Source organism: Telluria sp. ZT3P39, from assembly GCF_059685935.1.
The window spans coordinates 57,672-115,342 of record NZ_JCASIH010000001.1 but is presented as its reverse complement, the minus strand read 5'-3'; the positions used below and the strand labels follow the sequence as shown (position 1 = coordinate 115,342).

The window sequence follows — 57,671 nt, the reverse complement described above, 5'->3', positions numbered from 1 at the left end:
TCACCAGTCGCCTGAGCCTGGACGACACCTTCATCGAGGCGATGCGCAAGATGCTGACGGACGAGTCGCTCGACCCGGCCTTCCGCGAACAGGCGCTGCTGCTGCCGTCCGAAACCATGGTGGCCGAGCAGCTCGACGTGGTCGACCCGATGGCGGTGCACATGGCGCGCCAGTTCATGCGCGCCAACATCGGCGCACGCCTGCGCACCGAACTGCTGGCGCAATACCACGCCAACCTGACGCCCGGACCGTACAGCCCGGACGCCGCCTCCGCCGGCAAGCGCGCCCTGAAAAACCTGGCGCTGTCCTACCTGAACGCCGCGCCGGACGAGGACACCATCGCGCTGGCCGCGCGCCAGTGCGTCGAGGCCGACAACATGACCGACCGCGCCGCGGCGCTGAGCACCTTGATCCATGCGCGCGCACCGCAAGCAGACGCCGAGCTGGAACGCTTCTACGACGAGTTCCAGGGCGAGGCGCTGGTAGTGGACAAGTGGTTCGCCATGCAGGCATCGGCCCCGACCACCGACATCGCCAAGGTACGCGAACTGATGCGCCACCCGGCCTTCACCCTGCGCAACCCGAACCGGGCCCGCAGCCTGGTCGCGAACTACTGCATGAACAATGCGGTGCAATTCCACGCCCCGAACGGCAGCGGCTACCTGTTCTGGGCCGAGCACGTCACATTGCTCGACGGCCTCAACCCGCAGGTCGCCGCCCGCCTGGCCCGCGCGATGGACCGCTGGCGCCGCTTCACCCCGGCCCTGCAGACCCACATGAAGACGGCGCTGCAGCAGGTGGCGGGGCAGCAACGTTTGTCGAACGACGTGCGCGAGGTGGTCACCAAGGCACTCGCGAATTAACAATAACCCGTAGGGTGGGCGGGTTTCCCGCCCGCGCGTTCAACCAGCCCGTGCACAGCCATGGCGCAAGGCCCGGTTGAACGCCCGCCTCACGTAAAACCAAGAATCAAACCAAACCAAAGGAAGTCCATGAAACGCGTCAGCCTCACGCAATACCTGGTCGAAGAACAACGCCAGCACCACACCATCAACGCCGAGCTGCGCCTCCTGATCGAGGTCGTCGCCCGCGCCTGCAAGCGCATCAGCTATTCGGTCAGCAAGGGCGCGCTCGGCGAAGTGCTGGGCAGCGCCGACACCGAGAACATCCAGGGCGAAGTGCAGAAGAAGCTCGACGTGATCTCGAACGAGATCCTGCTGGAAGCGAACGAGTGGGGCGGCCACCTGGCGGCCATGGCATCGGAAGAAATGGAAACCATCCGCCAGATCCCGAGCCGCTATCCGAAGGGCGAATTCCTGCTGCTGTTCGATCCGCTCGACGGCTCCTCGAACATCGACGTCAACGTCTCGATCGGCACCATCTTCTCGGTGCTCAAGGCCCCGGAAGGCATGAGCGAGCCGACCGAGCAGGACTTCCTGCAGCCGGGCGCCCAGCAAGTGGCGGCGGGTTACGCCGTGTACGGCCCGCAGACCATGCTGGTGCTCACCACCGGCAACGGCGTGCACTGCTTCACGCTGGACCGCGAAATGGGTTCCTGGGTGCTCACCGAGAGCAACATGATGATCCCGGAAACCACGAAGGAATTCGCCATCAACATGTCGAACAAGCGCCACTGGCACCCGCCGGTGCAGCGCTACGTGGACGAGATGCTGGCGGGCACCACCGGCCCGCGCGCCAAGGACTTCAACATGCGCTGGATCGCCTCGATGGTCGCCGACGTGCACCGCATCCTGAACCGCGGCGGCATCTTCATGTACCCGGCCGACATGCGCGACCCGTCCTCGCCGGGCAAGCTGCGCCTGATGTACGAAGCCAACCCGATGGCCATGATCGTCGAGCAGGCCGGCGGCGCGGCAACCGATGGCCGTGGGCGCATCATGGACATCCCCCCGACCAGGCTGCACCAGCGCGTGCCGGTGTTCCTGGGCTCGAAATCGGAAGTCGAGCTGGTCACCCGCTACCACGCTGAGTAGTGACTTTGTGGCAATTCTGGTGCGAATTGCCGAGTCGGACTAGCAAGTGTGCGGAGTTGTTTGCTAGAATACGGCTCTTCGTCGGGTTCGCCCACGTAGAGCCGCTGTAGCTCAGTCGGTAGAGCAGCGCATTCGTAATGCGAAGGTCACCAGTTCGATTCCGGTCAGCGGCACCAAGAATACTTAGTAAGATCAAAGGGTTACAGGCTTCGGCGTGTAACCCTTTTTTCTTTTTGCAGCCTCCATTCGAGTGTGTAACCGCTGTGTAACCCAGCTTCGTCTACGTTTTTGTCTATTCGCCGTGCGGCGGTCCTTGGTCTTTGCTCATGCCCTGATTGTGGCGGTACGATAGCGCCATGACTAGCTACTCTGCTTCCTCTGTCCACGTGTGCCCCGGCTGTGATGCTTTCTTTCTTCGCCGGCGGCTTCGCACCATTAACTTCTTCGGCATGCGTGACTGGTCCGATGGCGCACCAAGCATGTGGTGGCGGCAGGAGCCCTTGGTCCAGTGTGAAGCTTGCGCGGCGCTGTTCTGGCTGGACGATATCGAGCCTGTCGGAATCATGCCCGACGCGGCGAGACCCATTGGTCGGTTGACGACGGCTTGGCTGCGATGGCGCGGCGACCCTGGAGGGCAACTTCAGGCTCACGAAGAATGGACCGAGGCCATGAAGTCATGGGGACAGGCGCAGCATGTCGGCCGCGTCAATTTTGACGACGTGGTGTATGTGTTGTCGCGCTCGAAGGGCGTGGGCAGGGACCGGTTGCTCTGGCTCAGGAATCGCATCTGGTGGGGTTTGAACGACCGCTACCGCAGCCGATCCGATAGGTCCCCTGTCCCCGACGCGCCGAGCTGGCCAGCGGCCGCAGAGCGGTCCAACATGGAGGTCATCCTGGACATTCTGCGGGATGGCAAGCAGCAGCCGGGCAGCATGATCCAGCAAGGGGAGCTGCTGCGGTTGCTGGGCCGTTTCGACGAAGCGATCGCTATGCTCAAGGCTGTGCCGGCGGACGGACATAGCGAGGTCCGAGCGGTGAAGATCGAAAGACTGGCGCGAAGCGGTGACACGCAAGTGCGGGAACTAAGCACTCCGACTTGGTGAGGCTATGCTGCCGCGCTCCGCGCTACTACCGACTCAGGGCTGGACGAGTGGCTCCAAAACACTAACATCGGTAGCCACAGCTTGCGTGCCGATACAGGAATTATTCAGGCGGTCCTTTGCGGCCGGCCAGGCCTCGCGAACTCGGGTTGTCATAGTGCGGCGCGGACTTGTTGACTCGTAAACACGGGTTTCGCCCGAACGTCTGACAGGTGTGTTCACTCTGCTGTGAGTGCTACGTGTGCATATTGCGGGCGTCGTCGACGCTGCTCTTAAGTCGGTTGGGGCGGCTCCGGCGCCAGTTTTCGCCGGAGATATAGCAGTTATCGTGCCCTCCCTCTCGTTGGACGGTAGCCATCCTGGTGGAGTAGGGAGTATCAACACAGGTTTGTACCTTAGCATCTCACCGGCGAGTTCAGGGTGCCCGACCTGAACAAATAGCAGGGCGAAGCCTGGTGGGCCTATATAAGCCAAAAGTAGGGCGAGCGCAAGCAACCACGCGAAGGCGCGGCGGGTCAACGGTTTTGGGAGATTTGGGCGCCGGTGGGCGCGAGGGGAAAGGCGTGTAGCGGGGGAGTAGGTGGACTGAGAAAGACGTCGAGGACCATCGCTGTCGCTATCGCCGTCGCCATCCTCGCCGTCATCGTCCCCGGAACCGCTTGCATCGTCTACACCTGATGCGACAGTACCAGCAGAAGTGGTGGTAGACGCCATTTCCTTGGCCTTCTGTTTTGATTCTGGACCAGCGAACCCAGCTTTCTTTTTGAATGCAGCCGACACCCGGCTAACTCTGTAATCAGCATAAATTGCTGCGATGACGTCGCCCGACGGCATATAACGGATCTCTGGATCGCGGCCGAGATTGCCGACGATAATGACTTTGTTGACAGTAGCCATAATATTCCTTTCATTGGGTAGTGCTGAGCCATTCTAATGGCATTTGAGATATGACTGAAAAATCGTGGCGATGAATTTGGTGCTCCATAAGGCGCTGGGCAAAGGCGCCATACCATGCCAGCGTGGACCAGAAGCACTCCTCGACCAAGGGGGAGAGCGAGTCGCTGGCTGGCTCCCCTCCACTGCTGGTCCAAGCGACTGCTAATTGAATCGATACCCGTGACCATATTCCGTCCTCCCGGTGTCTCGGGCTGACCCCAGCTTCACTACATTTTTGGGTGAGATTTCCGCTTGGTAAGGTAAAGTATCGCCCAACTGTTGTCGATGACACCGGGCGTTGGTCGCTCGTGTATTAAAAGGAAATTATCAAGCATGTCCGCCCTGTCAAATCTTCTCGCTACCTTTCGCAACGCGGCCGTCAGCGAGCGCGAAAAAGGCACCTACTTTGAAGAACTGATCGTAGCCTACCTACGGAATGAGGCAACCTACCGTGACCTCTACAGTGATGTCTGGACCTATGCCGAGTGGGCTAAGCTGCAGGGCCTGGATGCGCGCGATGCCGGAATCGATCTCGTAGCTAAGACAGCGGGCACCAACGAATTCCATGCGATCCAATGCAAGCTGTACGCCGAGGACTACCGGCTGCAAAAGGCCGACATCGACAGCTTTTTCACTGCTTCGGGCAAAAAACCGTTCGTTCACCGCGTCATCGTCTGCACTACAAACCATTGGAGCACTCACGCTGAGGAGGCACTGCGTGACCAGCAGCCACCTGTCAGCAAGATAGACCTGAACGATTTGGAGAACAGCCAGATTGAGTGGGGCAAGTACCAGCCGAAGACCGCGCCGGTACTGAAGGTCAAGAAGGAGCTTCGGCCCCACCAGCAACAGGCGCTGGACGCCGCGCTGTCCGGGTTGCAGACCGCCGACCGGGGCAAGCTCATCATGGCCTGCGGCACGGGCAAGACGTTCACCAGCCTGAAGATCGCGGAAGCCCTGGCCGGCCCCGGCAAGCGCGTATTGTTCTTGGTGCCAAGCCTGTCCTTGCTCTCACAGACGTTGACCGAGTGGACCCAGGAGAGCGCCACGTCGCTGCACAGTTTCGCGGTCTGTTCGGACAGCGACGTTGGCAAGAAGCGCCAGAAGGAGGACGATACTGTTCAAACCTTCACCCACGAGCTGCGCTACCCGGCCACGACCCAACCAGCCCGCTTGGCTTCCGAGATGGCCAAGCGACATGACGCGTCACACATGAGTGTGGTCTTCAGTACCTACCACTCCATTGATGTCATCAGCCGTGCTCAGCACGAGCATGGCCTGGCCGACTTTGACCTCATCGTCTGCGACGAGGCGCATCGCACCACGGGCGCTACCTTCGGCGATGACGACGAGAGCAACTTCGTCAAGGTGCATGACGCAGGCTTCATACGGTCGGACAAGCGCCTGTACATGACAGCCACACCACGCATCTACGGCGACAACGCGAAAGCCAAGGCCGAGCAGAGCAGTGTAGCGTTGTGCTCGATGGACGACGAGGCCCTCTACGGCCCGGAGCTCCACGTCATCACCTTTTCCGAGGCAGTCCGGCGCGGCTTGCTGGTGGACTATAAGGTCATCGTGCTATCCGTGGAAGAGAGTCACGTCAGCCGCCGCATCCAGTCCCTGTTGAAGGACGAGAACAACCAGCTCAAGGTGGATGACGCCGCCAAGATTATCGGTTGCTGGAAGGCCTTGGCAAAACAGGGGCTCACGGAGGACCTGAGCGGCGATCACGAGGCCATGAAGCGCGCCGTGGCGTTCTGCCAGGTCATCGAGGTAAGCAAGGGCGCAAAGACCCACAAGGTCAGCTCCAAAAATATCGCCGGTATGTTCCAGGCGGTGGTCGAGGCTTACCAGGAGTCCGAGGAGGACGACGCGGCATCGACGCTGGCCTGCGAAGCCGAGCATGTGGATGGCAGCATGAACGCCAGTGAAAAGGAAACCAAGCTCGCGTGGTTGAAGGCCGAAGCCGCCCCCGACACCTGCCGAATCCTGAGCAACGTGCGCTGCTTGTCCGAAGGTGTCGACGTACCGGCCCTGGATGCAGTGCTGTTCCTGACCCCGCGCAACTCCCAAGTTGACGTGGTGCAGTCAGTCGGCCGTGTTATGCGCAATGCGCCGGGCAAGAAACGCGGTTACGTCGTCCTACCGGTGGTTGTCCCGGCCGGCGTAGAACCCCACGAGGCTCTGAACGACAACAAGACCTACGCAGTGGTGTGGCAGGTACTGCAGGCGCTACGCTCACATGATGACCGCTTCGATGCGATGGTCAACAAGCTGGACTTGGTCGGTAAGGACCCCAGCAAGATGGAGGTCGTCGCCATCACTGACAAGATTCAGCGGAAGCACGAGAAGCCCAAAGGATCAAAGAACAATGACACCGGGAAGGGCAGCTTCATCGTAGGCGAGTCGCCGGCCAAGCCCTACTACAAGCAAGAGCAGGCCTCTCTGTCATTTGAAATCGGTGAAATTGAGAAGGCCATCTACGCAAAATTGGTGCAGAAAGTGGGCAATCGCCATCACTGGGAAGACTGGGCCAACGACATTGCCAAGATCGCTCGCACCCATATCGACCGCATAACTGCCATCGTTGAAGATCCGGCCCACGAGAAGGAGCGGGCCGCCTTCAATGCCTTCGCCCATGAACTGCGTGACGACCTCAATGGCAGCATTAGTGACGGCGAAGTCATCGAGATGCTGGCCCAGCATCTCATCACCAAGCCCGTCTTCGACGCCCTCTTCGAGGACTATAGCTTTGCTCAGCACAATCCTATGTCGCTGGCTATGCAGGCTGTTCTCGACGTGCTACAAGAGCACCGGCTGGACAAGGAGGCCGACACCCTGCAGCGCTTCTACGACAGTGTGAAGATGCGCGCACAGGGCATCGACAACGCGGCTGGCAAGCAGAAGATCGTCGTCGAGCTTTACGACAAGTTCTTCCGCAACGCCTTCCCCAAGATGACCGAGCGGCTGGGCATCGTCTATACGCCGGTGGAGGTAGTGGACTTCATCATCCACAGCGTCGCGCACATCCTGGAGACCGAATTCGGCCAGACCTTGGGCAGCGAGGGCGTGCACATCATCGACCCGTTCACCGGAACCGGCACCTTCATCACCCGGTTGTTGCAGAGCGGACTGATCGCGCCCCAGCACCTACCTCACAAGTACAAGCACGAAATCCATGCCAACGAGCTGGTGCTGCTGGCGTACTACATCGCCGCCATCAACATCGAGGCGGTCTATCATGGCATCGTGGGCGGCAATTATCAGCCGTTCGAGGGTATTTGTCTGACCGACACTTTTCAGATGTATGAGAAGGACGATCTAGTCGACGCGCTGCTGGTGGACAACAGCGCACGGCGCAAGCGGCAGAAGAAGCTGGATATTCGAATCGTCATTGGCAACCCGCCTTACTCCATCGGTCAGGGCAGCCAGAACGATAACAACCAGAACGTGGCCTACCCCCACCTAGACAGTCAAATCGAAGCGACCTACGCGGCGCGGTCGGACGCAGCCCTGTCGAAAGGACTCTACGATAGCTACATCCGCGCGATCCGTTGGGCGAGCAACCGGATTGGCACTAGCGGCGTCATCGGCTTTGTGACTAATGCCAGTTTCCTAGATACGGGAACCTTCGATGGCCTTCGCCGGTGCTTGGCAGACGAGTTTAGCAGCATCTACGTCTTTCACCTGCGCGGCAATCAGCGTACGGCAGGCGAACTGTCCCGCAGAGAAGGCGGCAAGATTTTCGGCAGTGGTAGCCGCGCTCCAATCGCCATCTCGCTTCTGGTGAAGAACCCCTCTGCCGAGCTGCACGGGCAAATCCGCTTCTGCGACATTGGTGACTACCTGAGCAGGGAAGAGAAACTAGCCAAGATCGAGTCTTTGGTCAGCATTGCCGGCATCACAGCTGCGGAGGGTTGGCAGACCATTACCCCGGACGCCCATGGCGACTGGTTGAAGCAGCGAGACGACAGCTTCCTGGAGCACATCGCGCTTGGCGACAAGAAGGGCGATGGTCCGAAATTGTTCGAGAACTTCTCCTTGGGCGTCGTTACCAACCGTGATGCTTGGTGCTACAACGCCTCGAAAGCCAATGTCGCCGCCAATATGACGCGGATGATCGCCTTCTACAACGCGGAGGCCGACCGACTCAGTCACGCACACCCGAGCCTAGAGAAGAAGGAGCGGGAGGCACTGCTCGATGGCTTTATCAACACCGACGGTCAACAGATTGCCTGGACACGAGGCCTGAAACAGAACCTCGCCAAGGGTAAGCGCTTAACCTACGACGCCAACTGTCTGGTGCCGGGGCTGTACCGGCCGTTCAATAAACAGTGGCTGTACTTCAATCGGCATCTCAACGAAATGGTTCTGCAGATGCCGCGCCTTTTCCCGGATGCCCGTTCTCCCAACATCGTCATCGGTGTATCTGCCTCGGCTTCTCGCAGTGCATATTCAGTTTTCATTACCGACACTGTCGCTAGCCTGCATGCGGTAGACATGGTGGGCTCGCAATACTTCCCGCTGTACCTGTACGACGATCCAAATTCCGACGCGGCGGATGCCAGCCCTAAGCAAGGGGCCTTATTCGGGGCAGAGGGGCAGTCAGCGTTAACGTCGCCAACCAAACGTCGCGACGCCATTACCGCCGAAGGCCTGGGACACTTTCAAGCAGCCTACCCCGGCGAGAAAATCAGCCGCGAAGACATCTTCTACTACGTCTACGGCCTGCTGCACTCGCCCGACTACCGTGAACGCTTCGCCGATAACTTGGGCAAGGAACTGCCGCGTATCCCGTGCGTCAAGGAGGCAGCCGACTTCTGGTCATTCTCGCAGGCTGGCCGTAAGCTGGCCAACCTGCACCTGAACTATGAAAGCGTCGAGCCCTACCCCCTGAAGATCGACAGCTTAGGCAAGAAGCTCACCGATGCCGACTATCGTGTCGAGAAGATGCGCTACGGCAGGAAAGGAAAGGACAAGGACCTGACGACCCTGCACTACAACGACAGGATAACCTTGACCGGTATTCCACTAGAGGCCTATGAGTATGTCGTCAACGGTAAGCCGGCGCTTGACTGGGTAGTAGAGCGCCAAGGCGTAAAGACCGACAAGGACAGCGGCATCGTCAACGACGCTAACGATTGGGCCAACAAAACTGTAAACGACTCAAAGTATCCGCTCCAATTGTTCCAGCGGGTTGTCACGGTCAGCTTGGGAACGATGAAAATAGTCCGGGGACTGCCGGCACTCGTTCTGGCTGACAGCGATATTGAAGAAACATTTGAAAAGTCATCGTTAGCGGCATAGTGAATATGAGTGACGAAACTGCGCAAGGAGGACAGCGTAGCGCTCGGCCGTTTCGCCAGCAACGGAGTCGAGTATTGGAGACGGATATGAATCACGTCCGCAAGATTGCTGTCGCCGTGCGAAGTGCCCTCGAGTGGTGTCCGCTCGAAACGCTACCATGGCCGTCGTTCCCGGCTGGCGCGTGCGGGGACACGTCCTTGATTCTTGGTCAGGTGCTAGACGATCATGGAATTCACGGCTTTGACTACATCTGTGGCTACAAGTACCAAACCAATGGAACGACCTCGTCGCATGCGTGGCTGCAAAAGGATTCATGGATCGTCGACATCACGGCCGACCAGTTCCCGGAAGTGTTCGATGCCGTTATTGTCAGCGCTGACAGCGCTTGGCACGCCGGATGGCATGCTGATCGCCCGACGGCTGGCACGCTGTCCGCATATGGGGCACAACTTCCAAATCTGTGGGCGCTACTGTCGGCGCTGCGGGTGCGCATCGACGAAAGGCTGGGCGTGTAGCGGCGCAGCCATCACTGGTAGGGCAATACGAAGATGCGAACGCGATCCTGTCGAGCTTGGTTAGCCCGCCTTCGTTTGCCGCAATAATTCGTCAATAGCGCAAAAAAAATGCTTACCGTATGAAAGTATGACGTCAGGGTGCGATCGCTTGGCTGACCGAAAATAGATGAGCCTAAAAGGGTGAGAGTTGAAAAATTATTACTTTGTGCTGGGTGTAATGCCAAATGCGCCGCAAGCAGTTATCCGTGCTGCATATCGGGCACTGTGCCAGATATACCACCCTGACAAGTACGAGGGTGAAAAGCAATATGGCGAGATGCTGCTCATGGAGTTCAACGAAGCTTGGTCGATCTTGTCCGACCTCGCGCAGCGCCGTGAGTATGACAAACGCCTTGCAGAGGGAACGAATTCCTTTGATGAACTGTCTGGCGAAAAAGACTCCACTCCGTTTAAAACTGTCTTGCTCCAGGTGTTCCCAGACCTTGAAGCAGTCGCCGACTATTATCCTGACATCTGGAACATTATCGCCGCGTTGCAGATTGTCTCTAAGCAGCTGGCGGGGGGGTACGTCGCCGCTTTGCTAGAGACAAAAGCGTTTAAGGACCGCCTCGCACTAGCGGACATCCTCAAAAATCAGTTCTTCCAATCCTATTTTGGCAAAAATAGTGAGATCTTGCTTTTTGCTGAAATGCTTGTGGAGCATCGGGAGAAGGACGCCTTGAAAGAGTTGAACCGTGCTGTCAATCTATTCGGTACAGGGATTGAACCTGAAAAGGTCATCGCCCGAATCGACCAGAAATACGAGATACGGACGAAGATCGACAAGCGTAACGCTGACGAAATAAGAAAAAAGAAGGAACAAGCAGTGGCCAATCGCGCCCGTCAGTCTGAAGAAGAGGGTATCGCGAGAAGACGCGCTTTGTATGAGGATGCGACAGCGGCTCTGCAGTGTCTTGATCGGACGAGTGGAGAGGCCGTGACGCGCTCACCAGGTGAATGGATTGAACTGACAAGGCCGCTGCGTGAGCTGCTGAACATTTCGCTGCGCTTCGACAAGGCTGGCGGCGGCTTCTTTAATTCGTTCAATGATGTGGCTGTGTTCGCAAACGACGCGTCACAATGGCGTGTGCCTTACAAAAGTGGCCCACTTTACGAATGGGTTATCGGTACCTTGGTACCAATAGCAAAGCGCGTGCTGGGTTGCGATCGACCATCTACCTAGCTGTGACGAACCGCGTCCAAACGGGTCGCTGACGGTATCAGACGCTGACGCCCGGACGCCGTTCCATTTTTCGTTTTTGCTATTTAGCGTTGCCGTGAACGGTGTGAAGTTCTGTGAACGAGTGAGGTGAGTGTCGGCCATGCATGCGTTCTCGGCCAGCCGTGCTCGTCTGGTTCAGACGGCATTATCCTCGGCATTTGCGTCTTGCAAGCCAGCAGGAGCAAACCGAGTGCCGCGCGCTACTGCAGAGCAACGACAATAAACCTGCGCAAAAAAATTTAAATTTTTTATACGCGAAAATTTTTTGAGGGGCTTACCTATTCATAGTCGAAGGTCCAGGGGGGCCTTCGGCCTCCCCCCCCGGGGTGGCGGCTTCAAAGATTGCGCGCCTTCCGGTGCTCGCTTACTGATCATCGTAACGACGGCGTGGGTTTCGGCGGCGGCGGCGGTGGTAACGGGAACTGAAGTGCGTGTTGAGCGGGAACCGATTTGCTGCCCACCCATTCAGTATTATTTCTAACTGCGTCCCATATGGGAAGGAAGCGCAGGTCGTCGGGCTTACCCTGCATATTCTCCCATGATGTGACAGGTAGTAAATCTCCATGCTCGAGGTAGCCGATCAGTTCGCAGAGCCATCCGGCATACTCCCAGTCGCGTCCAACCCCAGATTCCGCAATCATCGGAAAGCGCAAAACAAATTTATCTGCGAGCTGACGGGCATTATCGCCCGATGCATCTTGCCAGCCGAAATATGCTCCTTTGCTCGACTGGTTGTGGGGCGCTGCTGAGTATATTGCCTCAGTTGCAATCGTGTGGCTTAGGAAAACGGCACCGTTCTCGGGCGAAAAATTTTCCGCAGAGTCCACAGCTAATCTCCAAGCATTGGGATGATCGTAGGGCATTATCCTAAGACGCTGGTATCCCATACGATGAAGTTCACTTACCATCCGAATAACACGCTGGCTCTGCCGAACCCAAGCAAGTCTGGATCTCGTCCCGGGCAGATCCGAGGTGGGCGGCTTCGCATACTGGTTCTTATCGTGCGCTTCGAGCCCGATCCACTTCAACGCGCTATGGTCATGCCCCTGAGGGCTTGACCACCCTTCGGTACCATAATCAAACACGTCCCCGTCGCTTCCTGTCGCAACAATTCGTGGTTCACGACAGACCGAGAGGGTTAGCTTGGATTGCATCAAGAAGAAACCTGCCGGCGTCAAAAGTTGCGTAGATAAGACGCCCAAGGTTTCCGCCTCCATCTCCAGGCGTCTTGGCCAATATCCGAACTTGGTCCGAAATCCATTCAGTGCCTCAATTACCCGCTGGAAGATACCGCCGGTATCGTTAATCGTTTTATTCATGTCACTCCACCTTTCGGCCATCATGCCTAGTTCTCACAGACCAAGAATTTTTCTATCCGAGGTAATTCTTGTCTAACTTATGACTTCCGTAATCGACACTATCAATTTTAGTCGACCAACGTAGGAGAGGTTGTGTACGCGATCGGCTTCACAATAGCAAGCACCGTAGCACGCGAGACGCCGTAGAGCTTCGCCAGCGCGCTCACGCTCTGCTTGTTCGCATAGCCCTGCGTCATCGCCCTGCGCTGCTCGGGCGTGGTTTTAGTGGGTCTGCCGAGCGTTTTTCCTTCAGCCTTTGCACGCGCCAATCCTGCCTGAGTGCGCTCAACAATCAGATCCCGTTCCATTTCCGCTACGGCGGCCAACATGGTCAACATGAGCTTGCCAGCGGAAGAGGTCAGGTCGAGCTTCCCGAGCTGGAGCACGACGACCTCAACGCCGAGCGCGGCCAGCGTTTTAATTGTTGTGAGGACGTCTGGGGCATCGCGGCCAAGACGGTCTAACTTGGACACCACGACCGTGTCCTTCTTTCTTAATTTCGCCTTCATGCTGCTGAATTGTGCCCGCTGCGATGCGTGCGCTTTACCGCTAACTACGTCAGCGAACCAGTACTCAACTGCATAGCCTGCACGTTCAATCTCAAGCCGTTGGTTGTCCGCCGTCTGCTCTGCTGTTGACACTCGCCCATACCCAAAAACTGCCATCGCCGTCCCCAAGAGTGTTGAAAAACCTGATCAATATATATCAACATGTTGATATATGCGAAGGCTATTTTTCCAACGGTTTTTGAAAGCGGACGATGAGGTGTTAAAAAACGGTCATTTTCTAACATCCACTTTAACCAGTTGAATGAAAATTTACTGAGTCAGCTTGTGCTGCAGCAAAAGCAACATGTTACATTAACATAATTACTATTAAGCAAAAAAGGAAGCAAATGGCTACGACCGTCAACTTGGATGCTCTCATCCCGCGCGAAGATTTTCTTGCCTCGGATGGAGTCGACGCTGGAGCCAGCGGCAAAACCCAAGCAAGCCGGACAGACCTGACTAAGGGAGAGAGTTTTTTCCTTACCTTGCGCAAACCTGACTTTCAGCGAGAGACAGCAGCATGGACACCTGAAGCTGTGCGCGACTTTATAAAAGCGTTTATCGAGGGTGATTTAATCCCTTCTGTGATTTGCTGGCAGTCACCCGCGCGGTTGAGCTTCGTGATCGACGGCGCGCATCGATTGAGTGCCATTATTGCATGGCTACTAGATGATTATGGCGACGGAGAAGAGTCGATCAAGTTCTACAACAACAACATTCCAGAAGAGCAGAGACGAGTCGCGCAAAAAACAAAATTGATGATCGATAGCACGATCGGGTCATATAAAGACTATAAAGCAGAAACACAAAACCCAGGATCAAATCCAAAATTAACCGCTAATGCCCGAGCATTAGCTCACAGCAATGTGCCACTGCTGTGGGTTAAAGGCCAGGACTCGAAGAAAGCAGAGCGCGCATTTTTGACAATCAATCAGTCTGCTGTACAAATCGATCCAACCGAATTACGACTGCTCAACGCCCGATTCAAGCCAAACGCGATTGCATCCCGTGCTATTGTGAGAAATGCAACGGGACATAAATATTGGGAGAAATTTTCTCGAGCAGCGCAAGAGACAATCGAAACGCTCGGAAAGGAAATTTACCGTGCGCTGTATAGCCCAGAGCTTAACCCGCCAATACGCACAATGGATTTGCCTATCGCAGGGCATGGATATGGCTCTCAGACCCTACCGCTAATTTTTGATTTTGTTAATATTTCAAACAAAATCCCGGTTATAGATGCCTCGAAAGCCAAGAAAGAGCTTCGCCTTATTGAGCAGGACGCACCAGATGAAGGCGATACGGTTGCGATGATGAAGAAAACTGACAAGCTCGCTAAGCGCATTACCGGGACTTCTCCCTCATCGCTAGGACTGCACCCGGCGGTATATTTTTACTCGGCGAGTGGCCGCCATCAACCTACGGCGGTATTAGCAATGGCCGCTTTGCTTGTTGACATCGAAGCTGAAGATGGATTCGCCTCGTTCACTGCAGTTAGGTCACGATTTGAAGAATTCCTGCTGAATCATAAGATGTTTATAAATCAGATAACGCTGCGATACGGGAGCATGGCAAAAGGATTCCGGCAGCTTAAAGAATATTACGCATTTATTTTGGAACAGCTCAAGAGCGATAAGTCTGAAGGCGAAATTGAAGGCATTCTTAAACTTCATGAGCGTTATCAAATTTTAGTAAAAGAAAATGCGATTCTCACAAAAAAACCAAAAGCGTTCTCGCAAGCGACTAAGCAATTAATGTTCTTGAATGAAGCTCTTGATAAGTCGTTCTTTTGCGGAATCTGCAACGCAAGGATCGATACAAAATCTATGCACCTAGATCATCAGGAAGACAAAAAATATGGCGGGTTAGGAACTTCCGATAACGCGCGATGGCTCCATCCGTATTGCGATAGTACGTATAAAGATCATTTAAGGAAGAGCGTATAAAAAAACACGCTTGCAGTTCCGAATGGTTGAGTTTCAGCGATGCATGTTCCAAACGGTATAGTGATACTGTTTGTGGCAATTGCGCATTATGACGCATCAAATGAAGAAATAAATGAAGAATTATGGGAAAAACCATCAAGATTTACTTGCCGGATGAAAGCGTGTCGGGCATCCGCCACGCCGAGATCGCCAACTGGAGCGGCCAAGCTCTTGCATGCCCTCGTTCGCGGTTTCAAGAATTGCGTGAGTGGCCGGAGGTTCAACGCCCTGGGGTCTACTTTCTCTTCGGTATCGATGATGAGACTGGGAGCGATGCTGTGTACATTGGCGAGGCCGAGGTCGTCATCGACCGACTTTCGTCGCATGTGATCAACAAAGATTTCTGGACTGAGGCCGTCGCTTTCACAAGTAAAGATGAGAACCTTACGAAAGCGCACGTTCGATATTTGGAATCGCGCGTGGTAGAAATGGCGAAGCAAGCCAGTCGTTATCAAGTAACAAATTTTGCTTCTCCTCAACTGCCATCGCTTCCACGATCGGACAGAGACGCAATGGAAGAGTTCCTAGGAGCTGCGAAAATGCTACTCGGAGCCTTGGGTCATAAGGTTTTGGAAAATCTCATCCAGCAACCAAAAAAGCTGAATCTGACCGATGCACTGCCGACGATCGAATCTGTTCCCAACGCGGATGTCGTGACTGCCTCCACTGCGCAGCCGAACACCCCCGCAATCTTCCATTTGCGAATTGCTGGCATCCACGCGCGGGGCGTACGCACTGATGAAGGCATGGTTATCTTAGAAGGTTCTGATGCCACCGCTACGACCTACAAAAGCCTAACTGGTAATATGGCTGCCCTTCGCCAAGTACTTATCCAGTCTGGTACTTTGACGGCGGTAGGAACAAAGCTGCGGCTCACCCGAGACCATCTTTTCAAAAGCCCGTCACAAGCTGCGGGTGTCCTGGTCGGGTACTCGATTAACGGGCGGGAATACTGGAAACTTGAGGATGGGACGACTTATGCCCAGTTTGAAACACAGCAGTCGAATTTACTTCTTGAAGAAGTTGCCGCTAAATAACGCAGTGAATCGACATAAAAAAAATACGTGAGCAACTTAAAAGCTGCCCGCGTCGTAGCCCACAGGATCATGTGGCGATCAGATACGCTCCAGCCACGCTCGTACGTTTCGATAGTGGACAGAGGTCAGGCGTTCGACACGCGCCACCAAACTGAGATGCCGTTTGCGCCATTTGTACGGGTGACGTGCCGGTACCATTTGACCCGGCTCAGCGCCCATTTCACTCAACAATTTAATTCGCGCGATTTGCGCCCGTTTGACTGCAGAAGCTGCGACGTTGCTCCGGTATCGCAACTCATGACAATGCCGGCAAGCCAGCTCATCGCCATGGTAGTAAAGCGACTGGAAATTCCCCTCGTGCGCGAGGGGGCAGCGCATTAGGAGGCGTACACGGTCTTTTAGGCACTGGACCGGCACGATATCCACCACCCACGGCTTATCCCCTAGGAAGACCGCCAAGCGTGTCTCAGTGAGCATGGCCACGGTCCGCACATCGCCATCATCCAGCACGAGCCGCGACCCGCCGGTGGCCTTCGCCATCCGCATCAACTTCGGCAGGTTCACCTCGAACGCATTTTCGAGGACCGGCACTCGGGCCGCCTTGGCTTTTTTCATCGCAGGTACCTAAAAGAAAAGCGAACCGGGCACTCACATGCGCGGCTCGCTTGATGTCCAACTATTCTTGTATTACTGCACAGCTTGAGGCTTGATCTCCATGTAGATCGTGCCGACGACGATGCCGATTGGCTTGTCCAGCGAACCGAACAGTGCAGTCTGCGTCGCACGGAGGGCATTTTTTTCGTCGTGGAGCGGATCGTCCGGGTCGATCACCGTATTCCGGTCGATGCCGACGCGAATTGCCTCAATCAGGTCGAGGTAATCCAGTTGTCGCTCGGTGCTGAACGTGACCTGACCGAGCACGCGATCCCGGCGGAAGCCCTCATAGCCATTCAGACCCGCGTCGATTGCGACCAGCGCCCTCGCCTCCTCGGGAGTCAGGCACACGATGCCTTGGTTGGAACGGTGCTTGGCTTGTCGCTTGATAGTCGAAGTCCAGCCCCTGATAATGTTGGTGCTCATTTGTTTCCTTTTAAATTTGTGGTTTAGTTATTAAACAGTATGCAGAATTATTCGACTGCAATATGTGTCCCACTTTTTCCCTGATTACTCTAAAACGGGAGTTTTCAGTGACCCATATTGCTCCCGGTCTTTCCCACCTCCCCTATAGGGGGAGGGGGAAACCGGGAAGGGCTAGGTGGGGTGATCGGTGGATAGATAGGTGAGTGATTTTTCTTGTTTTATACTGCCGAGCTTTTAATTTCCGAAGGCTGGCAGGCGCACGATGTGCGTGTCGGTCGTTTCGATCATGCCTTGTGCCGCCAAGGCTGTGACAGCCTGCTTGGCGCGTTCGCGTTTGTGTTTCGGGTCTGTTTCAATTGCAGCAGCGATCGCATCGTAGGCCGTGACGTACGTGACCTGGGAATCACCTTCACTTTCATTGAAGAGATTGAGCAGAACGTCGCGCGCGGTACGCTGATGCTGCCCGAGCTTGCGTGCGCCTTTTTGCGCGAATGGCGGCGCAATTGAAACCGCGACGCACGATGTGATGTCCTCGCCATCTTCGTCTTGGCCCGCCACGACCTGTTCGAGGCGGAAGGCATGCTGGGTCCCGGTTTCATCGTCTTTCGACTTTGCCACCGTCCAGCCCAAGCCCTCGCCCTTCGTGCGCATGACGCCGATAACGCAGTCCATCGCAGCGAACAGGCTGGAGTGGCCGCGCATGCCCTTGCTCTCGTCCTTGCCGGTGTGGTGCACCAACAGCACCATCCCGCCCGTCAGTTGTTGCAGAGCCTTCGCGTTAGCGATGATCGTGCCCATGTCCTTTGACGAGTTCTCATCGGAACCGGGAGCCGCTCGGTTGAGCGTGTCCAAGATGATCAGGCCGTCTGCACCACTAGCCGTGCGAATTGCGAGTGCCAATTCTTCGACGTCTGCGGCGACCGTGATGTCGAACTGCTCCACGATAAAGTGCAGGGTATTGGGCATCTTGCGGGCGTTGTACTTCTCCCAAGCCGCGACGCGCTTGCCCATCCCGCCTTCGCCTTCGAGAACGCAATAAGTGACCGGGCACTGAGTAACGCGCATGCCGTACCACTGCGTGATGCCCGATGCCACCGACGCGCTCAGGTCCAGCGCGAGGAACGACTTGCCCGCACCGCTGGGGCCGTACAGCGCCGCTAGGCCGACCTGCGGCAGGAGGCCGCGAACCGCCCATTTGATCGGTTCCGCTTGCGTGAGCTGTGCCGCAGTGAGCACCTTGAAGCGGCTGGATTGTTCGCAGCTCGTCGATGCCACATCATTGAGTTGCAAGAGTTGGCGGAGGTCAACAGTCTGGGGCGTGTATTTGGCCACTGCGCTGCTCACCAATTTCGGGATCTCGTCCATGCGCGCCGCCCAGCGAGCATCGTGCGGTCCTTGAGAAGAGCGCATGAGGCCGCGCAGCCAGGACACCACTGCGCCAGGCTGCGTGCCCGATGCAACCATGGATCCGGCGAGATCGCGCAGTGCGTCGTGGTAAACGTCGCCACTGAGGACCTGGCTGATCCACACGGCGTGACGATCAGCCAGTGCGCCGACAGCCGCACGTTCGATCACATTCGCGCCGCTGTCCTTGCGGACCTTGGCAGCCAGTTCCTTGAAGCCAGTCAGTTCACTCAGCGGCCCCATGGTCAGTGCATGTCCAGTCACAGTGAGGAAGCGCAAGTTGGAGTACAGCTCAACCTTGAGATCGTCGATCTTGCCATTCACCCCTTTCTCCAGGTTGTGAGCGTAACCGAATCCGCGCAGGCCGGTGCCGGACGGCGAGATTTCGATGTAAGTAACACCGAGGTGTTGCATGAGGTCAATTGCTGCCGCCGATGGCATGCCGTCGATGACGCAGTGGTCGAGGTCGATACCGACCAGTCCATCGCCGTTCAGCATGACACCCACGCCCGTGTATCCCCCTTCCATATAGGCCGTCACGGCATCCTCATACGTCCCCCAGGTCTGCGAGTCGTTCGACTTGGCATGCGAATTCAGCAGTTTGGGGTCGTACGGCACCTTGATCGGCTTAGCGCCTGGCTTCCCTTCCAAGCGCCAGACAACCCAGTTTGGTTTAGCCTTGAGTTCCAGTGGAATGTTGTCGAACTTCGGCAGGCGGACACCTGGGTTGTTGGCGCACGGCGGCTGTGCTTCAGGTGCAACTGGCAGCCGTGCGCCGACCGCCGATGGGGCGGTCTTGTTTTCGATGTGGTGTTGGGTCAGCATGCCGGCTACTTCTGCGTCGTTTCGGGCTGAGCGAGTACGATTCGGATTGGCGTCACGGCACTGTCCACTTCGATGCAAGTCACAGTCGACAGGGAGATGCCGTTGAACTTGTAACGACCGGCGACAGTCACCTTGACCTGGTAGCCGACAAAATCCTCAATGTCTGCGCTGGTCTCGATGACCTTACAGTCTTTCTTGAAGACGTGGAGTGGCACCTCGAACACGCCAATTGGGTTATGCACACTCCAGATGAAGTAGATTTCCACGGCGACCACGGTGCCCGTAATCTTGGCGTCGTAGACGAACGCGCTGAGGGTGCCTTGAGCGGGCTGGAAGCCATACAGGGTGCGGAGGTAAGCCTTGCGCGCGTTTTCGTAAGCAGCAGGGAACTTCAGCGCGGTGCGAGTGCGAGTGTTCTGGAAACGCAAGGGGGCTTGGGACGTGAACTGGTCCGGCAGTGAGGTGATCATGCCCCCTCCTTGCTCAGCAGTGCCTTGATATCGGCGACCAGCCACGCGAGGCGGCCATTAATGCGCACTGGGCGGAGAGGGCCATTTTCGTAGCAGGCCCACGCGCGCAGCGTTTGGGGTGCGCGGCTGAGGTGGAACGCCGCAGCCTCGGTAGTGAGCATGGTGCGCACTTCCGTGACGAGAGGCTGGAAGAATTTGTGTGCCGGCTGAACTGAGATACCGGATTCAGGTTTTTTGGACATTTTGAGAAATCGTATTTTGTTGAAGAGGCTTGAAGTCTCTTCGTCAACATCGATTTCTCAGCTAGCTGCGGTCCTTAACGGCACTGTGAGGTGCTTGTCGGCACCTAGCGCGCATTGGCCCGCTTCAAGCGCGCCCGTAGATGGCGCACGGTAAAAAACTTCACCTCGGCGCCGACCTGATATTTCACTGCCTCTTCGTCGACACCAATCAGGCACCCCTCTCGCTGTTCAGCTAGTTTGACCAGTTCCGCGAACACGCTTGCCGCTGCGTTCGGGTTTAATGCTTTCGCACGGGCGAGTTCGATCTCATCGTCCAGTACTGACTTCCGGGCCTTCAGTCGATAGATGATCTTTCTTGGAACCGCTGCCTTCGCCGCGAGTGGGGAGAGATCAAATGAAGCACGACCTCCGCCCTTGGCAAGCGCCTCGTGATACTCGACGTTGACCTTCATCCGTGGCCATCCCAAGAGGTCTGCGACGGCGTCGCTAGATGCTTGCAATTTTTTCAGCTTTTCTTTATCCATACAGCCGGTTACATAGTTCGTCGAGGGCAGGAACTATATAGGATATTAATTCGATCGGCATTGTCAGAAATGACAAATACAACTGATGTACACGGACGATTAGCGCCGTCTCGACATTAGTAGTACAGAAGGAAATTGTCTCCCACCCAAAGACACAGACCCGTCGTTTTACTGCTTCTCAAGGCAAGCCGCACGTAACACCATCATGCTGCAACGCGCCTTGCGAATGCAACCGCTACGGACGGGACGTCGGCCTGCTCCAGCATCCATACCTCAATTTTTGCGTGCCACATCCGCAGCAGATCGATCGGGCGGCGGATGTAATGCTTCTCCGCGATGGCGCTAGGCTTGTGGCCCATGATCTGCGCCACGACGCCGGCTGGGCACTCCACCCACTCGCTCAGCGTGCCAAACGAGCGGCGCAGGCCATGAATTGACACATGCGGCAGCTCGGCCGCTTCCAGTGCATTGTTATGGGCCTTGCGCGGCTCCTGGATGCGTCCGCTGGCAGCGGTGCGGCTACTAAATACCCATTCATTGTTGCGCGGCAGGCCATCCAGCAGCGCGGACACATACGGGGTCAACGGAATCGTCCGGTTGGCCTCAACCTTATCTTGCAAGACCATCGTGCCCCACCTGAAGTCCACGTCTGTCCAGCGCAGTCCAGCCATTTCCTCCCGTCGGGCGCCCGTCAGCAGGAGGGCTTGCAGGTAGGCGCTGGCGACAGGGTTATGGATTTCCCGGACTTGTTTCAACCACGGGGCCAATTGCTCGCGCTGGAGGCAATCCGACTTCGCCGCAGGCTTGGGGAGTTCGTCCTTGGCCACACATGAAGCGCATGCGTTGGGGCTGACTTCGGACCTGTACTCGGCCCGCATGGCACACCAGTTCAGGAACGCGCGCAAGCGCACGAAAGCGTTCATCGCCACGGTGGATCTGTGTGTCTCACCATTCAGCCATTTCCGTACAAAATCGGCGTCGATGTCACGGAGAGGGTGGGCAAGCACCGAAACAAGCACGCCGGGCAAGGTGGTTTCTCCCTCCCCCTTTTTGCGCCCACGGGTCTTGTGACGGCCACCCGGATCGACCAGCCTCTGGTGATCCAGCAGGGTGCGGGCGCTCCACCGGGTCTTCCGGGCCACCATGTAGGCTGCCCATGCTTCGCTTGCAGGCGTCTCGGCGCGGCGGCTTGCGTCGCGCTTCGCTGCCTGCTCAGCGACAAGCTCGGCTTTCTGAACCCTTGGATCGTGCCCGCCATCGACCAGCACCTTGAGACGGCGCGCCTCGGCTTGGGCACTGGCGATATCCCATGTGGACGGCGAGCCGATCGTCATGCGGATGGTTTGATTGTTGAGCTTAGCTTGGAAAACGTAAGCCTTGGCTCCACTGGAGACCACGCGAAGGCCGAGGCATGGTGCGGTAGCGTCCCACATGAAGGCTTGCTTGGTGCTAGGCGGGCAAGTGAACCCCTCGACGCGCGCAGCAGTAAATTTGATTTTTGCCATATTGCTGAGTATTGTGTAACCGCTGTGTAACCCGGCTATGAGTATATTTGCCTATCGTCATCAACACAAGGGGCATTAAGAAATACTGTAAGGTACTGAAATATATAGGTTTTAGCCTGATTGACGTATGGTGTTAAACACTCCAATATACCTGGAACTTCACATTCGTAATGCGAAGGTCACCAGTTCGATTCCGGTCAGCGGCACCAAGAATTAGCAGCAAGATCAAAGGGTTATATGCTTCGGCGTATAACCCTTTTGTTTTGTGCGTCCATGCTGCCGGCAAAAGTGAAGTATGCGCCGGTTCACCGGTCTATAATCGTCCACGCCTACCACTTTCCTGCCAGATGACCCAAGGAATCTCATTCCCCAACCCGGCGCCGATCAGCCTCGGGGCGATCAAGGCCAGCTGCAGCGCCTGCAGCATGCACCAGCTGTGCCTGCCGATGGGGCTGGAGGAAGCCGACATCAACCGGCTCGACCAGATCATCGGCCAGCGCCGGCGCCTTGCGCGCGATGAGCGCCTGTATGCCATGGGCGAGCCGTTTCGCTGCCTGTACGCGGTGCGCTACGGGCATTTCAAGACCTACCAGATCAACGCCGCCGGCGAACAGCAGATCACGGGCTTCCAGATGGCCGGCGAACTGCTCGGCATGGACGCCATCAGCGGCGACCGCCACCACTGCGACGCCGTTGCGCTCGAAGACAGCGAAGTGTGCGAGATTCCGTTCGCGCGTCTGGAAGAATTGTTCGGCCAGGTGCCGGCACTGCTGCGCCACTTCCACCGCATCATGGGCCAGGAGATCACGCGCGAACAAAACGTGATGCTGCTGCTGGGTAACATGCGGGCCGAGCAGCGCTTTGCGGTCTTCCTGGTCAACCTGTCGGCGCGCTATGCGGCGCGCGGCTACTCGTCGACCGACTTCGGCTTGCGCATGTCGCGCGAGGACATCGGCAACTACCTCGGACTGACCATCGAGAGCATCAGCCGCTTGCTGTCGCGCTTCAAGAAACAGGGCCTGATCACGGTCGACAAGCGTGAAGTGCACCTGGTCGAACCGGCCAGGCTCAAGGCCATCGCCGCCGGCACCGAACAGTGCAGTCCAATGGCCTGAACTGCGCGGCCCAAGCGTCACGCAACAGTCACGGCCCGGGGTCGGCGGCGATCTCCAGCGTTGGCGTGGATGCCGGGCTCCAGCCGCGCGCCAGGCGCCACGCGCGGCCTTCATCCTCGATGACGACGCGCCAATGCGTCATCTCCAGCGCCGGCAGCCGGACCGCGGCGACGCCGCGCGCATCAGGCCGCGCCGCCAGGACCAGGTCTTTCGCGGGCAGCGTCGGATGCGCGAACAGAATCCGGAAAGGCGCACGCATGGGACGGCCGAAGCTCTCGAGCCGGCCTTCGAGCACGCCATTGCCCGCGTCGTAGCGCGCCGTGAAGGCCAGGCGCAGCGCCGTGGCCGCGCGGTCGCGGCGCAGGTCCTGGTTGATCGCCTTGCCCCGCTTGTAATAATCGTCGACCACGACCGCGTCCGGCTGCCTGATCGCCAGCCAGACGGTAAGGCCGGTGGCCAGCATCACCGCGGCCGGGCCGAGCATGATGAACCACGGCCAGCGGTGCCGGTACCAGGGTCGCACTGGAGGCTGGGGAAAAACGGGTGGTGAGGGTAGCATGATGTCATTCCTGACGCGGCACGATGAAGGCCGCTTCTTCGCGCACGGCCACTGCCGGGTCGTCAAGCGCAGTGATGGTGAAGTCGATGCGGTTCGAGCCGGGCTTGCCCGCGCCTGGGGGAATGCGCACCCGGACCGGCAGCGCGCGCGTGCTGGCGCCGTCGAGCGCGACGTCCGCCTGCTCCACGATCAGCGCGCCAGGCAGCCCGTCGACCTCCAGGTGCACCCGGCGCGGCATTTCGCTGGTATTCATGAGCTGCAAGCGGTAGACATTCTCGATCCAGCCGCCGTCCACTTCACGGCCCATCGATCCGCGGTCGCGGATCACGTCGACCTTGAGCGGAACGCGCAATGCCAGTGAGGCGGTCATTGCCGCCAGCAGGAGCACCAGCACCGCCGTGTAGCCCAGCACGCGCGGACGCAGCAGGCGTTGCCGTATCTTCTCCGCTCCCCAGCCCTGCGCCAGCGCGTTCTCGGTGGCGTAGCGGATCAGGCCTGCAGGTTTCCCTACCTTGTCCATCACGCCATCGCAGGCGTCGATGCACGCTGCGCAGCCGATGCATTCGTATTGCAGGCCGTTGCGGATGTCGATGCCGGTCGGGCAGACCTGCACGCACAGGCTGCAGTCGATGCAGTCGCCCGACGGCGCCTGCGCTGCCTGGCCGAGCGGCGCGCGCGGCTCGCCGCGGCCGCGGTCATAGGTCACGATGAGGGTGTCCTTGTCGAACATCGCGCTCTGGAAGCGCGCGTAAGGGCACATGTACTTGCAGACCTGTTCGCGCATCCAGCCGGCGTTGCCGTAGGTGGCAAAGCCGTAGAACAGCACCCAGAACGCTTCCCACGGACCGAGGCGCCAGGCGAGGATCTCGCCCATCAGGGACCGGATCGGCGTGAAGTAGCCGACAAAGGTGAAACCCGTCCACAGCGCCACCAGCAGCCAGGCGGCGTGCTTTGCGGTTTTTTTCGTGATCTTCTCGAGACCCCAGGGCTGGCGGTCGAGCCGGATGCGCGCGCTGCGCGCCCCTTCGATCCGGCGTTCGATCCACAGGAAGACTTCCGTATACACCGTTTGCGGACAGGCGAAGCCGCACCAGACGCGTCCCGCCACCGTCGTGACAAGGAATAAGGCATAAGCACAGACAATCAGGAGGGCCGCGAGATAGATGAAGTCCTGCGGCCACAGCACCAGACCGAACAGGTGGAACTTGCGCGTGCCGAGGTCGAACAGCACCGCCTGGCGGCCATTGAAGCCGATCCACGGCAGGCCATAGAACAGCAGCTGGGTCAGCCATACGCAGGCCCAGCGCAGCGTCGCATAGCGGCCTTTGGCCTCGCGCGGGTAGATTTCCTCGCGCGCGGCGTACATCTTGATGACTGCTTCCCTGGGAGCGTTCATTTTGCGGCGACCTGTTTCGCATCGTCCGGAGCGGCGGCCGGAGGATTCGACAGGCTCCACACATAGGCGGCCAGCACGTGCACCTTGGCCTCGCCCAGGAACTCGCCGAAAGCCGGCATGGTGTTGGTCCGGCCCTTGCGGATCGTCTCGATCACCGTGTCCGCGCTACCCCCGTAGAGCCAGGTCTTGTCGGCCAGGTTGGGCGCGCCCAGCGCCTGGTTGCCGGTACCGCCGGCGCCGTGGCAGGCGATACAGGCGGCATACTTGGGTTTGCCGAAGGCCACCTTGATCGGATCGGCCGTCAGGCCGGACAGGTTGCGCACATAGTGGACGACCGCCTCGACGTCCTTGTCCGAACCCAGCGCGGCGCCCATCGGCGGCATCCGTCCAACGCGCCCGGCCATGATGGTGGCCTTGATCGTGCCCGGGTCGCCGCCGTGCAGCCAGTCGCGGTCGGTCAGGTTGGGGTAGCCCTTGTTGCCGCGCGCGTCCGAGCCATGGCACTGGGCGCAGTAATTCATGAACATGCGTTCGCCGATCGCCTGCGCTTGCGGATCGGCTGCCACCGCCTTGATGTCCTGGCCGGCGTAGCGGGCGAACACGGGCCCGAAATCCTGGTCGGCCTTCTTCAGCTCGGCCTGGTATTCACCCGCCGAGTGCCAGCCGAGCCTGCCGGCATGGCTGCCCAGTCCCGGGTACAGGACCAGGTAGACGAGGGCGAACACGATGGTCAGGTAGAACAGCCACATCCACCAGCGCGGCATCGGCGTATTCAGTTCGGTCAGATCCTCGTCCCACACGTGGCCCGTGGTTTTCTGCGGCCGGCCGTCGGCATCGAGCGTCACCCGGTGCTTCGACTGCGACCACAACAACACCGCGCAACCGGCGATGGACAGCAGCGTGATGAGGACGATGTACCCGTCCCAGAAGCCGCTCGTGAAATCAGCCATGGTGCGCCTCCTCGTCGGCGAAGGGCAGGGCGGCGGCGGCGTCGAAGTCGGCGCTGCGGCGCAGCAGGAAAGTCCATAGCAGGATGCAGATGAAGGTGGCGAACGAGAGCACGGTCATCACGCTGCTGGCGCGGTCAAAAATGGTGTCGATGGACATGTCAGTTCCTTGTCTTGATCTGGGTGCCGAGGCCTTGCAGGTAGGCGATGAGCGCGTCCTGCTCGGACTTGCCTTCCAGCTCGCCAGGGGCGTTCTTCACCTGCTGCTCGCTGTACGGGACGCCCAGCATTTGCATGGCGCGCAGCTTCGGCAGGATCGTGGCCGGATCGAGCATGGTCTTCGCCAGCCACGGGTAGCCGGGCATGTTCGATTCCGGCACCAGGTCGCGCGGGTTGTCGAGGTGGGTGCGGTGCCATTCGTCGCTGTAGCGCCCGCCGACCCGCGCCAGGTCGGGGCCGGTGCGCTTGCTGCCCCACTGGAAGGGGTGGTCGTAGACGAACTCGCCGGCGACCGAATAGTGGCCGTAGCGCTCGGTCTCGGCGCGCAGGGGCCGGATCATCTGCGAGTGGCAGTTGTAGCAGCCCTCGCGGATATAGATGTCGCGGCCTGCCAGCCGCAACGGAGAATACGGTTGCAGGCCCGCCACCGGCTCGGTGGTCGACTTCTGGAAGAATAGCGGCACGATCTCGACCAGGCCGCCGACCGAGATCACCAGCAGCACCAGCCCGATCAGGAGCCAGGGGCTCTTCTCGATCCATTCGTGGGAAAAGTTTTTCATTTGCTCGGGTCCTTCGGTATCAGGCGTGCGACGGCACAGGGGAGGCGCCGGCGTGCTGCGGCTTGCGCGGCTGCGCGACGGGCGGATCGACCGTGACCGTGCCGGCCAGCGTCTTCCAGGTGTTGAAGGCCATCAGCGCCATGCCCGACAGGTAGAGCAGCCCGCCCGTGAAGCGGATCACGTAGTAGGGATAGGTCGCCTTCACGCCTTCGGCGAAGGTGTAGGTCAGGGTGCCGTCGGCATTCACGGCACGCCACATCAGGCCCTGCATGACGCCGGCGATCCACATCGACGCGATGTAGAGGACGATGCCGATGGTGGCGACCCAGAAGTGGGCCTCGACCAGGGCCAGGCTGGCCATCTGCTTCTTGCCGGCCAGGCGCGGGATCAGGTAGTAGATCGATCCCATCGTGATGAAGCCGACCCAGCCCAGGGCGCCTGCGTGCACGTGGGCGACCGTCCAGTCGGTGTAGTGCGACAGCGAATTGATGGTCTTGATCGACATCATCGGGCCCTCGAAGGTGGCCATGCCGTAGAACGACAGCGACACGATCAGGAACTTCAGGATCGGGTCCGAGCGCAGCTTGTGCCAGGCGCCCGAGAGCGTCATCACGCCATTGATCATGCCGCCCCACGACGGCGCCAGCAGGATCAGCGAAAACACCATGCCCAGCGACTGGGTCCAGTCGGGCAGGGCGGTGTAGTGCAGGTGGTGGGGGCCCGCCCACATGTACGTGAAGATCAGGGCCCAGAAGTGCACGATCGACAGGCGGTACGAATACACAGGGCGTTCCGCCTGCTTGGGGATGAAGTAGTAGACCATGCCCAGGTAGCCGGCCGTCAGGATGAAGCCCACCGCGTTATGGCCGTACCACCACTGGATCATGGCGTCCTGCACGCCCGCATACACGGGATAGGATTTGAAGGCGGAGACCGGAATCACCGCGCCATTGACGACGTGCAGCACGGCCACGGCGATGATGTAGGCGCCGAAGAACCAGTTCGCGACATAGATGTGCTGCACCTTGCGCTTGATGATGGTGCCGAAGAAGACGACCGCGTAGGCCAGCCAGACGACCGTGATCAGGATCGCGATCGGCCATTCGAGCTCGGCGTATTCCTTGCCGCGCGTGAAACCCATCGGCAGCGTGATCGCGGCCGCCACCAGCACCGCCTGCCAGCCCCAGAAGGTAAAGGCGGCCAGCCTGTCGGAGAACAGCCGCACCTGGCAGGTACGCTGCACCACGTAGTACGAGGTGGCGAACAGGCCGCAGATACCGAAGGCGAAAATGACCGCATTGGTGTGCAGCGGACGCAGGCGCCCGTAGGACAGCCAGGCGATATCGAAATTGAGCGCGGGCCAGGCCAGCTGGGCCGCAATGAAGACGCCGGCGGCCATGCCGATCACGCCCCAGACGACGGTGGCGATCGCAAACTGGCGCACGACCTTGTAGTTATAGTTGAGACTGCTTTCCACGATGCTCTCCTGACGGGTTCCCTTAGTTGACAGCAGGAGAGTAATTTTCTGAACCCTAAAAATCCTTGATGTGAATCAAATTGTTCAGATACACCTGCAATAGGGCGGGATGCGGCGTTCAGCTGCCGGCGCTGTCGTCGTCGTGCAGGATGCGCAGCCCCGGTCCTTCGAGGTCCTCGAACTGTCCGCTGTCGGCGGCGCCAAAGAAGATCCAGATTGCCAGCGCGACCAGCACCAGACTCAGCGGAATCAGGAGATACAAGGCTTCCATGCTAGTGCCTCAGGCGCAGTGCGTTGAGCACGACGATGGCCGAGCTGGCCGCCATGCCGATGCTTGACACCCAGGGGTTGAGCAGGCCGGTGGCCGCGGCGGGAATCGCGACCAGGTTATAGGCGCTGGCCCAGGCCAGGTTCTGGCGGATGATGCGCAGGCTGCGGCGCGCCGTGTCGGCGGCGGCCTGCAGCGGCGCCAGGCTGTCGCCCAGCAGGACGGCGTCGGCGTGCAGCTGCGCCAGCGGCGCGCCGCTTCCCATCGCGAACGACACATCGGCGCCGCGCAGCACGGCCGCGTCGTTGATGCCGTCGCCCACCATCGCCACCACCGCCCCGGCTTGCTGCAGGCGGCGTACGTAGGCGAGTTTTTGTTCGGGCAGCCGGGCGCCGGCGGCCTGCCGGATGCCGAGCCGGGCGGCGACCGCGGCGACGGCGCGCTCCTCGTCACCGCTCAGGAGCACCACGGTCTTGCCGGCCGCCTCGAAGCGGCGCACCAGTTCCTGCGCTTCCGGACGCAGGGTGTCCGCGATATCGAAGCGCGCCAGCCAGCTGCCGGCCTGCCCGAGCCAGACGGCGCTGCCCTCGGCCGCCGCGACGGACGGCGGGGCGCAGCCGGCAAGCTCCTGCACGAAGGCAGCGCTGCCGAGCCGGTAGCGCTGGCCGCCGATCTCGCCTTCGATGCCGCGCCCGACCGTGGCATGCAGCCCGGTGGCCTGGGGGAGGGGGCCTGCGGTGGCGGCGGCGCGGATCGCCTGCGCCAGCGGATGCGCGCTGTCCGATTCCAGCGCCGCTGCCACAGTCAAGGCGGCAGCCGCGTCGCCCCGTTCGAACACCTGCGTGGCGCGCACCCGTGGCCGGCCCATGCTCAAGGTGCCGGTCTTGTCGAACACCACGTGGGTGGAGCGCTCGAGGGTTTCGAGCGCGTGGGGGCTAAGCGCCAGCACGCCCCGGCGCAGCAGGCTGTCGGTCGCCGCCGCCAGCGCCGTCGGGGTGGCCAGCGACAGCGCGCAGGGACAAGTCACGACCAGCACCGCGATTGCAGCGGGCCAGGCGCGCGCCGGGTCGATGGCCTGCCATGCCGCGAAGACCAGCACCGTCAGCACCAGCAGCGCGGCGACCGACCAGGCGGCGACGCGGTCGGCCCACAAGGCCAGCTGCGGCTTGCCACTGCCCGCGCGTTCGGCCAGGCGCACCAGCATCGCCAGCGTGCTGTCGGCCGCCGCCGCGCCGACCCGCAGCACGATCGCCTGGGTCACGTTGACGGCGCCACCGGGCATGCTGTCGCCCGGCCCCATGCGCCGCGTGCGGCTTTCGCCGGTGAGCAGGGCCAGGTCGGCCTCGGTCTCGCCTTCGACGATCACGCCGTCGGCGGGCGCCGCCTGCCCCGGCGCCACCAGTACCATGTCGCCGGGCCGCAGCGCGGCCGCGGCGACCAGCTCGGCCGCGCGCGTGGCCGGATAGGCCCGCATGCGCTGCGCCGACGCCGGCAAGCCGGCCTGCAGCGACTCCAGCGCGCCGGCCGCACGCCGGCGTGCCGTCAGCTCCAGGTAGCGGCTTCCCAGCAGCAGGAACACGAACATCGTCACCGAATCGAAGTACACCTCGCCGTGCCCGCGCACCAGGGCGGCCGTGCTGCCCGCGAACGCGGCGCCGATCCCGAGCGCGACCGGCACATCCATGCCGGGCATGCCGCGGCGCAGGTCGCGCCAGGCGCCGGCGAAGAAAGGCTGGGCCGAGTACAGCACGGCCGGCAGGGTCAGCAGCAGCGAGGCCCAGCCCATCAGCGCCCGCATGTCGGCGTCCATCGTGCCGTCGGTCGCCATATAGACCGGGACCGCGTACATCATCACCTGCATCATCGACAGGCCGGCGATGAAGAGCTGGCGAAACAGCTTGCGGCGGGCCTGTTCCAGCTGCTCGCCGTGGCGCTGCGGATCATAGGGGTAGGCCGTGTAGCCGACGGCGCGCAGCGCGCGCACGATGGTGCTGGCCTTGCACAGGGCCGGATCCCAGCTTGCCCGCAGGCGCTCGTTGCTGACGTTGAGCGTGGCTGCGGACACGCCCGGCACGGCCTGGACGCGGCGCTCGATCAGCCAGGCGCAGGCCGCGCAGCGCAGGCCCTCGACCGTGAAACTGCCTTCGCCGGTGTTGCCGTTCGCATCGAACAGGTCGAGTTCGGGCGCATCGTCGTCCGGGACGGTGGCGCCGTAGGCGGTCCGGGTGTCGTAGTAGTCCGCGCAACCCGCATCGACGATGACCTGGGCCGCGGCCGCGCAGCCGGGACAGCACATCGGGCGGTCGATGCCGCCGACGCGCGCCGACCAGCGCCTGCCGGCGAGCGCCAGGCCGCAGTGGAAGCAGGCCTGTGCGGCGCCGGCATCGTCCCTCATGGCGCCATCCCGGGCGTCACGCACAGCACCTGCAGCCAGCTGGCCGGCAGGCCGCCGGCGGCGCGCGCCAGGCCGATCAGGCCGAAGGCGAGCACGGTCGCGCCACAGGCCAGGCGCACGGCTGCCAGGCGCAGCCAGCCGCGCAGGCGCGCCCCGGCCAGGCCGAGCGCCAGCATCATCGGCAGCGTCCCGAGGCCGAAGGCCAGCATCACCAGCGCGCCGGACACGGCCGAGCCGCTCAGCATCGCCGTCACCAGCACGCTGTAGACCATGGCGCAAGGCAGCCAGCCCCACAGCGCACCGGCGGCGAACATCCGGCCCGGCGTGTCGGGCGGGCCGAGGCGCGCGAGCAGCGGACGCACCTGCCGCCACAGCAGCTGTCCGCCGCGTTCGAGCCGGGCGATGCCGGACCAGGCCCCCATCAGGTGCAGGCCGAGCGCCGCCAGCAGCAGGTTGGCCAGCACATAGGCGACCCCTTGCAGCGCCGGCAGCGCGGACAGGTTCGACGCGCCCTCGGCCAGCCCGCCCGCAAGCAGGCCGGCGCTGGTATAGCTCGCGAGGCGCCCGGCATTGTAGGCGGCCGCCTGCAGGCCGGCCGGCGCCGCCGCGACGGTGCGCAAGCGGATGACGATGCCATTGCCGCGCGCACGCGTCGGCGCCAGTGACAGGGCGCCGACGATACCGCCGCACATGCCGGCGCAGTGGACGCTGCCGAGCAGCCCCACCAGGAACACGGGAAAGAGGCTCAGGCTCATCGTCAGACGGTGCGCGAATGGCGCGGCGCGGCGCCGGGTGCGGCCAGGTAGCGGTCGAACACCATGCAGACATTGCGGATCAGGAGGCGTCCGCGCATCGTCACCGTGATCCAGTCGCCGTCGAGGGTGACCAGGCCATCCGTTTCGAGCGTGCGCAGCGCCGCCAGTTCGGAGGCGAAATAGCGGGCGAAGCTGATCGGAAAGGCCTGCTCGATGGCGGACACCGAGAGCTCGAACTGGCACATCAGTTTTCCGATGACGCTGCGGCGCAGGAGGTCGTCCATCTCGAGCGCGATGCCGCGCACGACCGGCAACTCGTTGTTGTCGAGCGCCTCGTAATAGGCCTCGAGCGTCTTCGCGTTCTGGCTGTAGGTGGCGCCGACCGCGCCGATGGCCGAGACGCCGCAGGCAATCAGGTCGCTGTCGGCATGCGTCGAATAGCCCTGGAAGTTGCGCTGCAGGCGGCCCTGGCGCTGGGCCACGGCGAGGTCGTCGTCGGGTTTGGCGAAATGGTCCATGCCGATATAGACGTAGCCGGCGCCGGTGAGGCGCTCGATGCACAGGCCCAGCATGGCCAGCTTCTCTTCGCTGTCGGGCATGTCCGCCTCGAGGATGCGGCGCTGCGGCTTGAACACGTGCGGCAGGTGGGCGTAATGGTAGATCGAGATCCGGTCGGGGCCGGCGTCGATCACCTTGTCGATGGTGGCGGCCATCGTCGCCAGGCTCTGCTTGGGCAGGCCGTAGATCAGGTCGATGCTCACCGAACGGAAGCCCGCCTCGCGCGCCGCCGTCATGATGGCGCGGGTGTCGGCTTCGGCCTGGACGCGGTTGACCGCCTGCTGCACCGCGGTGTCGAAATCCTGCACGCCGAGGCTGATCCGGTTGAAGCCCTGGCGCCGCAGGCTGTGTATGCGCTCCGTCGATACGGTGCGCGGGTCGACCTCGATCGAATACTCGCCGGTTTCGTCCGCTGCGAATCTGAAATGGCGGCGCAGGTGGGCCATCAGCTCGCCCATCTGCGCATCCGACAGGTAGGTCGGCGTGCCGCCGCCGAAATGCAGCTGCTCGATGTCGTTCAGGCCCGCGAACAGCGCGCCCTGGATCGCGATCTCGCGTTTCAGGTAGCCCAGGTAGGTGGCCGCCTTGTCACGGTTCCTGGTGACGATCTTGTTGCAGGCGCAGTAATAGCAGACGGACTCGCAAAACGGAATGTGCAGGTACAGCGACAGCGAGCGCGGTGCGCCGCGCGTGCGCACCGAGGCGACGGCGTGCAGGTAGTCGCGGTAGCTGAAGCCGTCGTCGAAGCGATCGGCCGTGGGATAGGAGGTGTAGCGCGGGCCGTTCCTGCTCAGGCGCCGGATGAGTTCGGGGTCGAAGTCGACGGTATTGGCGAAGGGAGCCGGCGCGTTGCGGATCGTACTGACGGGGATATGTTGGTGAAGCATGTAGACCACTCCTGCTGCCTGCCGGGCCGCGGGCTGCGGCTCGACTTGATGGGAGGAGTGTATTGATGCGTTCGAGCAAAATCCTTGACTTGCATCAAATTTGGCCGGTTGACCTCTTTCAGGGGCGGCGATCGAGCTTGAACACCGACAAAGCCTGCGCCAGTTGCGCCGCCTGCTGCGCAACGCTGTGCGAGGCCGCAGCCGATTCCTCGACCAGCGCCGCATTCTGCCGCGTCATGACGTCCAGTCCGGCCATCGCTCCGTTGAGCTGGGTGATGCCGCTGCCCTGTTCGCGGCTGGCCAGCGTGATCTCGTGCATGATCACGGCCGCGCCATGCACCGAGCCCACCACCTGCTGCATGGTGTGGCCGGCTTCACCGACCAGAGCGTCGCCTGCGCCCACCTGGCGCACCGAGTCTTCGATCAGCAGCTTGATTTCCTTGGCGGCGCCGGCCGAGCGCTGGGCCAGGCTGCGCACTTCGCCGGCCACGACGGCGAAGCCGCGGCCCTGTTCGCCCGCGCGCGCGGCTTCGACGGCGGCATTGAGCGCCAGGATATTTGTCTGGAAGGCGATGCCGTCGATCAGGCCGATGATGTCGACGATGCGCGTGGCCGAGGTGCTGATTTGCGCCATCGTCGTGCCGACGCTGTCGACGGCTTCGCCGCCGCGCCCGGCAACCCTGGCGGCGGCGCCGACGAGCTCGTCCGCGCGCATGGCGCCGGCCGTGTTCTGCTGGACCGCTGCGGCGATCTGGCCGAGGCTGGCGGCGGTCTGCTCCAGGCTGGCCGCCTGCGATTCGGTCCGCGCCGCCAGCTCGAGGTTGCCGGCGGCGATCTCGCGCGTGGCCTGTTCGATCGACTCCACGTTGCCGCGCACGTCGCCGACGATCGCCTGCAGGTTGATATTGAGCTGGCGCAGCGCGCGCAGCAGTTGTGCGAAGTCGTCCGGGCCGGATGGGTCGGGCAGGTGCGACAGGTCGCCGCCGGCCAGCGCATGCACGGCGTCCAGGGCCGCACGCATCGGCGCCGTGATCGCAGCGCGCAGCCCGGCCCAGGCCGCGAAGCTGGCCAGCACGCCGAATGCGGCCAGGCCGCGCCACAGGGTGCCGTCCGCGGCCAGGCCAAGCGCCGCGAGCAGCAGCGCCTGCAGGCCCAGCGCCAGGCCCAGGCGGCGTCCCAGCGGCAAACGGCGCATGGCGGCCAGGCGCGCGCGCATGCCGGTGGGCACGGCAACCCCGCCGCGGATGGCCAGCGCGCCATGTTCGCCCTTGCGGAATTTTCGGTAGAGTTCGCTCGCCGCGGCAACCTGCTCGCGCGTCGGCGTGGTGCGCACGGACATGTAGCCGACTACACTGCCCGCTTCCTTGACCGGGACCACGTTCGCAACGACCCAGTAGAAATCGCCATTCTTGCGGCGATTCTTGACCAGTCCGGTCCAGGGCTGGCCGGCGCCGAGCGTTTTCCAGAGGTCGGCAAAGGCTTCGGGCGGCATGTCGGGGTGGCGCACGAGGTTGTGGGCCTTGCCCAGCAGCTCGTCTTCGGAAAAGCCGCTGACCTCGATGAAGCTCGGGTTGACATAGGTGATGCGGCCCTTGGTGTCGGTTTTCGACACGATCGACTGGCCTTCCTGCATCCTGTATTCCTTGCTGGTGACGGGCAAATTGTTGCGCACTGACTTCTCCTGTTGCCCTACGGCAAATTCTAAACGTATGATTCTATGTTTGCCCCACCATCAAAAGATTTGATCTACATCAAATAACTGAGCCCATCAGCCAAAACCAGCACTTCGGGGTGGCTCCCATGATCTCCTGACTCTGTTAGTCAACGCACGGTCAGTGAACCTGATCCATTGTATTTTTTGTATCGTGTCGCAGCAGTTTGATACTGCGCGCAATTTTCGGACCGCCACAGCGACCGCCCACGAGCGACGACGAATACGTCGGCGCTAGACATGGAACTTTTGCGTTGGCTTTAGGTCATTGAGATGAGATCGTGACCTTGGGCAAAAGAGCAAAGTGCCGTTTGATATAGCGCACGCCAGTCTCGTCCCTTCGTTCTGTTTTTGGCGGAATCGAGGAAGAATGTGGTGATAGTCGAGTTTCGGTCTACTTCGCGTTGGTCTACATTTAAACGAGGGATACATCATGGATAATCAGAAATCTACCGAGGGAAAAGGCAGCGACGCAAGCCGCGAGGGTTTGGGTTCGAGCATTGGTAAAAACCAGACGCCTGGTTCGAACCAGAGCAGCAGCTCGTCCGGCAGCAGCCAGAGCAGCGGCTCGGGAGCCATCGGTTCGGGCAACATGGGCACCAGCAGCCTGAGCGGTTCGTCGTCGAGCCCATCGAGCCCATCGAGCTCGTCGGGTAGCAGCCTGAGCGGATCGTCGTCGAGCTCGTCGGGCAGCAGCCTGCAGAGCGGCTCGTCGTCGAGCGGCGCCGGCAGCAGCGGCAGCCTGAGCGGCACGAGCAGCACCAACAGCGCACTGGGCACCAGCGGCAGCAGCACCGGCACCACCGGCAGCAGCATGGGCGGCGCAAGCTCGCAGTCGTCGTCGGATACCGACAAGTCGTCGGCAATCGGCGGCATCAAGGGCGCCATGGCGTCGGTGTCTGCATCGGTGTCGCCAGACAAGCTGCACGAGAAAATCGATGCGGTCGCACAAGGTGCGCAGCCGCTGGTCGATCGCCTGGTCGGCACCGCACACGCAGGCGTCGATCGCCTGAGCGGCATGCTGAGCGGCGCAGGTGAGACCCTGGGCGCGCGCAAGGGCCAGCTGAACGAAACCTATCAGAACTACTCGGTCAAGAGCACCGAGTACGTGAAGACCAATCCAGGCACCGCCCTGCTGGTCGCAGCCGGCGTCGGCTTCCTGCTGGCCAAGCTGCTGGGTGGCAGCAGCACCGAGCGTAAAGAGTACCGCTACTACCGCGACTGATCGGTGTAGCTGTTAATAAAAAACCCGGCAGGCGCTGAGCCTGCCGGGTTTTTTTGTTTTGTGGTTTCACGTAGGGTGGCCGGCTTTGCCGGCCGCGCGTTCAACTGCACGAAGCTCAGCCGCAAAAATGGTTGGTGTCCATCCGACATCGATTGAACGCGCGGGCGGGAGGACCCGCCCACCCTACGAAAACCGTAATTACTTGACCGTATCCGTCGCCACCACCGGCGCCGGCGCCTGCTTCGGCTTGCGCCGCAGCTTGCCCATCCCGCGCTTCATCAGGTGCTCGAAGTCATCCACATAGGTGAACACTGCCGGCACCACCAGCAGGCTCAGCAGGGTCGAGGTAATCAAGCCGCCGATCACCGCAATCGCCATCGGCGAACGGAAGCTCGGGTCGCCCGACAGGCCCAGCGCCAGCGGCAGCATGCCGGCGCCCATGGCGATGGTCGTCATCACGATCGGGCGGCTGCGTTTGTGGCAGGCGTCGACCAGGGCGTCGAAACGGTTCATGCCGGCCTTGCGCGCCAAAATCGCGTAATCCACCAGCAGGATCGAGTTTTTCGTCACGATCCCCATCAGCATGATCAGGCCGATCATGGTCGGCATCGACAGCGCGCTGTTGGTGATGAGCAGGGCGACGAATGCGCCGCCGATCGACAGCGGCAGCGCCGCCAGGATCGTCACCGGCTGCATGAAGTCGTTAAACAGCAGCACCAGCACGCCGTAGATGCACAGCACGCCGATCAGCATGGCCACGCCGAAGCTGGCGAACAGGGCCGCCATTTCCTGCGCGTCGCCCAGTTCCGCGATCTGCACCGACGGCGGCAGCTTCTGGAACACGGGCAGGGCGCGGGCTTCCTCATTGACTTCGCCCAGCGAACGGCCCTGCAGCTCGACGTCGAGCGTGACGTTGCGGGTGCGGTTCAGGCGGTCGATCTGGGCCGGGCCGCTTTCCATCGTGATGGTGGCGACGTTCGCCAGCAGCACCGGTCCGTTTGCACCCGGCACCGTCAGGCGTCCCAGCGCATCGAGGTCGGCGCGCACGGCGTCCGGCAGCTTGACGCGGATCGGCACCTGGCGCTCGGCCAGGTTCATCTTCGCCAGCGAGATGTCGTAGTCGCCCGCGGTGGCCACGCGCACCGTCTCGCCGATCGCGGCGGCGGTCACGCCCAGGTCGGCGGCGCGCGCAAAGTCGGGCCGCACGATGATTTCGGGACGCACCAGCGAGGCGCTGGAGCTGACGTTGCCGATGCCCTTGAGCGTACGCAGTTCGCGTTCTGCCTGGCGGGCGGCGGTGCTCAGCGCTTCCGGGTCTTCGCCGCGCAGCACCAGCTGCAACTTGGTGCCGGTGTCGTTGGCGCCCACGTTGAAGCGTGCGCCCGGAATCTGCGCGACCTTCTCGCGCAGCGCGCGCTCGATGTCGGACAGCCCGGTGTCGCGATCGTCACGGTGCGAGGTCGTCACGGTCAGCACGGCGCGGCGCGCTTCCGCCGCGGCGCCCGGTGCGAAGGCGTCGCCGCTGGAACCGCCGCCGATCGAGCTGAACACGCCCTTGACGCCGGCGACCTGCATGGCCGCCAGGCGCGCCTGCTCGGCCACAGTATGAGTTTCAGCAAGTGTCGAGCCGGGCGGCAGTTCCAGGGTGACCAGTGTCTGCGAGCGGTCGGCCGGCGGCACGAAGCCGGTCGGCAGCAAGCCCACCAGCGCGACCGAGCCGGCGAAGAACAGCGCCGAGGCGATCGCGGTGACCAGGCGGTGGCGCAGGCACCACTGCATGGTGCGCATGTAAAGGCTCATCAGGCGGCCGTCTTTTTCCTCGCCCAGGTGCTTGGCCGGCTTGAGGATATAGGCCGCCATCATGGGCGTGAGCAGGCGCGCCACCACCAGGGATGCGAGGATCGCGAGCACCGCGGTCCAGCCGAACTGCTTGAAGAATTTACCGGGGATGCCGCCCATGAAGGCGGTCGGCAGGAACACCGCCACCAGCGAGAAGGTGGTGGCGATCACCGCCATGCCAATTTCGTCGGCCGCTTCCAGCGCCGCCTGCATCGGGGTCTTCCCCATGCGCAGGTGGCGCGAGATGTTCTCGATCTCGACGATCGCATCGTCCACCAGCACCCCGATGACGAGCGCCAGCGACAGCAGGGTCACCATGTTCAGGGTGTAGCCGAACAAATACTGGCCGAGGAAGGCGGGAATCGCCGACAGCGGCAGGGCAGCAGCCGCCACGAGCGTGGCGCGCCAGTCGCGCAGGAACCACCACACCACCAGCACCGCCAGCAGGGCGCCTTCGTACAGCATCTCCATCGAGGCGTCGAAGTTTTCCTGCACCGGCGCCGAGTTGTCGATCACCTCGCGCAGCACCACGTCCGGGCGTTCCTTCTGCAACTGGGCCATGGTGGCGCGCGCGCCTTCGGCGACGTCGACCTCGCCCGCGCCGCGGGTGCGGAAGATTTCGAAGCCGACCACCTTGCGGCCATCCTGTTCGGCGATCGAGCGCGGCTCGGCCACGGTGTCCGTCACGGTGGCCACCTGGTCGAGGCGCACGTGGCGCCCGCCCGGCAGCGGGATCTCCATCTGTCCCAGCGCCGAGGCCGACTGCACGGTGGCGATGGTGCGCACCGACTGTTCGGCGCCGTTCACGTCGCCGCGTCCGCCCGGCGCTTCGCGCTGCACGTTGCGCAGCTGGCGCGACACGTCCAGCGCCGAGACCTGCAGCGCCGCCATGCGGGCCTCATCGAGCTCCACCCGCACTTCGCGGGTGACGCCGCCGACGCGCTTGACCGCGCCCAGGCCCGGTACGCTCAGCAGGCGCTTGGCCACGTCGTTGTCGACGAACCAGCTCAGTTCCTGGTCGTCCATGGCGCTGCCCGCACTCTTGCTTGGCGCCGCCGTGAAGGTGGCGACCACGCGGCCGGCGGTCGCGGCCTTGGTCACGCTCGGCTCGCGCATCTCGGGCGGCAGGTCGGCGCGCACGCGGGCGACCGCATCGCGCACGTCGTTCACCGCTTCGGCCAGGTCCTTCTCGAGCACGAATTCGACGGTGACGGTGGCCACGCCGTCGAGCACCTTGGTGTAGATGTTCTTCACCCCTTGCAAGGTGGCGACCGAATCCTCGATCTTGCGCGCGACCTCGGTTTCCAGCTGGGCGGGCGCCGCGCCTTCGAGCGTGGCGGCGACGGTCACGATGGGCAGCTCGATGTCCGGGAAGTCCTGGATCTTGTTGGCCTTGAAGGCCAGCAGCCCTGCCAGGGTGAGCAGGGTGAACAGCATGATGGCCGGAATCGGGTTCCGGATCGACAGGGCGGAAAAATTCATGATCGTGCCTTGCTCAGCGTGCCGCGGTCTGGCGCGGCGCTGGCTTCGCAGGCGCCGGGACCGGGGTTGCAACATTACGGACCAGGTCTCCGTCGTTCAAAAAGCCCGCGCCGCTGACCACGATCGGCGTGCCGGCCGCCAGGCCGCCCACGATCTCGACCCGGTCGCCGAGGCGGCGGCCGGTGCTGACCTTCAGCTGGCTCACGCGGCTGTCGCGATTGAGGCGGAACACATAACTGAAGCCGTCGCGCACGGCGACCGCCTGCTGCGGCACGGTGAGGGCGTTCGATGTGCCCAGCTCGAAACGGCCGCTGGCGAACATGCCGGCCTTGAGCGGCGCGTTGGCGGACAGCGATGGCGGCAGGTCGACATACACCAGCGCCAGGCGGGTCTGCGGATCGACGGTCGGGGCCACGGCGCGCACCTTGCCGCTGATTTCAAGGCCGCTGGCGGCGCGCACCGCGGCGCGCATGCCCGGCTTGATGCGACCCAGGTCGTTTGAGGTGATCTCGGCTCGCCATTCGAGGCGGCCCTGGCGGATCATGCGAAACAGTTCGGTGCCGGCGCCGACCACGGCGCCCACCGTGGCGCTGCGCGCCGAGATGATGCCGCTGTCGGGCGCGGTGACGGTGGCAAAGCGCAGGCGCAGGTTCTGCTGCTCCAGCGTGGCCTTGGCTGCGCTCACGCGCGCGGCCGCGGTGCGCTCGGCCGTGAAGTATTGGGTGATCTGCTGCTCGCTCAGCGCGCCGGAGCTGCGCAGGGCGCGGGCCCGGTCTGCGTTGGCCTTGGCCTCGGCGGCATTGGCCTGCGCTTCCAGCAAGGCGGCGCGCGCCTGCTCGACGTCGGCGCGCACGGTTTCGCTCGCGAACACGGCCAGGGTGTCGCCCTTTTTCACGACGTCGCCCACGTTGACCTTTACTTCCGTCAGGCGCAGTCCGTTCGACTCGCTGCCGATTATCGCTTCCTGCCAGGCGGCGACGCTGCCGTTGGCGCTCAAGCCCAGGGGCAGGGAGGTGTTCGAGGGCTGGGTCGTGGTGACGGTCAGGGCCGGCGTTGGCGCGGCGGGCTTTTCGTCCTTGGCGGTGGCGCGGGTCGGCACGGCCAGCGCAGCGGCAAAGCACAGGGCGGCGCCGGCGACGGAAACCAGGGCGGCCGGGGGAAGGTGGCGGAGGGTAGGCATATGTTTGGCAGGCTTTCGGTTAAGCTGTGAAGTGTAGCAAAAATGCAATGTCTTGAGCGCGCAATGGGCCCGCTGCGCCCAGCGACTTCGGGGCTTTACAATATTTTACGAAACCGGTGCGCAGCCCGGGCGCCGCGGGGATATAACAGTACTCATGCGATCCTGTCCGACCTTCCTGCGTTTCGCGCTGCCTGCACTGCTGGCATGGGGGGCGCTGTGCACCCCGGGCGCCCGTGCCGATGACGCCGTCGGCGGGCAAGCCGCGCTGCACCTGCTGAACCGGCTGGGCTATGGCCCCGCGCCGGGCGAGCTGGCCAGAGTGCGCGCCATGGGTGTCTCCGCCTATGTCGACAGCCAGCTCGCGCCGCCGCCCTTGCCACCTTATCTCGAGACGCAGCTGCGCGAGCCCGGCACGGACGCCGCCGGGGCGCGTGCGCAAGCCCTGCTGCGCGCGATCGCCAGCCCGCGCCAGCTCGAGGAAGTCCTGTGCGCATTCTGGCTGGCCCATTTCGGCATCGTCGAAGGCAAGGGGCTGGATGCGGCCGGCATCGGCGCGATCGCGCGCGACGCGGTGCGCCCGTACGTCTTCGGCGGGCATGCCGTGCTGCGCGCTGCCGTGGCCCGGCATCCGCGCATGCAGGGCCGGCGCATCAAGGGGCGCAACGACCAGGAAGCCGTGCGCGCGCTGGCCGGGCAGTTCGTCTCCGCCCCGCCGGCAACGCTCGTTCGTAGGCTGACGCGGGTGTGGCAGGACACGGGCGGCGACCAGGCAGCCGTGCTGCGCAGCCTGTTCGCCAGCCCTGCCTTCCTGGCCCCGGCAGAGATGGGCAGCAAGCGCAAGGACGCGCTGCGTTTCGTGGTCTCGGCGGTGCGGGCGAGCGGCATCGTGCTGCATGATGCGGCGCCGCTGGTGGAGGTGCTGGCGCAGGCCGGTGCGCCGGTGTACGGGCGCCAGGCGCCGATGGACGCCGGGGAGCGTGCGGATTTCGTGGTGCGCCTGCTTGAAGGCCGCCTGCTGCTCGCGGCGCCCGCGCCGCGGCCCCACGAACAGGCCTCGTCGGCCCCGCCGCTGCGGGCCATGCCGGAGGGCGCGGTCGGGCCGGGCAGGCTCGCCCAGCCAGGCCCGGTATTGATGGATGCGCCTACGCCCTCGGCTGCCGCCATGGCGGCCGCGCGCAACCGCCCGGCGGATGCCGGCAGCTTGAAAGCGCTGCTGCTGGGCGAAGCTTTCCTGCGTTATTAAGAATCGGAAGATGGGATGGCGCGGTGCAGCAAACAAAGGCGGGCGGCGTGCGGTCGGAAGCGGTTCCTTGCGGCAATGAGCACAGTAGTTGTACGGTATTGCGGTGCACAAAAAACTGCGTTATATTGAAACCGTCTCCTCCAGTTTTCTCCGAAAATTGGATTGCCGCCCGCCAACCGCAAGGTTCGTGGGCGTTTTTTTATCCCGCGCCGGCTTTGTCGTTCAGGCGCCTTCGCCCTGGAAGGAACCGGCGCGCCAGGTCAGCACCAGCGTGTCGCGGTGGCCATGCTCGGCGAGCGGCTGGATCGGGGTCGATTCGTGGATCACGGCGGCGTCGTCGAGCAGCAGCAGGGTCCAGGGCTCGGTCATGGTGAAGCGCTTGCCCATCGACCCTTCGGCCTCGAACACCCGCGTCTCGCCGCCCTTGATGCCGGTGCGCCCGATCAGGATCACCGCGACGAAATCGACGCCGTCGCGGTGCGCGCCTTCGGGTGTCGGGCGGCCGATGCCGTCGGCGGTATCGATGCGGAACTGGTGCGCTTCGACGCGCCAGGTGTGGTGGCCGGCGACGTTCGAACAGACCTCGCCCAGCGCGTGCAGCAGGCGCTCCCAGGCGGGCAGGGCGACGGTTGCCGGTTCCACCGGTTCGAACAGGCGGTGCATGCCGCCGTGCAGGGCGTTGTACTCGACCGGCTGCCAGTGCGCGCGGTGCGGCGTCTGCGTCAGTTTGCTGCCGTCGTCGATGAAGCAGGAGTGCCGGCGCCGGCGATAGCGCCCGCCGTCCTTCAGGTAGTTGTCGAGTTCCAGCCGGTCCCAGCTCGGCACCAGCGCATCGAGCTCGGTCAGGGTGCAGCCTGCGAGGCGGGCCACGTCGAGGGGACGCAGCAAGGCATAGCCTTCGCTGCGCACGGCATCGGCCAGGTCGGCCGGGGCGGTGTAGGGGAGTTCACGTATCGTCATCCGGTTAGCGTAGCATTTTTCCACGCCCCCGGCCTGACCCCTACCAATTCTTGACGAGGGTAAGGCGGAAGGAGCGCGGCTCGATCGGATGGAAATGGATGTCGTCGGTGGCCCCGCTTTCGCCCGCCAGGCGCGAGGCATAGTAGTAGTCGATCGCCGAGTCGCGCCGGTTGCCCAGGTTGAAGCCTTCCAGTTCCAGGCGCAGGTCCTTGCCGATCCGGTAGCCCACCCGGCCATTGAGCGTGACGCTGGCATGCGAGCGCACGCTGTCGTCCTCGGCCAGCGGACGCGGACCGAAATAGCGCAGGCGCAGCGCGCCCGACCACGGTCCCGCGCGCTCCACGCTCAGCCCCAGCTGGGCCACGCCTTCGACTGCGCCTGGAATGCGCTCGCCGGCCGGGTTGGCGCCGCGCGAGCGCGCATGCGCATAGGCCGCATCAAGGTTGACCGACACCCACTTGTTGACGCGGTAGTTGTTCGACAGCTCGATGCCGAAGCGGCGGCTCGGGTCGCCCGCTTCGGTGGTGCCGGCGTCGCCGACATAGCGCAGCTCCGAATCGAAGTCGAGCCGGTACAGCGACAGCGTGGTGTCCATCTTCGGGATCGCCACCGTGCGCAGGCCCAGCTCCATGCCGCGCGAGCGCACCAGCCCGGGCGTACGCTCGACCGCTTCAAGCGTCTTCGGATCGACGCTGGCGACGGTGCCGCGCGCATCGTTGCTGTGGAAGCCGTGCCCGTAGTTGAAGTAGAGCTCAGTCGACTTCCACGGCCCGTAGGCGATGCTCAGCGCGGGCGTGGCGAGCGAATCGCTGGACCGTCCGGCGTTCTCCGGACGGTCGCCGTCGACGCGGAAGCGGTAGGCGTTCGCGCGCACACCCACCACGGTGCGCAGCGCTTCGCTCCATTTGGTGGCGTTCTCCACGAACAGGGACATGCTCCCCTCGGTGACATGGTCTTCGCGGGTGGTGGCCAGCCGTTGGCGCGCACGCGTGTCGTACAGGCCGTTGAAGATGTTGTCGTTCTGCGCCTGCAGGCCGACGGTCATGTCCGAGCTGACCGCGCCCTTGCCGTACGCATGCCAGGTATGGCTGGCGTCCAGGCCCGTGGTCACGCGGCGGTCGGGCTGGTTGAACTGGTCGCCATTGACCGGGTCGTTCAAGAAATACGTGAAGTTCGAATACAGGTCGAGGCGGTTGCGGATGACATAGGCGCTCACGCTGGTCGCCGTCTCCTGGGTGGTGCGGCGCCAGGCGCCGGATAGGCTGCTGCGCTGGGCTTCGCCGCCATCGCTCAGGTCGAGTGCGTCGAAGCGGCCCAGCCGGCCGCCGGCGACGGCGCGCAGCGGGACCTGGTCGGTGGCGTTCCAGTGGCCGCGATAGTGCATCGCCGCCACGTGCCAGCCGTTGTTCGCATAGCCGCGGCTGTAGCGCAGTACGGCATTGATCTTGCGGTAGCCGTCCGGGCGGGTCCACGGGCCGTCATTCTTGAGCAGTTCGAGTGCGTAGAGCAGGCTGCCGCCGGCCGCTTCCGGCGAAGCCGCGACGACCGTGCGCGCATAATTGTCCGAGCCGAGCGTGATCGACGCCATCGGCGCCACCAGCCTGTTGGCATAGGCAATCGAGGCCTTGCCGGCAGAGGAAAAATCGCCTTCCGCGGCCGAATAGGGGCCCTTGCGGTAGTCCAGGCGGGTCACGACTTCGGGAATCAGGAAATTCAGGTCGGTCCAGCCCTGGCCATGCGCATGGCTGCGCTGGTTGACGGGCATGCCGTCGACCCAGGTGGCGAGGTCGGTGCCGTGGTCCAGGTTGAAGCCGCGCAGGTAGAACTGGTTGGCCTTGCCTTCGCCGCTGTGCTGGCTGGCGATCAGGCCCGGCGTGGCCTCCAGCAGCTCGCCCGGCCGGTACACGGTCAGCTTCTGCAGCTCCTTCGCGCCGACGCTGCCGGAACTGGCGGAGTCGGTGAGGCCGATCTGGTTGGCGCGTGCACCTTCCACCAGCACGCGCTGCAGCACGAAATCGTCGGCGATCGCCGAGGTCTGGAAGCACAGTGCGGCGATGGCGAACGGCAGCGGGCGGAGGGTCATTGGGCGGTGGGATGGGCCGGCTGCTCGAGCGCGGCTTGTGTAAATGTCAATGAACGGATTGTACCTAAATTGTTGAAATTGACGGTGTTCACCTGGCCGGGCAGGAAATCGACCAGCACGCCCTGGCGGATGACGGCGGTCTTCGACAATGGCGCGTTCTCGAGCTCCTGGTAGATGACGACGCTCTGCGAATCGGCCGTCATGCCAACCCAGCGCACCGGCAGGCGCGCACCGTCCGCGCCCTTGAGCGCGAACTGGGCCTCGACGTACTTGCGCAGCACGGCCTGGTCTTCCGGGTCGAGCAGGTCGAACTGGCGCCCATAGGTGTTCATGAGCAGCGCCTCGACATCGTGCGCCATGTAGGTATGGACGATCTCGGTGCTGCCCGTGCGCGGGTTGAACGCCAGCTCGGTGATCCCGGTGTGGAAGCGGTGCGCGCCCGCTGCGCTGCTTGCGCACAGCAGCGCGGCGGCCAGCCAGACCTTGAAACCGCGCATCATGGCGTCGCCTTCTTTTCAGCTGGTTTTTTCAGTGGCGTGCGGAAGTCGCGCATCAAATTGCCCGTGGCCGGATCACGCTCGGTCTTGAACAGCTCCAAGCGCGACGGTGTCGCCTTGCGCGGCCAGGCGTTGTTGTCCTGGTTGATGTCCGCAGTTTCCCAGTACGGGTCCTGCACCAGGCTGACGATCGGCTCGTCGGTGATGAACAGCTTGGTCACCTGTTTCGGCGAATAGCGCCACACTTCCGCCGGAATGCGCTCGATGGTTTTCTTGCCGCTCCTGGTTTCGATTTCGACCACCAGCGGCGTCACCAGCCCGCCCTTGTTCGAAAAGTCCACCAGGTACAGGTGCTTGCCTTCCTTGAGCAGCGCCTTTTCCCAGTCTTCGAGCTCTTGCACCGTCTCGTTGAACTTGTTGCGGTCCTTGTTGGTGACGGTGAAGTCGTCGTTCTCGTTGTAGAAGTCCTTCAGTTCGGGATGCGCATCGACGCGGCGCGGCATGCCCTTGTTGCGCTGGTCGGTGATCGAGATGGGTTCGGCCTGTTTGCGCGCGCGCTGCCAGGCCTTTTCGACTTCCGGATCCTTGCTGCTGATCGTGTATTCGCTGATGCCGTCCACGCTCACGTCCACCGCATCGGTGGTGTAGAACCAGCCGCGCCAGAACCAGTCGAGGTCCGTGCCCGAAGCATCTTCCATGGTGCGGAAGAAGTCGGCCGGGGTCGGACGCTTGAACTTCCAGCGCTGCGCGTATTCCTTGAAGGCGAAGTCGAACAGCTCGCGCCCCAGCACCGTCTCGCGCAGCACGTTGAGCGCCGCCGCCGGCTTGGCATAGGCGTTGTTGCCGCGCTGGAGGGTCGATTCGGCATTGGTCATGACCGGCACCTGATTGGTGCTGCGCATGTAGTCGACGATGTTGCGCGCTTCGCCGCGGCGCGAGGGGTAATCCTCTTCCCAGGCTTCCTCGGCCAGGAACTGCAGGAAGCTGTTCATGCCCTCGTCCATCCAGGTCCACTGGCGCTCGTCCGAGTTGACGATCATCGGGAAGTAGTTGTGGCCCACTTCATGGATGATCACGCTGATCAGGCCGTACTTGGTATTCTTCGCATAGGTCAGTTCGCCGGTCTTCTTGTCCTTGACCGGGCGTCCGGCATTGAACGAGATCATCGGGTATTCCATGCCGCCGATCGAGCCGTTCACGGAAATCGCGGTCGGGTAGGGGTAGTCGAAGGAGTATTTGTTGTACTGCTCGAGGGTGTGGATCACGGCGGCGGTCGAATAGCGCTCCCACAGCGGGTTGCCTTCCTTCGGGTAATAGGACATCGCCAGCACGTCCTTGTCGCCGCTCTTGACGCCCTGGGCGTCCCAGATGAACTTGCGGCTCGAGGCAAAAGCGAAGTCGCGTACGTCCCTGGCCTTGAAGTGCCAGGTCCTGGTCGCCTTCGCGCGCCCCTTTTCGGCGGTTTCGGCTTCGCGCTGGGTGACGATGACGACCGGTTTGTTCGCGGTACGTGCCTGGCGCAGGCGGTCGCGCTGGGTGGCGGTGAGCACCGCCTCCGGATTCTGCAGCTCGCCGGTCGAAGCGACCACGTGGTCGGCCGGGACGGTCAGCTGCACATCGTAGTCGCCGAACTCCAGCGTGAACTCGCCGTCGCCCATGTATTGCTTGTTCTGCCAACCCTTGGCGTCGTAATAGGCCGCCATGCGCGGGAACCACTGCGCAGCCAGGTAGATGTCGTTGCCGTCATCGAACTTCTCGTAGCCGGTACGGCGGCCGACGACGTTCGCTTCGGGGATGTTGATGGTCCACGCCAGGTTGAAGGACAGGCGCGCGCCGGATTCAAGCGGCTGCGGCAGGTCGATCCGCATCATGGTCTTGTTGACCGTATGGCGCAGGGCGCGGCCGTCGCTGCTGGTCACGCCGGTGACCTGGATGCCGCCGTCGAAGCGCTGCTGTTCCAGCGTGGCCTTCAGGGTGTCGAATTTCACGCCGTCGTTGCCACGCGCTTGCCAGGCTTCGCGCGAGGGCAGGGTGGAGATGCGGCGGTTGTCCGAATCGCCTCGGAACATGTTCTGGTCGAGCTGCACCCACAGGTAGGCAAGCGTGTCCGGCGAATGGTTGGTGTAGGTGATGGTGCCCGAACCGCTGACGGAACGCTTCGTTTCGTCCAGGGTGGCGCGCAGGCGGTAGTCGGCGCGCTGCTGCCAGTAGCGGTGGCCCGGCGCGCCGGAGGCGGTGCGGGTCTCGTTCGGCGTCGGCAGCAATTCGTCGAGCTGGCGGAACTTGTCGTCGAATGCCGGTGCGGCGTGTGCAGCGCTGGCGAGGATGAGGGCGGCTAGACTCGCCTGCAGGTGTTTGATTTTCATGCGGAATTTAATACGGAAGGGGAGTAATCGGTAAAACCGTAGGGTGGGCAGGTTTCCTGCCCGCGCGTTCAACAAGCGTTCGCGGATTGAAGCGCGTTGTTGGTCCGCGACGGTGATTTGAACGCGCGGGCGGGAGGACCCGCCCACCCTACGAGTCCCCCGCGCATTGAACCAAGGCTTACTCCGACTTCGGCGCTTCGTCCTTCTGGCCAGGCGTCTTGAGCTTGGTATTGAAGTCGCGCATCAGGTTGCCCGTGGCCGGGTCACGCTCGGTCTTGAACAGCTCCAGGCGCGACGGGCTTGCCTTGCGCGGCCAGGCGTTGTTGTCCTGGTTGATGTCCGCGGTTTCCCAGTACGGGTCCTGCACCAGGCTCACGATCGGCTCGTCCGTGATGAACAGCTTGGTCACCTGCTGTGGCGAATAACGCCACACTTCGGCCGGGATACGCTCGATGTACTTCTTGCCGCTCTTCGTTTCGATCTGGACCACCAGCGGGGTCACGAGGCCGCCCTTGTTCGAGAAGTCGACCAGGTACAGGTGCTTGCCTTCCTTGAGCAGCGCCTTTTCCCAGTCTTCGAGCTCTTGCACCGTCTCATTGAACTTGTTGCGGTCCTTGTTGGTGACGGTGAAGTCGTCGTTCTCGTTGTAGAAGTCCTTCAGTTCGGGATGCGCATCGACGCGGCGCGGCATGCCCTTGTTGCGCTGGTCGGTGATCGAGATCGGCTCGGCCTGTTTGCGCGCGCGCGCCCAGGCTTTCTCGACTTCCGGATCCTTGCTGCTGATCGTGTATTCGCTGATGCCGTCCACGCTCACGTCCACCGCGTCGGTGGTGTAGAACCAGCCGCGCCAGAACCAGTCGAGGTCCGTGCCCGAAGCATCTTCCATGGTGCGGAAGAAGTCGGCCGGGGTCGGACGCTTGAACTTCCAGCGCTGCGCATATTCCTTGAAGGCGAAGTCGAACAGCTCGCGTCCCAGCACCGTCTCGCGCAGGATGTTCAGCGCGGCGGCCGGCTTGGCATAGGCGTTGTTGCCGAACTGGAGCAGCGACTCCGAGTTCGTCATGATCGGCACCTGGTTGGCGCTGCGCATGTAGTTCACGATCGTGCGCGGATCGCCGCGCATCTCGTCCCAGTTCTCTTCCCATGCTTCCTGGGCCATCGACTGCACGAAGGAGTTCAGGCCCTCGTCCATCCAGGTCCACTGGCGCTCGTCCGAGTTGACGATCATCGGGAAGTAGTTGTGGCCCACTTCGTGGATGATCACGCCGATCAGGCCGTACTTGGTGCGCTTCGAATAGGTCAGCTCACCGGTCTTCTTGTCCTTCACCGGACGCGGACCGTTAAACGTGATCATCGGGTACTCCATGCCGCCCACCGGGCCGTTCACCGAAATCGAGGTCGGGTAGGGATAGTCGAAGGAATACTTGTTGTACTGCTCGATGGTGTGGATGATCGCCTGGGTCGAATAACGCTCCCACAGCGGGTTGCCTTCCTTCGGGTAGTAGGACATCGCCATCACGTCGGTGTCGCCCGACTTGATCCCTTGCGCATCCCAGATGAACTTGCGGCTCGAGGCGAAGGCGAAATCGCGCACGTTCTTCGCCTTGAAATGCCAGGTCCTGGAAGTGGTGGCGCGCGATTTTTCCGCGGCTTCGGCTTCCGCCTGGGTCACGATGATGACCGGCTTCTTCGCCGTGCGCGCCTGGCGCAGGCGGTCGCGCTGGGCGGCGCTCAGCACTTCGCCCGGATTCTGCAGCTCGCCGGTGGAGGCGACGATGTGGTCGGAGGGGACCGTGATCTGCACGTCGTAGTCGCCGAATTCCAGCGTGAACTCGCCGGCGCCGAGGAACTGCTTGTGCTGCCAGCCGTAGACGTCGTAGTAGGCCGCCATGCGCGGGAACCACTGGGCGATCTCGAACAGGTCGTTCTTGTCGTCGAACTTCTCGTAGCCCGAACGGCCGCCGAGCACCTTCTGCTCGTTGATGTTGTAGTTCCAGTCCAGGCTGAACGACACGCGCGCGCCCGGCTTCAGGGGCTGCGGCAGGTCGATCCGCATCATGGTGCGGTTGATGACGTATTTCAGCGGACGGCCGCCGCTGTCGCGCACATTGCTGACCTTGAAGCCGCCGTCGAAGGTGCCCGCCTCCAGCAGGGTGCGCAGCGCGTCGAACTTCACGCCCGTTTCAGGCGTCTTGGCCTGGGCCCAGGCGTCGCGCGAAGGCAGGGCCGCCGAGGTGCGTGCATCCGAATTGCGGTTGTAGATGTTCTGGTCGAGCTGCAGCCAGAGGTATTTGAGGGTATCGGGGGAATTGTTGTGGTACGTGACCGTGCCCGAACCGGTGATGGCCCGTTTGGCTTCATCGAGCGTGGCGCGCATCGTGTAGTCGGCACGCTGCTGCCAGTAGGCCTGTCCCGGCGCGCCCGACGCGGTGCGCACGCTACCCGGAGTGGGTAGCAGCTCGTCGAGCTGGCGGAATTTATCGTCGAAAGGTGCGGCGGCGAAAACGGAGGCGCTGAGGCATAGCGCGGCCAGCCCGATGGGCAAACGTATCATGATTCCCCTGATATTTTATTTAGAATAAGAAAAGTATTCTAGCTTTCCCCCTTCGGCATTGCTCGGTGGATTTGTAAAAAACCTGATACATGGTGCATATGGGTCGCGGCGTACGGAAGGCGCCGGACGGCAGGGGAGCTGCCAGGGATACGGGGAAGAGGTGGCGGCGAGGTTCGATCTTGCGGGAGAGGGTCTTACGAGCCGAGATTCGCGGACGGCGAATGGCAGGATGCCAGGTACTGGCTCCCGTCTTTTCCTGCCTGCGCGGCCGAGTCGAGGAAGGCCATGATGTGGTCGACGGTCTTGGGATCGGTACGCACGAACTCCGCTTCGTAGCAGGAAGCGGTCGGCTCATGGGTGATCGCCGCCGACAACTTCACCATGGCGAAATGCAGCCGTGGATTGCCGGGCAAGGTAAAGCGCATGCTCAGCTGGTCGGACGGGAGGCTATCGAGCTTTGCCGAGCTGACGAAACGCACCCGTGCCACGCTGACGTCGACAAGACGGACACTGAGCGAGCCGGAGCCCTGCAAGGTGGCGACCGATGCGACCTCGTGCATCAGGTTCAGGGCATAACCAGGCTTGGTATCCAACATGAGCGTCCAATGCAGCGGAATAGGGGTTTTGGCTCGCCTTGCGGGTCAAAAGCGAGACGTTCTCATGGTACGTTCATTGTGGAAGCATCAATATAAGACTCCCCCGTAGAGTAATGTAGGAACAGTCCTACGATTCCCTGAGCACTACTCCGAATTGTTCAAGAACCCACGCACCGGAAAGCCCGCATCGCGCTGGATCCAGTTGCGCGGCGAGTAGGTAGAGGACGCATCGGTCGCATGCAGCGTGAAGGCATGGCGCGACACCGGCGAGCGGTTCGGTGCGCTGTAGTGCGGCAGCAGGCCGTGGAAGCACACCAGCGTGCCGGCTTTGGCCTCGAGCGGTATCGCGGTGCTGTCATCCGGCCAGGGCGTGGCATTGAGTTTTTCCATCGTGACGCGGTCGCCATCGCGCAGGAAGCGTTCGCGCAAGGGGCCGCGGTGGCCGCCGGGTTCGGCCCACAGGCAGCCGTTGTCGATGGTCGCGTCTTCCAGCGCGAACCAGAAGGTGGTGACCGTGATCGGATCGCTGTCGAAGAAGGTGGCGTCCTGGTGCCAGCGCACTTCGCCGCCGATGCCGGGCTGCTTGAAGATGTACATCGACTGCCAGACCTGCGGCTGCTCAAGGCCCAGGTCGCGTGCGACGCTCGCCAGTTTCGGGTCGCGCGTGAAGGCCGCGAACACCGGGTCGTGGTCGTGCATGGCATGGCCGATCTTGTTGATCGACAGCGACTTGGCCTGGCGCAGCTGGCCGTCCGCACCGAAGGCTTCTTCTTCGAAGAAGCAGCGCACCGTGTTGTCCGAACCGAGGAACCAGTCGTCGCTGGCGCGGGCCTGGTCTTTCGTCGTGAAGATGGCACGGGATTCGCTCGGGTCGAAGGCCTCGACGATTTCCTCCGCGCGGCGGCGGAGTAGGGCGATCTCATCAAGGCTCTTGAAGCCGGGGATGACGAGGAAACCGTCGCGCTGGTAGCGTGCGCGCTGTTCTGGCGTAAGCATGGTGAGGGCAGCCCTGGGGAAAAATGCCATTGTAGCGCCGGGTGCATTCGCAGTGAGCTCCCGGCCCTGCGGCATCAAGGCGCCCGCTTGAACGCCACGTCGAAGGACCCGCTCACCAGCCGTCCGCCCTTGCTCTCCATGTGCAGGTCGAGCTCGCGCGACAGCACGAACAGCCTGCGCGCCGATTCCGCGTACAGCGGCTCCCACTGGTTATCGCGCAGCGCGATCATCAACGTGCCCGCGCGATCGGCGATCTCGAAGCCGCCGAGATCCTTGATCTCGTAGCGGCCGGCCAGCATGCTGCGGGTGGCCGCCGGCAGGGTAATGGCCTTGCGCTGGATGGTCTGGTAGGTCGGCCAGCGGTTTTCGGCAGCGATCGCGCGGATCAGGCCCTGCGCGACTTCGGTCCCGTTATCGCCATTGGTCATGACCACCGCGCCGTCTCCGCCCTGCACGTATGCGTAGAGCGAATTCTGGTAGCCCATGTTGTGGCCGCCGTGGCCGAAGGCGTGCCGCGGCGCCTTGCCGTCGATCTCCAGGCCGAGCCCGTAGTTGTTCATCGCCGGGCGCAGCATGGTGCGGGTCATGGCCGCGGACAGGATGCCGTCGGCGCCGGCGGCGCCCCGCTGCACCGCGAGCGCAAACTTCGCCAGGTCGGTCGGGGTGCTCCACAGGCCCGCCGCCGCCAGTTCTGGGTGGGTATGGGGGCCGCCGCTCACCGCCACACCGGCGCCATCGTGCGGCAGCGCCGCGCGCGCCAGCAGGGCGGCCGGCAAGGGCTGGGCGAAGCTGCTGTCCGCCATGCCCAGTGGCTTCAATACCGTGTCGCTCATCAAGGCATCGAACGGGCGGCCCGAGCGGTCGACCATGGCCTGCTGCACCACGCTGTAGCCGCCGCCGGAATAATTCCAGGCTGCGCCGGGCGCCGTCTCGACCCGCACCGGTCCGTTATTGGCAGGCGCCGCTCCCTCCAGGACCTGGAGCAGGGTCGGCAGCTGCGCGCCCGCCGCATAACCGCGGAAACCCGAGACCGTGGTGCCCGCAGTGTGCGAGAGCAGCTGGCGCAGGCTGACCGGGCGCTTGGCGACGCCGGCCGGCAGCTTCCAGCTGGTGAGGACGGTGTTGATGTCGGCGTCAAGGTCGAACTGGCCCGCTTCGGCCATCGTCAGCGCGCCCATCGCGGTGAGCGGTTTGCTGATCGAGGCCGCCTGGAACAGGGTCTGGGCCGTGACCGGCGCGCCACCTGCCTGCGTCACGCCGTAGCCCTTGGCCCAGGCGACCTTGCCGCCCCTGATCACGGCCACGCTCAGGCCCGGCACGTGCAGGCGCTGCATCTCGCCGGCCAGGCTGCGGGTGGCGATCTTCTCGCCCTGGATCGCGACCGCCGGTCGCAGGCCGTTTTCGATCCGGGAAATCGCCTGCGCATCCTGGGCCTGGGCCGATACCGCGGCCAGCGTCATGCTTGCTGCATAAGCCGCCAGCACCAGCGTGTTCTTGCGTCCCACCATATTGTCTCCTTGTAGTTTTGAAAGCTCTACAGGGAGTATCCGGATACTGGACTGGTGGCGCAAGCATCGATCCTCACGCCAGCAATCGCAGGTCGAAGGCGCGTTCGGCCAGCCAGACGCCGGCCAGCAAGGCGATGACAAACGACCCCCCGACCATCACGGCGCGCCGGTAGAACTGGCCGTGGCGCAGCAGGTAGGCCAGGGGCAGGAAGGCCGCGACGATGGCCAGCTGGCCCAGCTCGACGCCGACGTTGAAGCCCACCAGCGACAGCAGCAGCGCTTCCTGCGGCAGGCCGAGGCCGGCCAGCACGCTGGCAAAACCGAAGCCGTGCAGCAGGCCGAAGCCGAAGGCAAACCAGGCCCGCCCACGGTGCACGATCGGCCAGACGTTGTTCAGCGCCGCCACGATCACCGAGGCGGCGATGGCCGACTCGACCAGCTGCGAGGGCAGGCTGACGACGCCGAGCGAGGCCAGGGTGAGCGTGATCGAATGGGCCAGCGTGAAGGCGGTGACGATGCGGACCACCTCGATGGCGCTGGCGCGCAGGCCCTCGCGTCCATGCCAGGCCTTGTCGCGCCAGACCAGCACCGCGGGCAGCAGCAGCGAAAGCAGGAACAGGATGTGGTCGAAGCCGATCCAGATATGCCAGGCGCCGTGCTTGAGGTAGTCGAGGAACTGGCGGCCGGCCGACGGATCGGCCAGGCGCAACTCCTGGTGCGCCCGGTCGGGACCGAAGATCGCGGTGGAGGTCGCCGCGCCATGGCGCAGCGCGAGCAGGCCCTTGTGCTGCGGGTCGATGTCGGCCAGCAGGCTGTAGTCGATGCTCAGACTCGCCACTTCGGCGCCGCAACTCCCGGCAAGCATCAGGACGGTATAGGCGCCGTCGGTGTGCGTGTCGACCAGTTGGCGGGTCACCTGCAGCGGGCAGGCGCTGCCGTCGCTGGCGAGCTTCAGGCGGGCCAGCGCATAGGCGGCGATGGCCCCGTGGCGGGCGCGTACTTCGTCCCAGGTCAGGGCGCCGTCGCCATTGCCGTCCAGGCCGACGGCCATCTCGAGGTCGCGCAGCGCGATGTCCCAGCGGCCTTCGATCTGCTGGCCGCGCACTTCCAGGTTCAGGTAGCTGTCGCTGGCCTTGTGGGCATGCGCGCTCTGGCTGCACAGCAGCACCAGGGCAGTCAACAGCAAGGAGCACACATGCTTCATGCGCTTGCTCCCAGCCTGCGCAAGGTGGCGTCGAGCGTACGGTCTTCCAGCGCGTGGCGGCGCACCCAGTCGCGCACCAGGCGCGCGGCTTCGGCGTCGCCGCTGCCGGCGGCGGCCTGTGCGAGGATGCGCAGGTCGGCCGGTTCCTTCTGCACCGCCCAGTTGAGTTTTGCCAGGCGCACGGCGCCCGCCGGGTTGCCGTCCAGGGCCAGGGCGAAGCGCGCTTCCTCGCGCCGGTGCACGACGTCGCCGCGCCGGCGCGCAGCTTCGAAGCGGGCACGCAGCGCGGCCGTGTGGCGCAAGGCCTCGGGCGAGCCGGCCGCGTTCAGCGCGATCGCATAGCGCAGCAGCAGGGCGTCGGCCAGGGTGCGGTCGGCCAGCAGGCGCAGCACGTCGTTCGCGCGGCCGCGCTCGAGCAGGAAGTCGGCGTAGGCCGCCAGCAGATAGCTGTCCTGCGGGTCGGCCGCCAAGGCCTCGCGGAAATGCGCTTCGGCGGCGGCATGCTTGCCGAGACGTTCGGCCATTTCACCCAGCAAGGTGGCGGTCCAGGCGCGCAGCGGCGCCGGGGAATCGACACGCGCCGCCAGTACCCGGCGCAGGCGCTCGTAGCTGGCGCCGGCAGTGCCGCTCACGCTGCCGACCGAGGCCAGGCAGGTCTGCACCACGAGGTCGAGCGACTTGCCGTAGAGCCGTGCGCAACTGGTGCGCGCACCCGCGTAGTCGCCGGTGACGAGCTGGATGGTCGCGCGCGTGAGCCATGCCTGGGCATTGCCGGCATCGCGCCGCACGACTTCGTCGAGGTCGGCCAGGGCGGCCTCGAAAGAATGGGTGCTCTGGCTGAGCGTCGCGCGCAGCACCAGCACGTCCGCCGGGGCCTTGGCGCGCGCGGCATTCCACCAGGGCGCCAGCGCCGCCTGCGCATAGCCGAGATAGCGCGGATCGCCATCGCGGCGCGCTTGTTCGATATAGCGCCGCGCGAGGTCGGTCGCGCGGGACAAGTCATTGGGATTGGTCGTGAGTTCGGCGCGCAGGCGCGCCAGTTCGCGCTGCGCGGGTTGCAGGCCGCCGGGCAGGCGCTCCAACACCTGCTGGCCGCTGGCCGGAATATAGGGCGCGGCCTGTGCCGCAGCCGTGTACAGCGCCGCCAGCAATACCAGCGGATAAACGAAAGCGATCATCGGTTCTCCATGCGACAAGGCGGGAAGGGGACTGTCGTCTCCCTTCCCGCCTTCGGGGTGCGTCAGGGCGATGGCACCGGCTCCGGTTCCGTGGTTTCCGGAGCCGTGATCGGGATCGCTTCGACCGCTATCGGTTCGTCGTTATCGAGCAGCGAGGCCACCCGCGCCAGCACGGTCTGGAAGAAGGTGTCGGTCGATACCGGCGGCGGGTTGTTGCTGGTCGGCGGCGGCGTGGTGGCGACCGGATCGCGGTCGTTGCTGCCGCCGCAAGCGCCCAGCAGCAAGGCGACCGATAGCAGCAGCGCGCCATTGCGCAAGCGGGGAATCATGGAAGTCATGGCTCTCTCCTCGCGCTTACTGGTTGCCCGGCAGCGGCGTGTTCAGGTAAGGGAAGGCCGGTTTGAACGATGCCGCCGTCTTGCGCACGCCATCGGTCAGCGCCAGGCCGCCGGCCGGGGCATCGGCCGGCTTGCAGCCGACGCCCAGGGCATCGTTGGCGCCGGTCAGGGCGCACAGGGCGCCCATCGAGACGCGCAGCGCGATGTCGGTGACGTCGTCGGCCGGACGGCGGCCGTTCGGGAAGCCGGCATTGTCGCCGCCTGCCACGCCCATCGCATTCTGCGCAGCCAGCGCGGTCGGTGCGATGCCGGTGTTCAGGCGCAGCATTTCCGAGGCCACGACGTTCTTCGGCTGGTTCACGCCCGGCAGGCCCTTGAGGAAGGCGGTGACCAGGTCGTTGCGCGGGAAGTTGGTCGGGGCCTTGGCCGACGGGAACAGGGTCTCGATGATGGCCGGCAGCGTCGGGTTGGTGACGTAGTCGATGAACTGGCCGTCATCCTTCGGCTTGGAGCTGTTGAAGCGGTCCTTCAGGTCCATGCCGATGATGACTTCGTTCACGAGCGGCATGCCCACGCGCGAGACCTGGGTCCAGGCGCCGCCTTCCTTGGTCGCGTTGTTGATGCCACTGGCCGGCGTTGGATTGAGCAGGCGGCCCTGGCGCATGCTGGCGGTGGCATAGCCGCCGATCACCGGCTCGCCGGCGGCAGCGACGCAGGCGATCGGCACTTCGATGGCGATCGCGCTGACGTTCTTGTTTTCGAGGTCGTTCTTGTTGCCATTGACCTCGGTGCCCAGCGGGTTCAGGTTCACCAGGTCGAAGATCTTGCCGACGGCGATATAGAAGGGTTCCTTGCGCTGGCCGACGAACACGCGGCCGGTGCCGCAGCCCGGGATGGCCACGTCGTAGATGTGGGCGTTGGCATAGGTCTCGTAGCCGGTCGCGCTGCCGAAGGTCTTGTCGCCGACATTGTCCACCGGCTTGTCGAATTCGGTGGCGCCGCCGCTGCCCGCCAGGCGGGTACGGGTGCCGCCGCGGCGGTCGCCCTTGACCATGTCGATGGTATAGGTCTCGCGCACGTTGAGCGAGCCCGGATTGACGCCGCTGATGGTCGATGAATTGATCAGGGGGATCAAGACCTGCTTGCCGCCGACGGTGAGGGCGGTGCGCTTGGAGGTGCTCTTGAAGCGGAACTGGAAGGAGATGTCTTCCTTCGCGTCGCCGTTGTTGTCGACGTGGATTTCATACAGCGCGTTGTTATCGAACTGGTAGAAGTTCGGGCCGCCCTGCGGATCCTGGAAGGGGATGAAGTTCGCGATCATCGTCACATAGCCTTCGCGGCCAGGCGCGTAGCTGCGGAACATGTAGAAGTCGGTGCCGTCGACCTTGGGTGCGTTGGTCAGGAAGGGGGCTTCGCGGTGGCTCGAGGCCGTGGCGGGTTGGGCGACCATGGCCAGTGCTGCGCTTGACGCCAGGGCCGCA

Annotated in this window: 45 protein-coding genes, 1 tRNA gene and 1 pseudogene (2 of these 47 cut by a window edge); 12 read left to right on the top strand and 35 right to left on the bottom strand. The window is 62.8% G+C overall.

Annotated features, from left to right (window positions below; all coding sequences use genetic code 11):
* From pepN to AC56LR_RS00430, 4 genes are all read left to right on the top strand, one after another.
* Positions 1–863: the 3' end of an aminopeptidase N gene (gene pepN / locus AC56LR_RS00445; RefSeq protein ID WP_497126249.1), read on the top strand. The gene continues 1,783 nt to the left of window position 1, outside the view; the window shows 863 of its 2,646 coding nt (coding positions 1,784–2,646); the start codon falls outside the window, past its left edge; its stop codon occupies positions 861–863.
* Positions 864–992: 129 nt separating this feature from the next.
* Complete coding sequence (locus AC56LR_RS00440; RefSeq protein WP_497126247.1) at positions 993–1,994, top strand: class 1 fructose-bisphosphatase; 1,002 nt, start codon at positions 993–995, stop codon at positions 1,992–1,994.
* A 100-nt stretch (positions 1,995–2,094) separates the two neighbouring features.
* Positions 2,095–2,170 (top strand) — tRNA-Thr (locus tag AC56LR_RS00435).
* A gap of 180 nt (positions 2,171–2,350) precedes the next feature.
* Positions 2,351–3,097 carry a hypothetical protein gene (locus AC56LR_RS00430; protein WP_497126245.1) on the top strand — a complete coding sequence of 249 codons (747 nt, stop codon included), beginning with the start codon at positions 2,351–2,353 and terminating at the stop codon, positions 3,095–3,097.
* Between the two features lie 807 nt (positions 3,098–3,904).
* Here AC56LR_RS00430 and AC56LR_RS00425 read toward each other — a convergent pair.
* A pseudogene (locus AC56LR_RS00425) lies at positions 3,905–3,991 on the bottom strand (single-stranded DNA-binding protein); the annotation flags it as partial.
* A gap of 372 nt (positions 3,992–4,363) precedes the next feature.
* On the opposite strand from AC56LR_RS00425, the gene AC56LR_RS00420 reads away from it, so the two are divergent.
* The 3 genes from AC56LR_RS00420 (at position 4,364) to AC56LR_RS00410 (ending at position 11,077) form a co-directional block, all read left to right on the top strand.
* Complete coding sequence (locus AC56LR_RS00420; protein WP_497126243.1) at positions 4,364–9,340, top strand: DEAD/DEAH box helicase; 4,977 nt, start codon at positions 4,364–4,366, stop codon at positions 9,338–9,340.
* An 86-nt stretch (positions 9,341–9,426) separates the two neighbouring features.
* Entirely contained in the window at positions 9,427–9,855 is a 429-nt protein-coding gene (locus AC56LR_RS00415) for a hypothetical protein (RefSeq protein ID WP_497126241.1), read from the top strand.
* Positions 9,856–10,042: 187 nt separating this feature from the next.
* Positions 10,043–11,077 carry a J domain-containing protein gene (locus AC56LR_RS00410; RefSeq protein ID WP_497126238.1) on the top strand — a complete coding sequence of 345 codons (1,035 nt, stop codon included), beginning with the start codon at positions 10,043–10,045 and terminating at the stop codon, positions 11,075–11,077.
* 410 nt (positions 11,078–11,487) lie between these two features.
* Here the strand turns inward: AC56LR_RS00410 and AC56LR_RS00405 are convergent, their stop codons facing one another.
* Positions 11,488–12,435 (bottom strand): hypothetical protein, encoded by a 948-nt coding sequence (locus tag AC56LR_RS00405; RefSeq protein WP_497126235.1) that lies wholly within the window; start codon positions 12,433–12,435, stop codon positions 11,488–11,490.
* 107 nt (positions 12,436–12,542) lie between these two features.
* Positions 12,543–13,139 carry a recombinase family protein gene (locus AC56LR_RS00400; RefSeq protein WP_497126233.1) on the bottom strand — a complete coding sequence of 199 codons (597 nt, stop codon included), beginning with the start codon at positions 13,137–13,139 and terminating at the stop codon, positions 12,543–12,545.
* 230 nt (positions 13,140–13,369) lie between these two features.
* On the opposite strand from AC56LR_RS00400, the gene AC56LR_RS00395 reads away from it, so the two are divergent.
* Together AC56LR_RS00395 and AC56LR_RS00390 are read left to right on the top strand one after the other, a co-directional pair.
* Complete coding sequence (locus tag AC56LR_RS00395; protein ID WP_497126230.1) at positions 13,370–14,968, top strand: GmrSD restriction endonuclease domain-containing protein; 1,599 nt, start codon at positions 13,370–13,372, stop codon at positions 14,966–14,968.
* Between the two features lie 122 nt (positions 14,969–15,090).
* Positions 15,091–16,044, top strand: coding sequence for a GIY-YIG nuclease family protein (locus tag AC56LR_RS00390; RefSeq protein WP_497126228.1), 954 nt, complete (start codon positions 15,091–15,093; stop codon positions 16,042–16,044).
* A 78-nt stretch (positions 16,045–16,122) separates the two neighbouring features.
* Here the strand turns inward: AC56LR_RS00390 and AC56LR_RS00385 are convergent, their stop codons facing one another.
* The 7 genes from AC56LR_RS00385 to AC56LR_RS00355 all read right to left on the bottom strand — a co-directional run bounded on the left by AC56LR_RS00385 (position 16,123) and on the right by AC56LR_RS00355 (position 22,094).
* The gene (locus AC56LR_RS00385) at positions 16,123–16,659 is read right to left on the bottom strand and encodes a hypothetical protein (protein ID WP_497126226.1); all 537 of its coding nucleotides are present in this window, start codon (positions 16,657–16,659) and stop codon (positions 16,123–16,125) included.
* A gap of 72 nt (positions 16,660–16,731) precedes the next feature.
* Positions 16,732–17,124, bottom strand: a complete 393-nt coding sequence (locus AC56LR_RS00380; protein WP_497126223.1) for a hypothetical protein — start codon at positions 17,122–17,124, stop codon at positions 16,732–16,734.
* A gap of 234 nt (positions 17,125–17,358) precedes the next feature.
* Positions 17,359–19,353, bottom strand: a complete 1,995-nt coding sequence (locus tag AC56LR_RS00375) for an AAA family ATPase (protein ID WP_497126221.1) — start codon at positions 19,351–19,353, stop codon at positions 17,359–17,361.
* Between the two features lie 5 nt (positions 19,354–19,358).
* Complete coding sequence (locus tag AC56LR_RS00370) at positions 19,359–19,823, bottom strand: hypothetical protein (protein WP_497126218.1); 465 nt, start codon at positions 19,821–19,823, stop codon at positions 19,359–19,361.
* Positions 19,820–20,065, bottom strand: a complete 246-nt coding sequence (locus tag AC56LR_RS00365) for a DNA-binding protein (protein WP_497126216.1) — start codon at positions 20,063–20,065, stop codon at positions 19,820–19,822. The genes AC56LR_RS00370 and AC56LR_RS00365 overlap by 4 nt, the downstream gene beginning before the upstream one ends.
* Positions 20,066–20,169: 104 nt before the next feature.
* Positions 20,170–20,589 carry a hypothetical protein gene (locus AC56LR_RS00360; RefSeq protein ID WP_497126213.1) on the bottom strand — a complete coding sequence of 140 codons (420 nt, stop codon included), beginning with the start codon at positions 20,587–20,589 and terminating at the stop codon, positions 20,170–20,172.
* 203 nt (positions 20,590–20,792) lie between these two features.
* The gene (locus tag AC56LR_RS00355) at positions 20,793–22,094 is read right to left on the bottom strand and encodes a tyrosine-type recombinase/integrase (protein ID WP_497126211.1); all 1,302 of its coding nucleotides are present in this window, start codon (positions 22,092–22,094) and stop codon (positions 20,793–20,795) included.
* 347 nt (positions 22,095–22,441) lie between these two features.
* On the opposite strand from AC56LR_RS00355, the gene fnr reads away from it, so the two are divergent.
* Positions 22,442–23,209, top strand: coding sequence for a fumarate/nitrate reduction transcriptional regulator Fnr (gene fnr / locus AC56LR_RS00350; protein WP_497126209.1), 768 nt, complete (start codon positions 22,442–22,444; stop codon positions 23,207–23,209).
* Between the two features lie 28 nt (positions 23,210–23,237).
* Here fnr and AC56LR_RS00345 read toward each other — a convergent pair whose 3' ends face one another.
* The 11 genes from AC56LR_RS00345 to AC56LR_RS00295 all read right to left on the bottom strand — a co-directional run bounded on the left by AC56LR_RS00345 (position 23,238) and on the right by AC56LR_RS00295 (position 34,902).
* Positions 23,238–23,768 carry a FixH family protein gene (locus AC56LR_RS00345; RefSeq protein ID WP_497126206.1) on the bottom strand — a complete coding sequence of 177 codons (531 nt, stop codon included), beginning with the start codon at positions 23,766–23,768 and terminating at the stop codon, positions 23,238–23,240.
* 4 nt (positions 23,769–23,772) lie between these two features.
* Positions 23,773–25,164 carry a cytochrome c oxidase accessory protein CcoG gene (gene ccoG / locus AC56LR_RS00340; RefSeq protein ID WP_497126204.1) on the bottom strand — a complete coding sequence of 464 codons (1,392 nt, stop codon included), beginning with the start codon at positions 25,162–25,164 and terminating at the stop codon, positions 23,773–23,775.
* A complete protein-coding gene (gene ccoP, locus AC56LR_RS00335; protein ID WP_497126202.1) occupies positions 25,161–26,114 on the bottom strand; it encodes a cytochrome-c oxidase, cbb3-type subunit III in 954 nt (317 codons plus the stop codon). The genes ccoG and ccoP overlap by 4 nt, the downstream gene beginning before the upstream one ends.
* Positions 26,107–26,271 (bottom strand): cbb3-type cytochrome oxidase subunit 3, encoded by a 165-nt coding sequence (locus tag AC56LR_RS00330; RefSeq protein ID WP_497126200.1) that lies wholly within the window; start codon positions 26,269–26,271, stop codon positions 26,107–26,109. Before AC56LR_RS00330 ends, ccoP begins: the two co-directional genes overlap by 8 nt.
* Before the next feature lies 1 nt (position 26,272).
* Complete coding sequence (gene ccoO / locus AC56LR_RS00325) at positions 26,273–26,890, bottom strand: cytochrome-c oxidase, cbb3-type subunit II (protein WP_497126198.1); 618 nt, start codon at positions 26,888–26,890, stop codon at positions 26,273–26,275.
* 19 nt (positions 26,891–26,909) lie between these two features.
* On the bottom strand, positions 26,910–28,367 hold the full coding sequence (gene ccoN, locus AC56LR_RS00320) for a cytochrome-c oxidase, cbb3-type subunit I (RefSeq protein WP_497126196.1): 1,458 nt from the start codon (positions 28,365–28,367) through the stop codon (positions 26,910–26,912).
* Positions 28,368–28,485: 118 nt separating this feature from the next.
* The gene (gene ccoS / locus AC56LR_RS00315) at positions 28,486–28,638 is read right to left on the bottom strand and encodes a cbb3-type cytochrome oxidase assembly protein CcoS (protein WP_497126193.1); all 153 of its coding nucleotides are present in this window, start codon (positions 28,636–28,638) and stop codon (positions 28,486–28,488) included.
* A gap of 1 nt (position 28,639) precedes the next feature.
* A complete protein-coding gene (locus AC56LR_RS00310) occupies positions 28,640–31,030 on the bottom strand; it encodes a heavy metal translocating P-type ATPase (protein ID WP_497126191.1) in 2,391 nt (796 codons plus the stop codon).
* Positions 31,027–31,785 (bottom strand): sulfite exporter TauE/SafE family protein, encoded by a 759-nt coding sequence (locus AC56LR_RS00305; RefSeq protein WP_497126189.1) that lies wholly within the window; start codon positions 31,783–31,785, stop codon positions 31,027–31,029. Before AC56LR_RS00305 ends, AC56LR_RS00310 begins: the two co-directional genes overlap by 4 nt.
* 2 nt (positions 31,786–31,787) lie before the next feature.
* Entirely contained in the window at positions 31,788–33,230 is a 1,443-nt protein-coding gene (hemN, locus tag AC56LR_RS00300) for an oxygen-independent coproporphyrinogen III oxidase (protein WP_497126187.1), read from the bottom strand.
* A 118-nt stretch (positions 33,231–33,348) separates the two neighbouring features.
* A complete protein-coding gene (locus AC56LR_RS00295) occupies positions 33,349–34,902 on the bottom strand; it encodes a methyl-accepting chemotaxis protein (RefSeq protein ID WP_497126185.1) in 1,554 nt (517 codons plus the stop codon).
* Between the two features lie 472 nt (positions 34,903–35,374).
* Between AC56LR_RS00295 and AC56LR_RS00290 the strand changes: the two genes are divergently transcribed.
* Entirely contained in the window at positions 35,375–36,166 is a 792-nt protein-coding gene (locus tag AC56LR_RS00290; protein ID WP_497126183.1) for a hypothetical protein, read from the top strand.
* A 198-nt stretch (positions 36,167–36,364) separates the two neighbouring features.
* On the opposite strand, the gene AC56LR_RS00285 is transcribed toward AC56LR_RS00290, so the two are convergent.
* Entirely contained in the window at positions 36,365–39,487 is a 3,123-nt protein-coding gene (locus tag AC56LR_RS00285; RefSeq protein ID WP_497126180.1) for an efflux RND transporter permease subunit, read from the bottom strand.
* A gap of 13 nt (positions 39,488–39,500) precedes the next feature.
* Entirely contained in the window at positions 39,501–40,667 is a 1,167-nt protein-coding gene (locus AC56LR_RS00280) for an efflux RND transporter periplasmic adaptor subunit (protein ID WP_497126178.1), read from the bottom strand.
* Between the two features lie 154 nt (positions 40,668–40,821).
* On the opposite strand from AC56LR_RS00280, the gene AC56LR_RS00275 reads away from it, so the two are divergent.
* On the top strand, positions 40,822–41,910 hold the full coding sequence (locus tag AC56LR_RS00275) for a DUF1800 family protein (protein WP_497126176.1): 1,089 nt from the start codon (positions 40,822–40,824) through the stop codon (positions 41,908–41,910).
* A 222-nt stretch (positions 41,911–42,132) separates the two neighbouring features.
* Here the strand turns inward: AC56LR_RS00275 and AC56LR_RS00270 are convergent, their stop codons facing one another.
* From AC56LR_RS00270 to AC56LR_RS00215, 12 genes are all read right to left on the bottom strand, one after another.
* Positions 42,133–42,870, bottom strand: a complete 738-nt coding sequence (locus tag AC56LR_RS00270; RefSeq protein WP_497126174.1) for a 2OG-Fe dioxygenase family protein — start codon at positions 42,868–42,870, stop codon at positions 42,133–42,135.
* Positions 42,871–42,910: 40 nt separating this feature from the next.
* On the bottom strand, positions 42,911–44,953 hold the full coding sequence (locus AC56LR_RS00265) for a TonB-dependent receptor (protein WP_497126172.1): 2,043 nt from the start codon (positions 44,951–44,953) through the stop codon (positions 42,911–42,913).
* Positions 44,950–45,453 carry a DUF6702 family protein gene (locus AC56LR_RS00260; RefSeq protein WP_497126169.1) on the bottom strand — a complete coding sequence of 168 codons (504 nt, stop codon included), beginning with the start codon at positions 45,451–45,453 and terminating at the stop codon, positions 44,950–44,952. The genes AC56LR_RS00265 and AC56LR_RS00260 overlap by 4 nt, the downstream gene beginning before the upstream one ends.
* The gene (locus AC56LR_RS00255; protein WP_497126167.1) at positions 45,450–47,816 is read right to left on the bottom strand and encodes a M1 family metallopeptidase; all 2,367 of its coding nucleotides are present in this window, start codon (positions 47,814–47,816) and stop codon (positions 45,450–45,452) included. The genes AC56LR_RS00260 and AC56LR_RS00255 overlap by 4 nt, the downstream gene beginning before the upstream one ends.
* 178 nt (positions 47,817–47,994) lie before the next feature.
* Entirely contained in the window at positions 47,995–50,370 is a 2,376-nt protein-coding gene (locus AC56LR_RS00250) for a M1 family metallopeptidase (RefSeq protein WP_497126165.1), read from the bottom strand.
* Positions 50,371–50,564: 194 nt separating this feature from the next.
* Complete coding sequence (locus AC56LR_RS00245) at positions 50,565–50,966, bottom strand: PilZ domain-containing protein (protein WP_497126163.1); 402 nt, start codon at positions 50,964–50,966, stop codon at positions 50,565–50,567.
* Positions 50,967–51,110: 144 nt separating this feature from the next.
* The gene (locus AC56LR_RS00240) at positions 51,111–51,992 is read right to left on the bottom strand and encodes a phytanoyl-CoA dioxygenase family protein (protein ID WP_497126161.1); all 882 of its coding nucleotides are present in this window, start codon (positions 51,990–51,992) and stop codon (positions 51,111–51,113) included.
* Between the two features lie 44 nt (positions 51,993–52,036).
* A complete protein-coding gene (locus AC56LR_RS00235) occupies positions 52,037–53,470 on the bottom strand; it encodes a serine hydrolase domain-containing protein (RefSeq protein WP_497126158.1) in 1,434 nt (477 codons plus the stop codon).
* Positions 53,471–53,543: 73 nt separating this feature from the next.
* Complete coding sequence (locus AC56LR_RS00230; protein WP_497126155.1) at positions 53,544–54,674, bottom strand: HupE/UreJ family protein; 1,131 nt, start codon at positions 54,672–54,674, stop codon at positions 53,544–53,546.
* Entirely contained in the window at positions 54,671–55,852 is a 1,182-nt protein-coding gene (locus AC56LR_RS00225; protein ID WP_497126153.1) for a tetratricopeptide repeat protein, read from the bottom strand. The genes AC56LR_RS00230 and AC56LR_RS00225 overlap by 4 nt, the downstream gene beginning before the upstream one ends.
* A 62-nt stretch (positions 55,853–55,914) precedes the next feature.
* Positions 55,915–56,190 carry a hypothetical protein gene (locus tag AC56LR_RS00220; protein WP_497126150.1) on the bottom strand — a complete coding sequence of 92 codons (276 nt, stop codon included), beginning with the start codon at positions 56,188–56,190 and terminating at the stop codon, positions 55,915–55,917.
* 16 nt (positions 56,191–56,206) lie between these two features.
* Positions 56,207–57,671: the 3' portion of a DUF4331 domain-containing protein gene (locus tag AC56LR_RS00215; protein WP_497126148.1), read on the bottom strand. 32 nt of this gene lie beyond the right edge of the window; only the last 1,465 of its 1,497 coding nucleotides appear in the window; the start codon falls outside the window, past its right edge — the gene reads right to left on this strand; the stop codon is at positions 56,207–56,209.

Bases quoted from the DNA above. Each gene is read 5' to 3' on its own strand.
- AC56LR_RS00220 (WP_497126150.1), bottom strand. From the start codon at position 56,190: ATGACTTCCATGATTCCCCGCTTGCGCAATGGCGCGCTGCTGCTATCG.
- AC56LR_RS00310 (WP_497126191.1), bottom strand. From the start codon at position 31,030: ATGAGGGACGATGCCGGCGCCGCACAGGCCTGCTTCCACTGCGGCCTG.
- ccoG (WP_497126204.1), bottom strand. From the start codon at position 25,164: ATGAACGCTCCCAGGGAAGCAGTCATCAAGATGTACGCCGCGCGCGAG.
- AC56LR_RS00395 (WP_497126230.1), top strand. From the start codon at position 13,370: ATGGCTACGACCGTCAACTTGGATGCTCTCATCCCGCGCGAAGATTTT.
- AC56LR_RS00345 (WP_497126206.1), bottom strand. From the start codon at position 23,768: ATGCTACCCTCACCACCCGTTTTTCCCCAGCCTCCAGTGCGACCCTGG.
- AC56LR_RS00240 (WP_497126161.1), bottom strand. From the start codon at position 51,992: ATGGCATTTTTCCCCAGGGCTGCCCTCACCATGCTTACGCCAGAACAG.
- AC56LR_RS00420 (WP_497126243.1), top strand. From the start codon at position 4,364: ATGTCCGCCCTGTCAAATCTTCTCGCTACCTTTCGCAACGCGGCCGTC.
- AC56LR_RS00385 (WP_497126226.1), bottom strand. From the start codon at position 16,659: ATGAAAAAAGCCAAGGCGGCCCGAGTGCCGGTCCTCGAAAATGCGTTC.
- AC56LR_RS00230 (WP_497126155.1), bottom strand. From the start codon at position 54,674: ATGAAGCATGTGTGCTCCTTGCTGTTGACTGCCCTGGTGCTGCTGTGC.
- AC56LR_RS00245 (WP_497126163.1), bottom strand. From the start codon at position 50,966: ATGTTGGATACCAAGCCTGGTTATGCCCTGAACCTGATGCACGAGGTC.
- AC56LR_RS00390 (WP_497126228.1), top strand. From the start codon at position 15,091: ATGGGAAAAACCATCAAGATTTACTTGCCGGATGAAAGCGTGTCGGGC.
- AC56LR_RS00355 (WP_497126211.1), bottom strand. From the start codon at position 22,094: ATGGCAAAAATCAAATTTACTGCTGCGCGCGTCGAGGGGTTCACTTGC.
- ccoS (WP_497126193.1), bottom strand. From the start codon at position 28,638: ATGGAAGCCTTGTATCTCCTGATTCCGCTGAGTCTGGTGCTGGTCGCG.
- AC56LR_RS00440 (WP_497126247.1), top strand. From the start codon at position 993: ATGAAACGCGTCAGCCTCACGCAATACCTGGTCGAAGAACAACGCCAG.
- AC56LR_RS00330 (WP_497126200.1), bottom strand. From the start codon at position 26,271: ATGTCCATCGACACCATTTTTGACCGCGCCAGCAGCGTGATGACCGTG.
- AC56LR_RS00285 (WP_497126180.1), bottom strand. From the start codon at position 39,487: ATGAATTTTTCCGCCCTGTCGATCCGGAACCCGATTCCGGCCATCATG.
- AC56LR_RS00250 (WP_497126165.1), bottom strand. From the start codon at position 50,370: ATGATACGTTTGCCCATCGGGCTGGCCGCGCTATGCCTCAGCGCCTCC.
- fnr (WP_497126209.1), top strand. From the start codon at position 22,442: ATGACCCAAGGAATCTCATTCCCCAACCCGGCGCCGATCAGCCTCGGG.
- ccoO (WP_497126198.1), bottom strand. From the start codon at position 26,890: ATGAAAAACTTTTCCCACGAATGGATCGAGAAGAGCCCCTGGCTCCTG.
- AC56LR_RS00290 (WP_497126183.1), top strand. From the start codon at position 35,375: ATGGATAATCAGAAATCTACCGAGGGAAAAGGCAGCGACGCAAGCCGC.
- AC56LR_RS00360 (WP_497126213.1), bottom strand. From the start codon at position 20,589: ATGGATAAAGAAAAGCTGAAAAAATTGCAAGCATCTAGCGACGCCGTC.
- AC56LR_RS00270 (WP_497126174.1), bottom strand. From the start codon at position 42,870: ATGACGATACGTGAACTCCCCTACACCGCCCCGGCCGACCTGGCCGAT.
- AC56LR_RS00225 (WP_497126153.1), bottom strand. From the start codon at position 55,852: ATGATCGCTTTCGTTTATCCGCTGGTATTGCTGGCGGCGCTGTACACG.
- AC56LR_RS00415 (WP_497126241.1), top strand. From the start codon at position 9,427: ATGAATCACGTCCGCAAGATTGCTGTCGCCGTGCGAAGTGCCCTCGAG.
- AC56LR_RS00370 (WP_497126218.1), bottom strand. From the start codon at position 19,823: ATGATCACCTCACTGCCGGACCAGTTCACGTCCCAAGCCCCCTTGCGT.
- AC56LR_RS00260 (WP_497126169.1), bottom strand. From the start codon at position 45,453: ATGATGCGCGGTTTCAAGGTCTGGCTGGCCGCCGCGCTGCTGTGCGCA.
- AC56LR_RS00405 (WP_497126235.1), bottom strand. From the start codon at position 12,435: ATGAATAAAACGATTAACGATACCGGCGGTATCTTCCAGCGGGTAATT.
- AC56LR_RS00430 (WP_497126245.1), top strand. From the start codon at position 2,351: ATGACTAGCTACTCTGCTTCCTCTGTCCACGTGTGCCCCGGCTGTGAT.
- ccoP (WP_497126202.1), bottom strand. From the start codon at position 26,114: ATGGCTGATTTCACGAGCGGCTTCTGGGACGGGTACATCGTCCTCATC.
- AC56LR_RS00235 (WP_497126158.1), bottom strand. From the start codon at position 53,470: ATGGTGGGACGCAAGAACACGCTGGTGCTGGCGGCTTATGCAGCAAGC.
- AC56LR_RS00380 (WP_497126223.1), bottom strand. From the start codon at position 17,124: ATGAGCACCAACATTATCAGGGGCTGGACTTCGACTATCAAGCGACAA.
- AC56LR_RS00400 (WP_497126233.1), bottom strand. From the start codon at position 13,139: ATGGCAGTTTTTGGGTATGGGCGAGTGTCAACAGCAGAGCAGACGGCG.
- AC56LR_RS00280 (WP_497126178.1), bottom strand. From the start codon at position 40,667: ATGCCTACCCTCCGCCACCTTCCCCCGGCCGCCCTGGTTTCCGTCGCC.
- AC56LR_RS00305 (WP_497126189.1), bottom strand. From the start codon at position 31,785: ATGAGCCTGAGCCTCTTTCCCGTGTTCCTGGTGGGGCTGCTCGGCAGC.
- AC56LR_RS00375 (WP_497126221.1), bottom strand. From the start codon at position 19,353: ATGCTGACCCAACACCACATCGAAAACAAGACCGCCCCATCGGCGGTC.
- AC56LR_RS00275 (WP_497126176.1), top strand. From the start codon at position 40,822: ATGCGATCCTGTCCGACCTTCCTGCGTTTCGCGCTGCCTGCACTGCTG.
- AC56LR_RS00255 (WP_497126167.1), bottom strand. From the start codon at position 47,816: ATGAAAATCAAACACCTGCAGGCGAGTCTAGCCGCCCTCATCCTCGCC.
- hemN (WP_497126187.1), bottom strand. From the start codon at position 33,230: ATGCTTCACCAACATATCCCCGTCAGTACGATCCGCAACGCGCCGGCT.
- AC56LR_RS00365 (WP_497126216.1), bottom strand. From the start codon at position 20,065: ATGTCCAAAAAACCTGAATCCGGTATCTCAGTTCAGCCGGCACACAAA.
- AC56LR_RS00265 (WP_497126172.1), bottom strand. From the start codon at position 44,953: ATGACCCTCCGCCCGCTGCCGTTCGCCATCGCCGCACTGTGCTTCCAG.